The organism is Paenibacillus radicis (ex Xue et al. 2023), assembly GCF_024722015.1.
Lineage (GTDB): Bacteria > Bacillota > Bacilli > Paenibacillales > NBRC-103111 > Paenibacillus_S.
Map to the genome: position 1 here is coordinate 230,686 of NZ_JANQBD010000004.1, position 57,671 is coordinate 288,356.

General features: G+C 43.8%; 54 protein-coding genes, 1 other RNA gene and 1 pseudogene (1 of these 56 running past the window's edge). 32 read left to right on the forward strand and 24 right to left on the reverse strand.

Annotation, left to right across the window (positions count from 1 at the left end):
* Positions 1 to 643 precede the first annotated feature (643 nt).
* Together NV381_RS07660 and NV381_RS07665 are read right to left on the reverse strand one after the other, a co-directional pair.
* Positions 644 to 1,450 (reverse strand): TerC family protein, encoded by an 807-nt coding sequence (locus tag NV381_RS07660; RefSeq protein ID WP_258212675.1) that lies wholly within the window; start codon positions 1,448 to 1,450, stop codon positions 644 to 646.
* Between the two features lie 264 nt (positions 1,451 to 1,714).
* Positions 1,715 to 1,948 carry a hypothetical protein gene (locus NV381_RS07665; protein ID WP_258212786.1) on the reverse strand — a complete coding sequence of 78 codons (234 nt, stop codon included), beginning with the start codon at positions 1,946 to 1,948 and terminating at the stop codon, positions 1,715 to 1,717.
* A 232-nt stretch (positions 1,949 to 2,180) separates the two neighbouring features.
* Between NV381_RS07665 and NV381_RS07670 the strand changes: the two genes are divergently transcribed.
* Positions 2,181 to 2,885, forward strand: coding sequence for a class I SAM-dependent methyltransferase (locus tag NV381_RS07670; RefSeq protein WP_258212676.1), 705 nt, complete (start codon positions 2,181 to 2,183; stop codon positions 2,883 to 2,885).
* Between the two features lie 110 nt (positions 2,886 to 2,995).
* Positions 2,996 to 3,193, forward strand: coding sequence for a cold shock domain-containing protein (locus NV381_RS07675; protein ID WP_171656220.1), 198 nt, complete (start codon positions 2,996 to 2,998; stop codon positions 3,191 to 3,193).
* Positions 3,194 to 3,414: 221 nt separating this feature from the next.
* On the opposite strand, the gene NV381_RS07680 is transcribed toward NV381_RS07675, so the two are convergent.
* The 6 genes from NV381_RS07680 to NV381_RS07705 all read right to left on the reverse strand — a co-directional run bounded on the left by NV381_RS07680 (position 3,415) and on the right by NV381_RS07705 (position 10,036).
* On the reverse strand, positions 3,415 to 4,062 hold the full coding sequence (locus NV381_RS07680; RefSeq protein ID WP_258212677.1) for a nitroreductase family protein: 648 nt from the start codon (positions 4,060 to 4,062) through the stop codon (positions 3,415 to 3,417).
* Between the two features lie 107 nt (positions 4,063 to 4,169).
* A complete protein-coding gene (locus NV381_RS07685; protein WP_258212678.1) occupies positions 4,170 to 5,261 on the reverse strand; it encodes an efflux RND transporter periplasmic adaptor subunit in 1,092 nt (363 codons plus the stop codon).
* A 14-nt stretch (positions 5,262 to 5,275) separates the two neighbouring features.
* The gene (locus NV381_RS07690; RefSeq protein WP_258212679.1) at positions 5,276 to 6,676 is read right to left on the reverse strand and encodes an ABC transporter permease; all 1,401 of its coding nucleotides are present in this window, start codon (positions 6,674 to 6,676) and stop codon (positions 5,276 to 5,278) included.
* Positions 6,673 to 7,365 carry an ABC transporter ATP-binding protein gene (locus NV381_RS07695; protein WP_258212680.1) on the reverse strand — a complete coding sequence of 231 codons (693 nt, stop codon included), beginning with the start codon at positions 7,363 to 7,365 and terminating at the stop codon, positions 6,673 to 6,675. The genes NV381_RS07690 and NV381_RS07695 overlap by 4 nt, the downstream gene beginning before the upstream one ends.
* 148 nt (positions 7,366 to 7,513) lie before the next feature.
* Positions 7,514 to 8,686: an MFS transporter gene (locus NV381_RS07700; protein ID WP_258212681.1), complete on the reverse strand. Its 1,173-nt coding sequence runs from the start codon at positions 8,684 to 8,686 to the stop codon at positions 7,514 to 7,516.
* Positions 8,687 to 8,701: 15 nt separating this feature from the next.
* Positions 8,702 to 10,036 carry a multi antimicrobial extrusion protein MatE gene (locus NV381_RS07705; protein WP_258212682.1) on the reverse strand — a complete coding sequence of 445 codons (1,335 nt, stop codon included), beginning with the start codon at positions 10,034 to 10,036 and terminating at the stop codon, positions 8,702 to 8,704.
* Positions 10,037 to 10,204: 168 nt separating this feature from the next.
* On the opposite strand from NV381_RS07705, the gene NV381_RS07710 reads away from it, so the two are divergent.
* The 4 genes from NV381_RS07710 (at position 10,205) to pfkA (ending at position 13,342) form a co-directional block, all read left to right on the forward strand.
* The gene (locus NV381_RS07710) at positions 10,205 to 10,522 is read left to right on the forward strand and encodes a hypothetical protein (protein ID WP_258212683.1); all 318 of its coding nucleotides are present in this window, start codon (positions 10,205 to 10,207) and stop codon (positions 10,520 to 10,522) included.
* A 121-nt stretch (positions 10,523 to 10,643) separates the two neighbouring features.
* Complete coding sequence (locus tag NV381_RS07715; protein WP_258212684.1) at positions 10,644 to 11,243, forward strand: hypothetical protein; 600 nt, start codon at positions 10,644 to 10,646, stop codon at positions 11,241 to 11,243.
* A 43-nt stretch (positions 11,244 to 11,286) separates the two neighbouring features.
* Complete coding sequence (locus tag NV381_RS07720; RefSeq protein WP_258212787.1) at positions 11,287 to 12,312, forward strand: tetraprenyl-beta-curcumene synthase family protein; 1,026 nt, start codon at positions 11,287 to 11,289, stop codon at positions 12,310 to 12,312.
* Between the two features lie 64 nt (positions 12,313 to 12,376).
* The gene (pfkA, locus tag NV381_RS07725) at positions 12,377 to 13,342 is read left to right on the forward strand and encodes a 6-phosphofructokinase (protein WP_258212685.1); all 966 of its coding nucleotides are present in this window, start codon (positions 12,377 to 12,379) and stop codon (positions 13,340 to 13,342) included.
* Between the two features lie 151 nt (positions 13,343 to 13,493).
* Here the strand turns inward: pfkA and NV381_RS07730 are convergent, their stop codons facing one another.
* Entirely contained in the window at positions 13,494 to 13,931 is a 438-nt protein-coding gene (locus NV381_RS07730) for a peroxiredoxin (RefSeq protein WP_258212686.1), read from the reverse strand.
* Positions 13,932 to 14,095: 164 nt separating this feature from the next.
* Between NV381_RS07730 and NV381_RS07735 the strand changes: the two genes are divergently transcribed.
* Both NV381_RS07735 and NV381_RS07740 read left to right on the forward strand, forming a co-directional pair.
* Positions 14,096 to 14,635 carry an NADPH-dependent FMN reductase gene (locus tag NV381_RS07735; protein WP_258212687.1) on the forward strand — a complete coding sequence of 180 codons (540 nt, stop codon included), beginning with the start codon at positions 14,096 to 14,098 and terminating at the stop codon, positions 14,633 to 14,635.
* A 23-nt stretch (positions 14,636 to 14,658) separates the two neighbouring features.
* Positions 14,659 to 15,333: a uracil-DNA glycosylase gene (locus NV381_RS07740; protein WP_258212688.1), complete on the forward strand. Its 675-nt coding sequence runs from the start codon at positions 14,659 to 14,661 to the stop codon at positions 15,331 to 15,333.
* A 154-nt stretch (positions 15,334 to 15,487) separates the two neighbouring features.
* Here NV381_RS07740 and NV381_RS07745 read toward each other — a convergent pair whose 3' ends face one another.
* Complete coding sequence (locus tag NV381_RS07745) at positions 15,488 to 16,669, reverse strand: putative glycoside hydrolase (RefSeq protein ID WP_258212689.1); 1,182 nt, start codon at positions 16,667 to 16,669, stop codon at positions 15,488 to 15,490.
* Positions 16,670 to 16,804: 135 nt separating this feature from the next.
* On the opposite strand from NV381_RS07745, the gene NV381_RS07750 reads away from it, so the two are divergent.
* The gene (locus NV381_RS07750) at positions 16,805 to 17,968 is read left to right on the forward strand and encodes an MFS transporter (protein ID WP_258212690.1); all 1,164 of its coding nucleotides are present in this window, start codon (positions 16,805 to 16,807) and stop codon (positions 17,966 to 17,968) included.
* A 167-nt stretch (positions 17,969 to 18,135) separates the two neighbouring features.
* Entirely contained in the window at positions 18,136 to 20,208 is a 2,073-nt protein-coding gene (locus NV381_RS07755; protein ID WP_258212691.1) for a glycoside hydrolase family 65, read from the forward strand.
* Positions 20,209 to 20,334: 126 nt separating this feature from the next.
* On the opposite strand, the gene tatA is transcribed toward NV381_RS07755, so the two are convergent.
* From tatA to NV381_RS07780, 5 genes are all read right to left on the reverse strand, one after another.
* Positions 20,335 to 20,577, reverse strand: coding sequence for a twin-arginine translocase TatA/TatE family subunit (tatA, locus tag NV381_RS07760; protein ID WP_258212692.1), 243 nt, complete (start codon positions 20,575 to 20,577; stop codon positions 20,335 to 20,337).
* 122 nt (positions 20,578 to 20,699) lie between these two features.
* Positions 20,700 to 20,894: a hypothetical protein gene (locus NV381_RS07765; RefSeq protein WP_258212693.1), complete on the reverse strand. Its 195-nt coding sequence runs from the start codon at positions 20,892 to 20,894 to the stop codon at positions 20,700 to 20,702.
* Positions 20,895 to 21,039: 145 nt separating this feature from the next.
* The gene (locus NV381_RS07770) at positions 21,040 to 21,873 is read right to left on the reverse strand and encodes a YitT family protein (protein ID WP_258212694.1); all 834 of its coding nucleotides are present in this window, start codon (positions 21,871 to 21,873) and stop codon (positions 21,040 to 21,042) included.
* A gap of 118 nt (positions 21,874 to 21,991) precedes the next feature.
* Positions 21,992 to 22,756 (reverse strand): DUF4247 domain-containing protein, encoded by a 765-nt coding sequence (locus NV381_RS07775; RefSeq protein ID WP_258212695.1) that lies wholly within the window; start codon positions 22,754 to 22,756, stop codon positions 21,992 to 21,994.
* A gap of 45 nt (positions 22,757 to 22,801) precedes the next feature.
* On the reverse strand, positions 22,802 to 23,335 hold the full coding sequence (locus NV381_RS07780) for a DUF4178 domain-containing protein (protein ID WP_258212696.1): 534 nt from the start codon (positions 23,333 to 23,335) through the stop codon (positions 22,802 to 22,804).
* A gap of 275 nt (positions 23,336 to 23,610) precedes the next feature.
* On the opposite strand from NV381_RS07780, the gene NV381_RS07785 reads away from it, so the two are divergent.
* Positions 23,611 to 25,221, forward strand: coding sequence for a DEAD/DEAH box helicase (locus tag NV381_RS07785; RefSeq protein WP_258212697.1), 1,611 nt, complete (start codon positions 23,611 to 23,613; stop codon positions 25,219 to 25,221).
* A gap of 49 nt (positions 25,222 to 25,270) precedes the next feature.
* Here NV381_RS07785 and NV381_RS07790 read toward each other — a convergent pair whose 3' ends face one another.
* A complete protein-coding gene (locus NV381_RS07790; protein ID WP_258212698.1) occupies positions 25,271 to 25,360 on the reverse strand; it encodes a YjcZ family sporulation protein in 90 nt (29 codons plus the stop codon).
* Positions 25,361 to 25,543: 183 nt separating this feature from the next.
* On the opposite strand from NV381_RS07790, the gene NV381_RS07795 reads away from it, so the two are divergent.
* The 3 genes and pseudogenes from NV381_RS07795 to NV381_RS07805 form a co-directional block, all read left to right on the forward strand.
* The gene (locus NV381_RS07795; RefSeq protein ID WP_258212699.1) at positions 25,544 to 26,386 is read left to right on the forward strand and encodes a YesL family protein; all 843 of its coding nucleotides are present in this window, start codon (positions 25,544 to 25,546) and stop codon (positions 26,384 to 26,386) included.
* A gap of 65 nt (positions 26,387 to 26,451) precedes the next feature.
* Positions 26,452 to 26,632, forward strand: a non-coding RNA gene (gene ssrS / locus NV381_RS07800) — 6S RNA.
* A gap of 52 nt (positions 26,633 to 26,684) precedes the next feature.
* Positions 26,685 to 26,971 (forward strand): annotated as a pseudogene (locus NV381_RS07805) (transaldolase family protein); the annotation flags it as partial.
* A 1,206-nt stretch (positions 26,972 to 28,177) separates the two neighbouring features.
* Here NV381_RS07805 and xylB read toward each other — a convergent pair.
* Positions 28,178 to 29,707, reverse strand: coding sequence for a xylulokinase (gene xylB / locus NV381_RS07810; protein WP_258212700.1), 1,530 nt, complete (start codon positions 29,705 to 29,707; stop codon positions 28,178 to 28,180).
* Between the two features lie 320 nt (positions 29,708 to 30,027).
* Here xylB and NV381_RS07815 point away from each other — a divergent pair, with 320 nt between their 5' ends.
* Positions 30,028 to 30,417, forward strand: coding sequence for a DUF1499 domain-containing protein (locus NV381_RS07815; protein WP_258212701.1), 390 nt, complete (start codon positions 30,028 to 30,030; stop codon positions 30,415 to 30,417).
* A 137-nt stretch (positions 30,418 to 30,554) separates the two neighbouring features.
* Here NV381_RS07815 and tpx read toward each other — a convergent pair whose 3' ends face one another.
* Positions 30,555 to 31,073: a thiol peroxidase gene (tpx, locus tag NV381_RS07820; protein WP_258212702.1), complete on the reverse strand. Its 519-nt coding sequence runs from the start codon at positions 31,071 to 31,073 to the stop codon at positions 30,555 to 30,557.
* Positions 31,074 to 31,176: 103 nt separating this feature from the next.
* Between tpx and NV381_RS07825 the strand changes: the two genes are divergently transcribed.
* On the forward strand, positions 31,177 to 32,088 hold the full coding sequence (locus tag NV381_RS07825; protein ID WP_258212703.1) for a LysR family transcriptional regulator: 912 nt from the start codon (positions 31,177 to 31,179) through the stop codon (positions 32,086 to 32,088).
* Between the two features lie 29 nt (positions 32,089 to 32,117).
* On the opposite strand, the gene NV381_RS07830 is transcribed toward NV381_RS07825, so the two are convergent.
* Entirely contained in the window at positions 32,118 to 32,804 is a 687-nt protein-coding gene (locus NV381_RS07830) for a zinc metallopeptidase (RefSeq protein WP_258212704.1), read from the reverse strand.
* A gap of 21 nt (positions 32,805 to 32,825) precedes the next feature.
* Complete coding sequence (locus tag NV381_RS07835) at positions 32,826 to 33,257, reverse strand: MerR family transcriptional regulator (RefSeq protein ID WP_258212705.1); 432 nt, start codon at positions 33,255 to 33,257, stop codon at positions 32,826 to 32,828.
* A 465-nt stretch (positions 33,258 to 33,722) separates the two neighbouring features.
* Between NV381_RS07835 and NV381_RS07840 the strand changes: the two genes are divergently transcribed.
* From NV381_RS07840 to NV381_RS07850, 3 genes are read left to right on the forward strand one after another with little or no spacing between them, the layout of a single operon-like run.
* The gene (locus tag NV381_RS07840; protein ID WP_258212706.1) at positions 33,723 to 35,108 is read left to right on the forward strand and encodes an ammonium transporter; all 1,386 of its coding nucleotides are present in this window, start codon (positions 33,723 to 33,725) and stop codon (positions 35,106 to 35,108) included.
* 59 nt (positions 35,109 to 35,167) lie between these two features.
* Entirely contained in the window at positions 35,168 to 36,244 is a 1,077-nt protein-coding gene (locus tag NV381_RS07845; RefSeq protein ID WP_258212707.1) for a DUF294 nucleotidyltransferase-like domain-containing protein, read from the forward strand.
* 11 nt (positions 36,245 to 36,255) lie between these two features.
* Positions 36,256 to 36,993: an exonuclease domain-containing protein gene (locus tag NV381_RS07850; RefSeq protein ID WP_258212708.1), complete on the forward strand. Its 738-nt coding sequence runs from the start codon at positions 36,256 to 36,258 to the stop codon at positions 36,991 to 36,993.
* Between the two features lie 1,010 nt (positions 36,994 to 38,003).
* On the opposite strand, the gene NV381_RS07855 is transcribed toward NV381_RS07850, so the two are convergent.
* Positions 38,004 to 38,477 carry a M67 family metallopeptidase gene (locus tag NV381_RS07855; RefSeq protein WP_258212709.1) on the reverse strand — a complete coding sequence of 158 codons (474 nt, stop codon included), beginning with the start codon at positions 38,475 to 38,477 and terminating at the stop codon, positions 38,004 to 38,006.
* A gap of 70 nt (positions 38,478 to 38,547) precedes the next feature.
* Positions 38,548 to 39,852 carry an MFS transporter gene (locus tag NV381_RS07860; RefSeq protein WP_258212710.1) on the reverse strand — a complete coding sequence of 435 codons (1,305 nt, stop codon included), beginning with the start codon at positions 39,850 to 39,852 and terminating at the stop codon, positions 38,548 to 38,550.
* Positions 39,853 to 40,009: 157 nt separating this feature from the next.
* Between NV381_RS07860 and NV381_RS07865 the strand changes: the two genes are divergently transcribed.
* Entirely contained in the window at positions 40,010 to 40,555 is a 546-nt protein-coding gene (locus NV381_RS07865) for a TlpA family protein disulfide reductase (protein ID WP_258212711.1), read from the forward strand.
* A 59-nt stretch (positions 40,556 to 40,614) separates the two neighbouring features.
* Here the strand turns inward: NV381_RS07865 and cimA are convergent, their stop codons facing one another.
* Positions 40,615 to 42,234 (reverse strand): citramalate synthase, encoded by a 1,620-nt coding sequence (gene cimA / locus NV381_RS07870; protein ID WP_258212712.1) that lies wholly within the window; start codon positions 42,232 to 42,234, stop codon positions 40,615 to 40,617.
* Positions 42,235 to 42,440: 206 nt separating this feature from the next.
* Here cimA and NV381_RS07875 point away from each other — a divergent pair, with 206 nt between their 5' ends.
* The 8 genes from NV381_RS07875 to NV381_RS07910 all read left to right on the forward strand — a co-directional run bounded on the left by NV381_RS07875 (position 42,441) and on the right by NV381_RS07910 (position 53,349).
* Positions 42,441 to 43,739: a DNA polymerase IV gene (locus NV381_RS07875; RefSeq protein WP_258212713.1), complete on the forward strand. Its 1,299-nt coding sequence runs from the start codon at positions 42,441 to 42,443 to the stop codon at positions 43,737 to 43,739.
* A 3-nt stretch (positions 43,740 to 43,742) separates the two neighbouring features.
* Positions 43,743 to 44,249 (forward strand): molybdopterin-guanine dinucleotide biosynthesis protein B, encoded by a 507-nt coding sequence (gene mobB, locus NV381_RS07880; RefSeq protein ID WP_258212714.1) that lies wholly within the window; start codon positions 43,743 to 43,745, stop codon positions 44,247 to 44,249.
* Between the two features lie 61 nt (positions 44,250 to 44,310).
* The gene (locus tag NV381_RS07885) at positions 44,311 to 44,544 is read left to right on the forward strand and encodes a ferredoxin (protein ID WP_171656180.1); all 234 of its coding nucleotides are present in this window, start codon (positions 44,311 to 44,313) and stop codon (positions 44,542 to 44,544) included.
* 144 nt (positions 44,545 to 44,688) lie between these two features.
* The gene (locus NV381_RS07890; RefSeq protein ID WP_258212715.1) at positions 44,689 to 46,521 is read left to right on the forward strand and encodes a CHASE2 domain-containing protein; all 1,833 of its coding nucleotides are present in this window, start codon (positions 44,689 to 44,691) and stop codon (positions 46,519 to 46,521) included.
* Between the two features lie 100 nt (positions 46,522 to 46,621).
* Positions 46,622 to 49,255 (forward strand): FecR family protein, encoded by a 2,634-nt coding sequence (locus tag NV381_RS07895; protein ID WP_258212716.1) that lies wholly within the window; start codon positions 46,622 to 46,624, stop codon positions 49,253 to 49,255.
* A 25-nt stretch (positions 49,256 to 49,280) separates the two neighbouring features.
* Positions 49,281 to 50,879, forward strand: coding sequence for a stalk domain-containing protein (locus NV381_RS07900; RefSeq protein ID WP_258212717.1), 1,599 nt, complete (start codon positions 49,281 to 49,283; stop codon positions 50,877 to 50,879).
* Positions 50,880 to 51,016: 137 nt separating this feature from the next.
* Complete coding sequence (locus NV381_RS07905; RefSeq protein WP_258212718.1) at positions 51,017 to 51,754, forward strand: HD-GYP domain-containing protein; 738 nt, start codon at positions 51,017 to 51,019, stop codon at positions 51,752 to 51,754.
* Positions 51,755 to 51,885: 131 nt separating this feature from the next.
* Complete coding sequence (locus tag NV381_RS07910; protein ID WP_258212719.1) at positions 51,886 to 53,349, forward strand: L,D-transpeptidase family protein; 1,464 nt, start codon at positions 51,886 to 51,888, stop codon at positions 53,347 to 53,349.
* A 79-nt stretch (positions 53,350 to 53,428) separates the two neighbouring features.
* Here the strand turns inward: NV381_RS07910 and NV381_RS07915 are convergent, their stop codons facing one another.
* Positions 53,429 to 53,566: a hypothetical protein gene (locus NV381_RS07915; RefSeq protein ID WP_258212720.1), complete on the reverse strand. Its 138-nt coding sequence runs from the start codon at positions 53,564 to 53,566 to the stop codon at positions 53,429 to 53,431.
* Between the two features lie 158 nt (positions 53,567 to 53,724).
* Between NV381_RS07915 and NV381_RS07920 the strand changes: the two genes are divergently transcribed.
* From NV381_RS07920 to NV381_RS07935, 4 genes are all read left to right on the forward strand, one after another.
* On the forward strand, positions 53,725 to 54,825 hold the full coding sequence (locus tag NV381_RS07920; RefSeq protein WP_258212721.1) for a quinone-dependent dihydroorotate dehydrogenase: 1,101 nt from the start codon (positions 53,725 to 53,727) through the stop codon (positions 54,823 to 54,825).
* A 19-nt stretch (positions 54,826 to 54,844) separates the two neighbouring features.
* Complete coding sequence (locus NV381_RS07925; RefSeq protein WP_258212722.1) at positions 54,845 to 55,639, forward strand: GTP pyrophosphokinase; 795 nt, start codon at positions 54,845 to 54,847, stop codon at positions 55,637 to 55,639.
* Between the two features lie 53 nt (positions 55,640 to 55,692).
* A complete protein-coding gene (locus tag NV381_RS07930; protein WP_258212723.1) occupies positions 55,693 to 56,124 on the forward strand; it encodes a DUF309 domain-containing protein in 432 nt (143 codons plus the stop codon).
* A 1,064-nt stretch (positions 56,125 to 57,188) separates the two neighbouring features.
* A protein-coding gene (locus NV381_RS07935; protein ID WP_258212724.1) for a hypothetical protein crosses the window boundary here: on the forward strand, positions 57,189 to 57,671 show its 5' portion. Its footprint extends 1,158 nt past the window's final position; 483 of the gene's 1,641 nt are visible here — the first part of the coding sequence; it begins with the start codon at positions 57,189 to 57,191; its stop codon lies beyond the right edge, outside the window.

The window sequence follows — 57,671 nt, forward strand, 5'->3', positions numbered from 1 at the left end:
AGGGATGTGCGACCGCGCCTTAGAGGTAGATTCTCTTGCTGATGCACGAAGCCATTACAAGAGGTGAAGCTTGCATCATAAAAGGAAATTACCGATCGAAGTAAATTCACAGGTGATCGACCGCGATTTAAAGGTAAATTTCCTTGCTGATGTACGAAGCCATTTCAAGAGGTGAAGCTCGCATCTCGCCCCTCACAGCTTAGTGCAGGGAGAAGAAGCTATACACGATTAACGAAAAAGAGAAGGTGACCATCACCAATGCTAATATGGCAAGAGGACGCTTTACGGTGCTCGGAAGTGTGTCTTTTTTTAAAATAAGGATCAGGGCAAAGCAGAACGATACAATTATCATTGTTAATATAGAAGCTGAATTACTCATGCAGGATTCACCTCATCTGGCAGGGTATGGACTATATAGGTATTGCTTTCTAAATGATTCGCTGCATGAAGGCTCAAATCCTTTCTCTACAGGGTTTGGTTTACGTTTTCTCTTTCTTTCCAGTATACGGAGTGAGGTAATGATGCATTCGTTATTCAATCGGTATTATATAAAAAAGCTTCACTTATACCGTATCCCGTCTTCCATTACATAAGCGTAACAGAGAGGAGGGAGGGCATGTCGTGAAGCTTTATCAATTAGAGATTAGCCGGTCTGCTTGACAAGCACTAATCGGCCGTGCTCATCCTGACTTGCTTTAAAGCTGTCATCCGGTTGAATATTGGCTTCTTGCATAAGCTCATGCGATAGGGTCAAATGACCGCTCGAATCAAGCGTAACAAAGGAGCTGCTCTTCTTCTTCCAAATACCCGCTAACAATACGCCAACAGTTACTATCGCTACCAAGGTCCATTTAAGTACCGGATTGGCTGCAAACCAAGTGGCAACAAGTGGATCCCCGACCAGCATTTTTCCTGCAGTAAAAGCCAGAACTCCCGAACCTAGATAAATAATCCATGGAAACTTCTCCATCCATCGAATGAACAGTGTGCTGCCCCAAACCATGATGGGAACGCTGATAAGGAGACCCAACAGGACTAATACGAAGCTTCCATCATGAGAACCTGCTGCACCTGCTACAGCAACTACATTGTCAAAACCCATTACAGTATCGGCGATAATGATGGTTTGAATGGCTGGCCAAAGTGCATTTTTCGCTTGAATATTATGATCCTTTTTATCAACCAGCAATTTATAGGCAATCCAGACTAATACCACGCCTCCTACCAAAAGAAGTGCCGGTAGCTTAAGCAGCCACACAACGGCCAATGTTGCTATTACACGAATTCCAATTGCGCCAACAGTCCCCCAAATAATAGCTTTCTTCTGAATTTCCTTCGGCAAATTTCTCGCTGCTAACCCGATTACAATGGCATTGTCTCCTGCAAGTACCAAGTCGATGAGAATAATGCTTAATAGTGCCGTGAAAAATGTTGCATCCAACCATTCCATACCCGATCAGCTCCTTAGTCTTGTAGTAAATTTTACATAAAAAATGACCTCTACCAATTAACTGGTAAAGGCCATTAACAGAAAAAGACCTTTACCGAATAGGCAAAGGTCTTGCTAACAACGATACGTTGCCAATAAAGCCGGGGCTTTAAAACCCGAACTGACGACTTTACTGTGAGAAGCTACTCCCCTTTGGAGGACATCTTATGTAATTAACTTTATTATATGAGCTGGACAAGCACAAAGTCAAGCTTCTGGGAAAAATTACACTTCTTTAAAAGCCTGTATAATCGCTTCCCGTTCCTCCGGGGTACGGTCAAAGCCTTCTTTAGAGAACCTCGACTCCGCCCAATGCATCATTTCGGGACGGCTTATGAACGTATGGCATTCCTCACCCCATTGGTCGCTAATTTCCCGTAAAATCAAGGTTTTTCCGTGTACTTCAACGGTGAGCATGTTCCATTTGTCTATTTTGTAAATTAAGTGTTTTTTAATCATCATTAAGCTCCATTTCCTTAAGAAAGATATCGGCTGAATCATACCGCAAACCTAAAGGAAAATCAAGTGCGATAAGCTTTGCGCAGCTATAGGGGTGCTTTTTTTGCTTTTGCTGCTGAAAAAAAGATTGTAAACATATGGGTGGCATGTTAAAATTTCTCCTAAGCTTAGCGTAGGCTAGCTTGTGGCATATTGCCATAGATGAGTTGTGATGAGAAGAGGAGAGATGAGTATGAGCAAGAGTAAACGTTATGAGCAAACAGGTGTGGCAATGACCTGCAGGTCATTTGCCGAGTATGAAAAAATGTTCGCTTTAGGACAGCTGACAGCGTTAGATGGTCCGATATTGGATGTTGCAGCAGGGGCTTCGTCATTTACAGCTGAAGCTTGCGCAAGAGGGATTAACGCAAAATCTGCAGATCCGCTCTATTCAATGAATGCGGATGAGATCATGAGTCATGGCGGGCAAGAGATAATAACCTCAACTCAGAAACTGGCTGCTATCAAGGAATCGTTTGACTGGAGCTATTATGGTGACCTGGATCGTCATCGTGCTTTACGTGAACAGTCATTGGTTCGATTTATTCAGGATTATCGGCAGTACAAAGAGGAGGGACGGTATGTACCTGCTCTGCTGCCTAAGCTGCCATATGAAGATGGCACATTTAATCTTGTTCTGTGCAGTCATTTTTTGTTTCTATATCATGAGCAATTCGATTACGAGTTTCACCTTCAGGCCATACAAGAATTGCTTCGCGTATGCCGACCAGGCGGACAGGTGCGAATCTACCCTTTAAGATCACTGCAATGGGACTATTATCCCCACTTGGAGCAACTGCTATCAACACTAGAAAAAGAGCAAATAAAAACCAGATTGCTTGCTTCAGAATTGCCGTTTATTCCAGGCTCTACAGAGCTGTTAAGCCTTGCAAAATAAGAGAAAAACAGCGGTTGTTGATAATTTTTGAATGTTGATTTATAATAATTGTGATGCTATAATTAACCTATTCGCCCTTAGATGGCGATACTTCTAGGAGGTTGTTTTCATTGAAAGGTACAGTTAAATGGTTTAACGCAGAAAAAGGTTACGGTTTCATTTCAGTTGACGGCGGCGACGATGTATTCGTTCACTTCTCCGCAATTCAAGGCGACGGTTTCAAAACTCTTGAAGAAGGCCAATCCGTTGAGTTCGAAATTACTCAAGGCAACCGTGGTCCTCAAGCAGCTAACGTCATTAAGTTATAAGATCCTAAAACTTTTATGGGGTTGCCCATTGAAAAGTTTTCTTATATATTAGTGCCATAGCAACCAAAAATAAAAGTAGTTTGCGAAAGTTTCGGCTTTCGTGAACTGCTTTTTCTTGTTTTGCACTGATGACCCGGACCTTATTGCGATAGATAGCATATAAACCCATACTTATAACCATGGAAATCCGCGGAACTGGTCCGCGGATTTTATTCGTATTGCTAATCGACAATTCTGAGGATTTCCGCAACTTCCTTGCGGGCCAGCTTACCTGGCTGCTCGGAAGGATGACCCAAAGAAATAACCATATTAATCTGACATTCCTCAGGAATATTGAGGTAATCTCTTAATTGATCTGCGGCTAACAGCACAGGGCCGGTCATAGGGCAAGTAGCAAGTCCTTTGGCATGGGCAGCCAGCATCAAGTTCTGAGCAGCCAGGCAGCTGCTTTTGATACCTTCCTCATCCCATACAGAAGGATCTACAAGCTGTACAGGATCAAAAATTTTGTCTCTGAATTTAGATGTATAAGGAGTGGCAAGACAAACGATCAATACGGGAGCATCAGCAAAAGCAGTAGCGTAGGGGCCAAATGATTTAACGAGCATCCGCGCCTCGCGACTTAGTCCTCGTTCTTCGGCCTCCGCAGCTTTTTTGTGCAGCTGATCCCAGGTCATTTGCTCGATCTCTTTTATTTTCTCACGGTTTATTACTGCGATAAACTGCCAGGTTTGCGAATTCGTATCGCTTGGCGCATAGCGGGCACAATCTATGAGTTCTTTTATATCCTCGACGGTTACATCCTCTTCAGTAAACCGGCGAATGCTTCTTCGTTCTAACACAATTTTTTTGAAATCATCGAATTGCACGGCAAATACATCCTTTCAAGCTCACATGGAAATAGTTTATGACTTGGTACTAATAGCTGCCATTAATTATATCCGGTTTTGCAGAGAATAACAACGGTAACAATGTTTTATTGCAATACAACCGTGTCACCTTCTATTAATCCGCTTATAATCTCTGTTTTTTCCGGTGTTTCTAACCCGATTTTGATATCGCGGCGTACAGGTGCTCCTTGTCCGGCTTCTGATACCATCACATAGTATTGATCCTTATCACGCTGAACGGCAAGAGTAGATACAACCAAGGTGTCAGGCTTCTTATCCGTCTGAATAGTGGCAGTCAAACTGAGACCGGCGATGAGCTGCTCATTGGGTGGAAGCGAGATAATGACTTCAAATTCTGCCGCAGCCGTATTTGTATCTGTAGTGCTTTTGGCGAACTTAGAAAGCTTCTCCACCTTACCCTGTAGGGTTGTGTTCTTAAGTGCGTCCACTTTAACCTCTACAGACATTCCGGTTTTAATACGAAATAGATCAAATTCACCGACATAACCAATCAATTGCAGCTTTGTGAGATCAACGATCTTGCCAACCCGTTCATTTTCCTTGATAGATTGGGGTTCCTTGGTGTCGTTAAACAAAAAGATACCGGTTTCCGGTGCAGTGAAGCTAGCGCTTTGACGTTTTTCCAGCTTTTGCGCCAATTGGGTTTCCATATGTTCTGAGTTCAGCTTGCTGATTTCAGTTTGCATTTGAGTCGTTTTATTTTTGGCAAAACGTTGTTTGGCTTCTGTTTCCGATAACCCGCCATTAAGGATGGTTTCTGTGGAGATGATATCTTCTTGAAATTTGGCAATTTGAATTTCCATATCTGCTTTTTTTTGATTAGCCTGGAGCTGAGCAATTTCATCACGAAGTGCGGTGTCGTCTAGCTGGAACAACAAGTCACCTTTATTGACCTGAGTGCCTTCACTGACCTTCCACGTCTTAACGTCTGCACTAAAAGGGGCGTTAATATAAGTTTCCTTCTGATAGGAGGATTTACCTTTAAGCTCAACTGTACTGGATAAATCTTCTCGCGTTACCTTGAAGCTAATAGCGGATGAGTTCATCGACCCCGCTTGCTGAGTCGGTTTTGGGGAATGACTTAGTAAAAATAAGGCTGCGGTTATACCAGCTACGATTATTACCGCAAATCCGATCAGCCACGTTTTCTTTTTCATAATTGTAATATCTCCTAATCCCGTTTGATGGCAGTTAATGCATCGGTGCGTGAAGCTTTTACAGCCGGATAAATGCCTGAAAGCACACCCGTCATAACAGCGAAAAATAACCCGACCGGTAAGATCCAGGGACTAATAAACAAAATCTCGGCCTGTGCGCCCGGTCGCTGTGGAGTGAATTGAATGACGGCAATATTGATTCCCCAAATAACCCAATAAGAAAGTAAAATGCCGCATCCGCCGCCTAGTAAACCAAGAAGAGCCGACTCCATCATAAACATGTTGCGGATTTGTTTTAAATTAGCGCCCAGCACTTTCATAATGCCAATTTGCCTTCTTCTTTGATAAGTGGACATGGTCATGGCGACTATGATCGAGATGGAAGCGACAAAGAGGATGAACAGGCCGATCCCACCGAATATAAGGCGCAGTATGACCAGCTGACCTTGCATTTGCTCCTCGCGGTGAATGTTGGTTTCAGTAGAAAGCTTGAGCTTTTTGATAAGATCGTCGACTTCCTTCACATAGATGCTCTGGTCAACTTTAATTTTCACTTCATTGTATTCCGACGCCTGTTTTTTCTGAGCTTCGCCGTTGTTAGATTTATCTGTACTGCTCGTATACATATTAGAGATTGCATCCTGCAGCCTTTTACCCAATCCAGGTGAAACGAAGGCGGTTTTCATATTCATAATGGCATCATCAGGAATACCCTCAGGTTTTTTTAGAATCCCAGTCACACGTAAAGGAATGGCGGTTCCTGAGGTTTCTGTTCCATTAGGACGGAAAATTTGCGGATTTAACATAATTTGCTTCTGATAAACCGGATAAGCGAGGTACATTTGCTGCTTCCAGCTATTTGTTACCTGCCTGTCCTCGGACATGTTTTGAATTTGCAAGGAACGTGTGCGCGACAGCTGCTTGTCCAATAGCCCCATTGTGGCTCCATAGCTCAAAATGATGGTGTTCTCTTGATCGCTTGCACTGCCTTGCTGGAGCTCGTAGCCGAAAGCCTCGAGTGTATGTAATTCGGTTGCGAATATGTTGTTAATTCGTCCTTTTTTACTGTCTATATCGAATTCAAAGGAGTTGAGCGTTTGATAGGTTGCGATGGCTTTGACATGGGGGAAGCCGCGCATAATTTCTATTTTTGCTTTAGTTAATTCATAGGGCTTGGCTGCGCTGGGATCGGATTGATTGGTTTCGTTGGAATATCCGTTGCGCACCGTTATTTCGTCCGATTTCATGAAATAACTCATTTGTTCGCGGCTGTAATGATTGATGGATTCTCCAAAGGAAAGAGCTACGATAATGGAAGCTGAGCCTATGGCTATCCCCATTGTGCATAAAGCGGTGACGACCATCCGGCGTCTCAACTGATCCCAACCAAGACGTAAATAATCGAAGCCTTTCATTCGGGTTCACCTGCCCACGAGGCGTCCTCCACTAAAAATCCATCGCGAAGCTGTATAACCCGGCGAGTGCGTCTTGCTACCTCCAACTCATGAGTAACAATTACAAAAGTGATAGATAATGTATGATTTAGCTCAATAATGAGATCGATGATTTCTTTTTCGGTTTTTGTATCCAGGTTACCGGTAGGCTCGTCAGCAAATACAATGGCAGGTTCAGTTATTAGCGAACGAGCGATGCTAACCCGCTGCTGCTGACCACCGGAAAGCTGGGAAGGGAACAGCTCGCTTTTTTCCCCCAAACCGACTTTGTTGAGCAATACCAGTGCTTTTTCTTTGCGGGTTTTCGCCTTTATACTTTGAAACACTAAAGGAAGCTCCACATTTTCCCGTACCGTTAAGTGGGGAATTAATTCGTAGGATTGAAAAATAAAACCGATCTGAGTGCGGCGAAATTCAGCCAGCTGGTTCTCAGTCATTTTCTCGATGGGGTGGCTGTTAATCAGGATGCTCCCCTCGCTTGGCTTCATAAGGCCGGCCATTAGATTCAGCAGCGTTGATTTACCTGAGCCTGAGCTTCCGAGCAGGGCGATAATCTCCCCTTTTTCAACGGTAAAATGAATGTTGTGAAGCACCGGAGTTTCTTCTCCGCCATTGATAAACCAGTGTGACAGTCTTTCTACTGCAAGCACATAACCCCTCCGTTACAATTGTAAACTTACTTAAGTAAGACGCGAGTCGTTGTCGAAATGTTGCAGAAAATGTCAAAGCCGCCATCCTTAATTGGATAGCGGCTGCAAGAAGCGATTCCAAGCTGGAAAAGGGTTCGTAGTCGTTGTCTCAATCTTCCGTCTCGCGCTGCAATAAATGCAGAAGCAGGAAGCTTATCATGCCAATGAATGCAAGGATAGCTCCGACGCCATACATAACGTGGGGACCCGCTATATTAAATACCCAGCCGCCTATTACACCGCTCAAAAGCCCGGCCATACCTGACCAGGTTACCGCATAGATGGCTTGACCTGTGGCCCGGTACTCATCAGGAACTATGCGCTGGATATAACGGATAACCGTGAACATGAAGATGCCGAAGGAGATGCTGTGAAGAGCTTGAACCGCGATGACCAGCAGCGGATTCTCGATTTGACTCATAAATATAAACCGGATCACATAGACGAGGCTGCACACAACAAGAAGGGGAAGCTCCTTATAACGATGCCCATATTTGCTTAGCAAAAGAAATGCGGGAATCTCGCTCGAGGCTGAAACAAGCCAAGCCCAGCCGACAATGGATTGATCCGCCCCTAGCCGTTGAAGGAACAAGCCGAGAAAGCCGTCATTAAACCGATGTGCAACAGAGACTATCATCACTGACAACAGGAACATTAGGAACCGTTTGGAGCCGATGATTTTGGCAAGTACGCGGAAATCCGGCTTTTTAAATGAGGTGCTTTGGACATCGGTCAAAAACAATGAAAGCATAAGCGAAATACTGATTGTGCCAAGACATAATAGAAAAGTATAGTTAGGCCCGTTCTCTTTAAGCCATATACCGAAAACGAGCGATGCGGCAGCAAACCCGATAGAGCCCCAAAGGCGGAAGGAAGCGTAGCTTTTTTTAGTCCCCCTAATGGTCAGTAATGTCAGGCTATCCGTTAATGAGCTCGTAGGCGATTGGAAAAAGAAGAACAAGGCCATCAACGCCATCAATAATCCAAAATGCAAGCTTTGAGATACGAAAAACGCCATAATTAATTGGCATACCAAGATACCGACGAGTATTTTTTTCACAGTATGGAACTTATCGCTCATAAATCCCCAGAACAGATTGGAGACGATGCTGATCATCGGTCCGATGGAGTATAAGAGCCCAATTTGAAGAGCGGAAAAACCTTTGGATTGGAAATATAAAGGGAAATAAGATGTAATAACGGCCATTGTACTGTAAAATGCAAAGCTGAATCCCCGCAGCACTGTATAGTTAGCTTTTTTCTGCTGCATAGCGCTGTTCAAATGGATCACTCGTTTCTAAGATTTTAGTGTAGAGCGGAATCCCGTTTTGCCGGTCGATTTACCGATAGCACGGAGAACATACCATACAACGGTTGCTTCTGCCGCTACACCGAATGATTGGGCAAGCGCTCCGATCATTCCATTCCATCCTGGACTTAATAAAATGCATATCGTCAAGGTAATTAAAGTTGTTGCGACATTGGCCGCCTGTGACCAAACCATAAGCTTTGTTTCTCCGCGCAGTAATACCAGACCGTTGCCAAAATCAAGCCAAGGAAATACAAGTGTCATAATTGTAAACACTCTTAATGTATCCAGGCTGGCGTGCATCAAGCGTTCATTCACACCCATTACATTTTGCATAAACCAAGGTCCGAGCGGCGTGTAGGAAACAATAGCAATCAATAAGCCCGGTATAAAAGCAAGAATCAGCGTAAAGCGCATAACAGAAGCTGGGTCCTTGCGGTAAAAGTTTAATACGATTTGATGAATGTAAGAGAAGAAGCTGATGACAAGCTGCGTAAGACTGGCTGCAATGGTGAAGGATGCAACGGCCAGTTGGAAGTCCATCGTTTTTCCAAGAAATGCGTTAATGGAAGGTCCGATAATAACTGCAATTATAGATGAATAAAGCAGCGGCTTGTAAAAATGAAAAATTTGCCGCGGGTGTTCAACGGGATGATCCGGCTTCTTCTCCGGAATTTTTTTCAGCAGCGATCGTCCTTCCCAAACACTGACAGCGGCTTCGACCATCATGCCGACCAGAAATATAATGGCTCCGACCTGTGCGCTGTTCACTTGATTGGTTTGTATGTAGTAAAGAGAAAGCGAATACATGGCAGACAGCCGGAAAAACATGCCGATGGTTAGCCATTTAGTCCTCATATTAAAGATGATGATGCCTTGGTACATGCAGCGCAGAGCTGAGAATATACTGACAAACATAAGCACTTGGTACGTCTGGATCATCGGCTTGACAAGCTCTTCGCTTGCTCCAAAGAAATACAAAAAGACCCACCTGCCAAGTGGAGTGTAGCAAATCAGGGAGCCCAAGATTAAGACGCATGCGAGCACATACCAATTAACAATTGACATGGCCCGGAACGAAACGCGATCACGTACTAATGCTGAGCATGTTTGCCTCATAAGGAGAGCCGGCTTTTCAGTTAAGCCTAATATACTCATTGGTAAAGCATAGCAGGCAATGATGATCTCAGGATTAGCCGAACGAGCCAATGTACTGTTGATGATAACGTGAGAGATTGTGATCAAGCTCGATGAGACTCCTAGCGGTATAAAAAACATTAACAACTGCTTAAAGGTGACTTTCTGTTCTTGGTTGCTGCTCATAGATTCAGGACTCCTACTGGAAAAAGATGAAATCAATTGCTCTAGTATAACATAGATTGGGGGTATTCAAAGTGTAAATTTGATACATTCCACTAGCAGTAGCTTGGGGTTCGTGGTACATTTATTGAATAAAAAAGGTAGGGTTAACTTGGAAAGGTGGAGATTTCGATGTCTTGGAATTTCATCATCGATGATCGTCTCGGTATTCCGCTTCCTCATTTTGAGAAGGAATGGGAAGATTATACGGAGGAAGAAAGATCGATAATATTACTTCATTGGGAAGAAATTCGCGGTACGATTCCCGATCAAGTTAAACGATTGGAGCGTATTATTATTGCGAAGCAAAACCAGTTGAACATAGAGGATAATTTCAAATATTCATGCCAATTGAATTCGGAAATTGCCGATCTGGCAGGAACAATCAATGAATTACATCTCTGGTTTAGGGTAAATCAGGATGTCACAGCTTCAGCAGCTCACCATTAAGAGCAAGTTTTCCAATTGGAATGAATGTATCTTTGGTAAAGGGACTTCTATAGAAGCTCCTCTTATATTATAATAGACGTTATGAGTTTTAGTGGCTGATTCCAATGAAGAAGGTGAATGCATGATGGAATGGACGGAAGCGGTGCAAAAGCTGTGGGATAAGTTGTCAGAACACCGACCTTCACTTTATCCTGCTGAAGAATGGGATGATTTGCTCGATATAAGGATAGCTAAGCTGCCTATGCAGGATATGGATTCCCGGAGAGCGGCCTATGCTTCGTCTGTTAAGGCGGGTTTGCATCTGTTGAATGAAAGCTTGGACAAATCTCATGAGCTTTCGCAGGACATACACAACCCTACTGGAAGTTATTGGCATGGGATCATGCACCGGATGGAAGGGGATTACAGTAACGCTAAGTATTGGTTTCGTCAGGTTGGAACGCATACTGTGTTTGCAGCCTTACTGGAACAAGCCAAGTATCTGTACCATCCATATGAATCGGACTTCATTCAAAGCGCAACACTGAAAGGTCAACTGAATAGGCTTATGGCAGGCTCGGAATGGGACCCTTACTTATTCGTTGATATGGTTCAGCAGCAGGTTACTGTCGCCCAAGAAGCTCAAGCGGAAGCTTTACTGCTGGAGATTCAGTGGGTCGAAATGAAGCTGCTGCTGCAGTATGCTTTGGAGCAGACCGGAGGGAAACGGATTGAGCTTTGAAGCCCGCCGCATAGCTCTTGTTCCGCGTAATCCGTTTCATTTGATGCTGCGCGTGTACCGCTATGTTTTGCCGGAGGTGCGCGATCAGCTGCAGTATTGGCGGCGCAAGGCAGAAGAGATTCCTGACGCTGAACTGCAGAAGCAGGCAATAGCCAGCATGACGAGCAAGCAGTTTCATTGTCAGGGTGGTGCTGTATACGCTGTAGCCAGATTGCAGATGCGTCACGTGATGATTCCGCTTATTGTTGCTTTTCAAACGATAAGCGATTATTTGGATAATCTATGCGATCGAAGCACATCGATGGATCCCGAAGATTTTCGCATGCTCCACCAGTCCATGCTGGATGCGGTGGATCCTGCTGAGCCTATGCATGATTATTATAGTTATCGCATAGAAAAAGAGGATGGCGGTTACCTGGATGAGCTGGTTAAGACATGTCAAGCCAGCCTTAGACTGCTGCCTTCCTATTCTCTTGTTGCAGGCCATGTTCAAGAACTGGTTGGATTGTATTGCGACCTTCAGGTGTACAAGCATGTCCGGCAGGAGCTTAGAGAGGCGGCGTTGTTAGACTGGTGGAAAGCTTATGAAACCAGATTTCCCAATATAAGCTGGAATGAATTTGCTGCTGCTACAGGCTCGACATTAGGTGTTTTTATGCTGTTTATGGCGGCATCTGATTCCCAACTGAAGCAGGAAACCGTGGAAGCGATACGAGAAGCGTATTTTCCCTATATATGCTCGCTGCATATATTGCTGGATTATTTAATTGATCAAGAGGAAGACGAGCTTGGCGGCGATTTAAATTTTTGCAGCTATTATGATGGGATGGATCAAACAGTCGAACGCATTGCTGTTATTGTGCTCGAGGCGAGGATGAGAGCAGACCGGCTGGAGCATCCATCCTTTCACAGAATGATTATTGAAGGCTTGCTCGCGCTCTATTTGTCCGATCCGAAGGTTAGTAAACAGAGACAGGTGAAGCAAATATCGCGACTGCTGATGAAGGGAAGCCCGCTAATGCGGATGTTTTTCTTTATCAACAGCATATTAATTCGTAAAACCTATTAATTGTTGTAATTAAGCCAAAGGTTACGAATCATTTTCAACAAAAACTCTCAGGAGGAAACCATACATGACAGTCAAAAAAATAGCCGTACTAACGAGCGGCGGAGATTCGCAAGGAATGAACGCGGCGGTACGTGCCGTAGTACGCAGCGGGTTATTTCATGGTTTGGAAGTTTTTGCAGTACAGCGCGGATATGCGGGTCTGATTAATGATGATATCCGGCCTATGGATTTGCGCAGCGTCGGCGATATCATTCAAAGAGGCGGAACTATTCTGCAGACAGCGCGCTGTAAGGAATTTATGACGCCAGAAGGACAGCAAATTGGTGCGGATAACCTCCGTAAGAGAGGAATCGATGGACTGGTAGTAATCGGTGGGGACGGTTCCTATCAAGGTGCCAACAAGCTGAACAAGCTTGGGATTAATACAATGGGTCTTCCTGGTACTATTGATAATGACATTCCTTTTACGGATTTCACAATTGGATTCGATACAGCGGTTAGCATTGTAGTGGATGCAATCAACAAATTACGCGACACTATGAGCTCTCACGAGCGTTCATCCGTAGTGGAAGTTATGGGCCGCCATTGCGGTGAAATAGCTTTGTATGCGGGGCTAGCGAGCGGAGCGGAAACGATTCTTGTACCAGAGGTACCGTTTGATCTGACAGAAGTTTCTCAACGAATGGTAGACAATTTTAATCTTGGAAAACGTCACAGTATTATTTTGGTTGCAGAGGGAGTTTGCAAGGGCGAGGATATTGCTGCCGAAATTACGAAGAACACGGGTATTGAACCACGTGTAACTGTATTGGGCCATATTCAGCGCGGCGGAGCGCCAACGCATAATGATCGTATACTAGCGAGCAGCTTGGGTGACTTCGCAGTGCGTAAATTAATTGAAGGCGAGTCCGGCAAAGGCTGCGGTATTATCAAAGGCGAATTAGTACTAACCGATATTGACAAGGTTGTAAACACCAAGAGAGAATTCAATATGGAGCTGTACGAATTAGCAAAGAGATTGTCTCAATAATCGATAAGCTTTTTAAAGGAGGAACATGCGCCATCTTGTGCCAACAAGAGGCAGCATGTTTTTTTGGCTGATATAGAATTTATATGTTTCGGGGCTCCCCGCAAAGTATCTGAATCAACTTCGAAGCAAGACCCCACTTTGTGGGGATTGCTTACCGCCCCTGCTTCAAAGCATTCAATATTTCGGCTGTCGGGCGGTTTCCCTTTTTGGCATAGATGATATCCCCTTTAATACCTATGACAATTACGCAGCGCTGTTGGCCCAGCAAGAAGATTTTACCTACATCGAACAGCTGCCGAATTCTCTCATTGGTGTCAGACACGAGTGGGAAGTCATACAGAAATTTCTGCGAAAATTGCCTATGCTCCTCAAGCGTGCCCGGGTTAATGCCCAATACGAGTGCATTGAATTCGGCATATTGAGAAGCAGAATCACGAGCAGCGCATAGCTGTTTGGTACATATGGGTGTTTCGTCCTTCGGATAGAAGATCAGCACGATAGGCTGCTTTCCTAAATAGTGCTGCAGATTTATCGTGCCTCGGGTGCTATCGGCTTCAAATGATGGGGCAATAGATCCAATAGACAGCATGGAGAACATCTCCTTCAGTTATTTCGTTCTTACCATTGTATCGAAAAAGGGAAATTACATGCAAGCAAATACAATCCTGGAACATAGGGCACCATTGACCCAACAAACTTTTATATACTATTATGTATGTAAAGTAAGTACAAGTACAGTGAGGAGCGATAGCAATGGCTCGAATTACAATTATTGCAGGGAGCAACCGTGAGAATGCAACGAGCACCCAATTGTGCAGACATCTGCAAAAGGTGTTAGAAGAAATGGGATGCAAGGTTACGCTGCTCTCTTTGTATGAGCTGCCAATGCCATTCTACAGACCGCGTGTCGCTTCAGACGATACGAATGTAGGTTTGTTCATAAAGAGCTTAAGGGAAGCCGATGGTATAGTGTTAGCGACACCGGATTATCACGGAGCGCCTAGCGGCATTTTGAAAAATGCGCTTGATTACGCAGGCTTCGATGAATTCGATGGCAAGGTAGTGCTGTCTGTCAGTTCGGCGGGCGGGGCTGTTGGCGTCAGCTCGCTGCAGCAGCTGCAAACGATAGTACGTAATGTTCATGGTGTGAATTGTCCTGAATGGATCTCGATCGGAGGAGAGCAGAGAAGCTTTACATCCGATGGAGCGCCTGCTCATGATAAAATAAGAGAGCGCGTAGCGCGAACGCTTAATTATTTCGTTTCGATGGTGAAAACCTTCCGGAAATTGTAAAAGGCTGGAGTGAAAATTTTATCATGTCTATATTAAAAAATGATTGGGCCGAACTGCTGGCGCCGGAATTTGAGCAGCCTTACTATATCGAGCTTCGGCAGTTTTTAAAGGAAGAGTTTCAAAAACAAACGATATATCCGAATATGCATGATATTTATAATGCGCTGCATTTAACAGCATACGCTGATGTTAAAGTCGTCATATTGGGGCAGGATCCCTATCATGGAGCAGGACAAGCGCATGGATTAAGCTTTTCCGTTAAGCCCGGTGTTCCCGCACCACCTTCCCTCCAAAACATGTTTAAAGAGCTGCATGAAGATTTGGGCTGCATCATTCCAAACCATGGATATTTGGCAGGCTGGGCAGAGCAGGGGGTGCTGCTGCTGAACACAGTGCTGACCGTAAGGGAAGCTTCGCCTAATTCGCATAAAGGGAAAGGGTGGGAGCGGTTTACCGATAGCGTCATCGGGTACTTGAATAAGCGGGAAGAGCCAATAGTGTTTATTTTATGGGGAAGCCATGCACAACAAAAGATCCAGCTCATTACGAATAAGCGGCATCCAATTATTCGTTCCGTACATCCCAGTCCATTATCAGCTTATCGCGGATTTTTTGGGAGCAAGCCATTTTCTAAAGCGAATGCTTTTCTTCGCAGCCAAGGTACAGCAGAAATAAACTGGCAATTATCTAATTTATAGAGGTTATTCAAAAAGACCCCGCAGAATCGGCGATTTCTTGTCGCTTTTTCTGCGGGGTCTCTTTTAATAAAAGTATTTATAAGTTTCGGGGCTCACGGCAAAGTATCTGAATCAACTTCGAAGCAAGACCCCACTTTGTGGAGGTATTTTATCATCAGCTCTTATTGTAATCTACATTTGGTGTGTACGTATTAACGGCATTCCATAACAGAAATTCCTCAACACCGTTGTCTTTCAAAGCTCTGATTTGTTCTTCGACTTCGTGCTTGCCGTATTTGACATAGCCCTGCACCCAAGAGGCTGTGAAGTCCTGAATCCATGGGCGTACAACAGGCTTCAGTTCACCTATAGGATCAAGCTTTTTATGAGTATCCTTGGAGGCTCCGTCTATAGTGACATATGGTGCAGCATCCGGTACTTTGGCACCGAACCAGCCTGTGCTGTAATGGCTTGGATAGATCATCGGGCAGATGACATCAACATTTTGAGATATTTTCACAAAATCCTGTCCAATCCCTTCTGCAGCAGGCACAGAAGCGGCATAACCAAAAATATCAACCGAAACTCTTATGCCAAGAGGCGTGAGCTGTTCTCTTGCGTACTTCACAAATTCGGCAACGGCATCGATTCTTGAACGGTCGTCTTTTTCATATTTTAACGTATCGGCGCGCTTCTCGAAGCCTTCGGGGAACCGCACGTAGTCAAACTGAATTTCTTTAAAACCAGCTTTGGCGGCTTCCTTCGCAACGGTGATATTATAATCCCATACCTCTTTCATGTAGGGATTTACAAAGCTGTCCTTGCCATTGTTCCACAAGGTCCCGTCCGGATTGACATAAGATAGTTCAGGACGCTTCTTGGCTAACACGGTGTCCTTGAAGACGACAATACGGGCAATGGGGTAGACTTGATGCTCCCGCAGCGTAGTCATGAATTTGGGCATATCGGAAATGATCTTCTGTGTTGTATCCATAGCTTCAAGTTCCGGGTTGCCAGTCGGATAAGTAATATAGCCCCAATCGTCTTTGATATCAACTACAACAGAGTTTAAATCCGTATCGTCCAGTAGTTTTAATAAGGTGTTCATTCGTGCCCCTCCAGCACTGTGAGCTGTAACATAAACGCCTTTTACTTTAGGGGCGTCTGTTTGAGGGTCCTTCTTATTAACGGGCATTAGCCGATCATTGGGGTTGGCCGCAAGACCAGGTGCTGCTTGTTGGACAATAGCATTTTTGGAATCCAGTGATGCTTGAACAAGCTGCTCGAAGCTCACATCGGGATGATCCGTTCCTACCTGACCCATTACCATTAACAGCGAGGCTAGTAAAAGTTCCATGCGTGTCTATCTCTCCTTGCCAGAATGATATTCTCCATTATAATAGAGAAGTTGATAGGTTGATAGAGAAGTTTGACGCATTTTGTTGGGATTTCGGGAAAAGTGACATTTTATAAACAAAAAAGGACAGGTGTTATGAAAAAGCAAATATGGACGCTGCGCGGCTTAAATCTTTCATACTATGCTACTACAGCAGCTCTTATGCCATTTCTTCCGATTTATTTCGGGCATAAAGGCTATTCATCCTCGCAAATTGGCTTGCTAATGATGTTCGGGCCGTTTGTGGCGATATTTGCCCAGCCGCTATGGGGATATTTGGGAGATCGTTATAACACACTTAAGCTCATTATTTTCTCCCTTTGGGTGATGACAATCGCTTCCAGCGTAGGAATTTTTCATACCGATGGCTATGGCTGGGCGTTTATTTTTATGATGCTGCTCTATTTTTTCATGCTATCTTCCGTACCTCTATTGGACAGTATTACGGTTAAAGCTACGCTGCAGGCAGGGAAGTCTTATGGGTCGGTTCGATTGTGGGGATCGCTTGGTTTTACATTGATAGCATTAATTGCTGGTTCAGTGCTGGATGCACTCGGCGGCATTCAACATATTCCATTATTGTATTGGTCGATCTGGGTGCTGCCGCTTGTTCTTTTGATCTTTTTGAAGGATGAGAAGGGCAGCGGGCAGCGTATTACAGCTTCAGCAGTTCTAAGCATTGTAAAAAATAAGCAGTTTCTTTGGTTTCTGGTATTGGTTTTCATTCTTATAGTTCCGCATCGAATGAACGACGGCTTGCTCGTGCTTCATTTAAAAGACCTGGGAGCAAGTGATTCGATGGCTGGCTGGGCATGGGCGCTTGCAGCAGTAAGTGAGGTTCCTACCTTTGCATTACTCAGCAGATATATGCACCGTTTTCATGAGCTCGCACTATTGGGTGTTGTAGCCATTCTATATACGTTCAGGTGGATCTTGTATGCTGTAATCATGGACCCGACTATACTTACGCTTTTGCAAGTAATGCAATCCGTAACATTTGCTGTATTCTGGATTGTGTCTGTGCAATATGCGGTGCGATTAGTACCTGAAGAGATGCGCTCTACAGGTCTTGCTCTACTGTCCGCTGTATTTTTGGGATTGGCTGGTCTAGCAGGAGGTTTCGTAGGAGGCTTTATAAAAGATTTATGGGGTGGTTCTGCGATGTATATTTTCGGCGCGATAATGACGGCTATAGCCGCAATACTGCTGTTGGGAACGCATGCCTACGGACAAAAACAAAAGAAACCGTTCAGCCTCTAGTGGCTGAGCGGTTTTTCGCAATATAATGCAATATAAACACAGATTACGCATAGACGAAATGTAAGAGCTTCCCATATAGTTTAGAAGTAAGTCTTTGAAACATGAAGAGAATCTTTTGAACGGCTGATTAGTATAAGCTTGAAAAATATATTAAAAAAGGTGATCAAATGGATGAAAAGATTGACCGTTATGCATTGGTAAGCAGACATAATCCTGTATTGAAGCAAGCGGAGCTTTTATCTCCAATGACAGTTGGTAACGGTGAATTCGCTTATACAGTGGATATCACTGGTTTACAGAGCTTTCCGGATCAATATCAAGTTCCTTTGGGCACGCAATCGCAATGGGGCTGGCACAGCTCAGGCGGCCATGATCACTTCAAGCAGGAGCATATCCAGCTTAAGCCTTTTGAAACTTACGGACGAGCAGTGGGATATGCAACGGACGCTTCCGGTCAGGAGGAGGCTTTTCATTGGCTCAGGCAAAATCCCCATCGGATGCAGCTTGGTCAGATTGGGCTGCATATACGTCTGGTGGATGGCAGTGAGGCAAAGCTTGAAGATCTTCATGAGGTGGAGCAAACTCTCTCCTTGTGGGAGGGCATTATTACGAGTCGGTTTGAGGTACAAGGGAATCCGGTAACGGTTACGACTTGCTGTCATCCCGGGTCCGATCAGATTGCTATATCTGTAGAATCAGCTCTACTTTCTGATGAACGCCTTGCTGTGCGCATCAGTTTTCCCTCTCAAGAGGTTGAGTCCAATGAATGGGCTGAAAGCATCGACTTGAATTGGAATAAGGATAAGACTCATCATACTAGCATGGAATCATCCAAAGCCTCAACCGCTAGCTGGAAGCGCAGTATGGATGACGATGGATATACAGTTACAGCAGCATGGTCAGATGGCGATATCCAACAGGAAAGTGATCACAGCTATGTTTTGCTGCCATCGCGTACAGCAAGCAGACTTGAGCTTACTATTGGATTTAGTTCCAATGATGAAGGACTGAATAATTACAGCTTTGAAGATGTAAAATCAGCGAGCCAATCCTATTGGCGTGAATTTTGGAGCGAGGGTGGGGCGGTTGACTTCAGCGGAAGCATGGACCCGCGAGCAGTTGAACTGGAGCGCCGAGTCGTGCTCTCTCAATATCAGACCGCTATTCATTGTTCGGGCTCATTGCCGCCTCAAGAAACAGGTCTCCTGTACAATAGCTGGTACGGTAAGTTCCATCTTGAAATGCATTGGTGGCATGCCGCTCATTTTGCACTGTGGGGGCGTACTGGCATGCTGGAGAAAAGCATGGACTGGTACTGCCGTATTTTACCTGTCGCGCATGAATTAGCAAAATCTCAAGGATATGAGGGCGCGCGCTGGCCCAAAATGGTTGATCCGGGCGGTTTGCAAAGCCCATCTCCAATCGGAACTTTGCTCATTTGGCAGCAGCCGCATCCTATTGCTATGGCTGAATTATGCTACCGCAGTCATCCGAATAGGGAAACGCTTCTCAAATATAAAGATATTGTGCAGGACAGTGCAGCATTCATGGCATCCTTTGCAGTATGGGAGGAGCAGTCTAAGCGTTATGTATTAGGGCCGCCTGTTATTCCTGCACAAGAAAATCATGCTCCTGAGGAAACGTTGAATCCAACGTTTGAGCTTGAGTATTGGAAATACGGATTGGAAATTGCTCAAATGTGGAGGGAGCGTCTCGGCCTTATGCGCGAACCTGAGTGGGATCATATTGGAACGCACATTGCCGCGCTGCCCATTAATGAGGAAGGGGTATACCTTGCGCATGAATGGTGTCCGGATTCCTTCACTAAATTTAACGAGGATCATCCATCTATGCTTGGTGCTCTTGGCATTCTTCCAGGTAAGCTGGTCGACCCTGAGATTATGAGGAATACTTTGAAAAAAGTCATATCCGAATGGAAATGGGAAACAGCTTGGGGTTGGGATTTTCCAATGGCCGCGATGACAGCAGCACGTTTAGGTGAAAGAAATATAGCGGTCGACACGCTGCTGATGGATCAAATAAAAAATGTTTATTTCCCTAACGGACATAATTACCAACGGCCCGGACTAACAGCTTATTTACCAGGTAATGGCGGGTTGTTGACTGCTATTGCGATCATGGCTTGCGGCTGGGAGGGGAGCGGGGAGCAGCATGCTCCTGGTTTTCCGCAAGACGGTACCTGGGTGGTTCGCTGTGAAGGGCTGTCGAAGATTCTCTAAGAAAACAAAAAGGCCGGGCACATCAACTGTGCTCGGCTTTACTAATGCGCTTTCTTATGGAAGCGATTGAAATAACTGAATCTAGTCTTACTTACTCTGGTCTGCTAAGTTGATAGGCCAATCCAATTATTTAGGCAAGTTGGACTGCTGTTCAGTAGTACTGTGCTGCTGTTCCTGAGCAACATGCAGTTCTTTCTTTGCTGGTGCAGCGGGTTCGTCTGGTGTTGAGCTATTGCCGGATGTAGCTTCTTTAAACTCCCGGAACATTTTACCAAAGCCTCGTCCAAGTTCTGGCAATTTATTCGGTCCGAATAACAACAATGCTACAAGAGCGATCAATATAATATGCCATGGAGATAAAGCTCCCATATAATACACCTCCGATTTAAGTTAACATGTCTATCATACCATTATCTAGACAAAATATAACATGCAAATATTACAGAACGATAACATTTTGCCCGTTACATTAAAAATAAAGACGCTGCCCCTTAATGGAGCAAGGCGTCCTTTTGTTGTTCTGAAATGCTGTATTGAATAATTTCCATTGCGTCTTCAGCTTCTAAAGCTTCAAGCCCGTTCCGCAGTACAATCTCAAACTCGAGTTCGGCCCGCTTCAAAAAAGGATATAACTCGGGAGTCAATCTCATCACAATCGCTGACAACTTTACTGTTTCCACAAGCATCACCCTTCCTCGTCATCTGTTAGAGAAGATCAGGCTTGACTTACTTGATAAACAAAGGTAAAGAATGAGGATTCAAATGAAATTACTGCTTCTATTATACCATATCGGTTGAAAATATGTATGGTTTATTTTTCTAAGATTCGGACTAATTCCGCCTGAACTGGCCCATTATTGCAATCGTTTCAACAATATTTACAAAAGCGTCGGGATCAGTTGCCTTGATCATATTTTGCAAACTTACTAGATCATAGCGGGTTGTAACGGTCATCAGCATATGCTGTTCTTTTTTAGTATAAGCGCCTTCCGTTGTCAGTATCGTGACGCCTCTTTGCAGGAGCATTAAACGTTCAAGCAGCGCGTCTTTAGATTGCGTAATAATATAAACGGTTACTTTTAAATGACGTGTATGTATGGTATCGATAATTTTGCCGGTAATGAATATTGAAAGCATGGAGTTAAGGGCCAAATCCCAATCATTTTTGTAATAACCCAAGGCAACAATGACAACACCATTTAATATAAATAATACAGTACCAAGCGGAAAATCACGTCTTTGCGTCAAGATGGATCCAATAATATCGAATCCTCCTGTCGAGCCTCCAGCCCGCATCGCAATACCTGTAGCTATGCCAATAAGTACACCTCCGGTAACTGCGGCAAGCATACTGTCTTGAGCTACAACGTACGTAGGGACCAGCCGTAAAAACCATGATGTCATAATAACCGACACTACACTCAAGATGATGAACTTACGTCCGATTCTTATCAAGCCAAACAAAACGACAGGTAAATTGCTCAGCAAAAACACTATGGAGATGTTCCATCCCGTAAAATAACTAACAATCATAGAAATACCTGATAGACCGCCGCTAAGAAGCTGCTGTGGAACAAGAAAAAGGTTGAAGGCCACTGCAATTAATGCTGAACCGATAATAATTGACAGCAATGGAACAATCCATATTCGGAACAATAAGCTCATCCTCCTGATTGTGATGATAAGCTTAGTATGGATTAGGGCATTTAAATCAAACCGTAGTTCAATAAAAATAAAGCTTCACACCCGGCAAATGCTGAGAGTGAAGCTTTTATATGAACATTTATTTCTTTTTAAAGGATCCCGACCGTGTGCTTGTACTTGGTTTAGAGCTGGAACCTGATTTACTGCTGCTTGGCGATTTGTAGGTTGATGAGGATCCATCATTTTTACGTGTATTCGTACTGCTATTGCTGCCGCTCGAACTTTTTGGCGGTGTTGTGGCAGATGGTGAGTTAGTTGTTGGTGCACTATTGAAGCTGCCTTTACGGTCTGTGGTTGCAGGAGTTGGTTTAGTCGGCGTTGTTGTAGGTGATGTAGCCGTACTGCCGCCCGTTTTTGGCGCTGTTTGGTATTTACCATAATCGTCATATCTCTTGCTTGATGTATAACCTCGATAATCATTGCCGCGGGAATTACTCCATCCTCCCCCGAATACGGATTGAATTAATGATGCGGCTATATAGCCTTGAAGAAAAGAGGAGTCATAGTTCTGCTTGGCATATTCAATCGAGTCTACTTCGACTAGAGAAGTGTTTTCATTATTAGGATCCTTCTGTACATTTACTATCTTATTATCATACACAAGGAACATTTGATCGGCTGACTCTTTACTTGTTTCTTTCGGCTTTTCTTTATCGGAGATTTCCTTTGCTACAGTTGGAACATCTTTTCCTTCAACCGAGTAAATTTTTGCGGTACTCTTGCCTTGGCCCTGTACATCTACCAGCGTATAATTTTCTTTCACATAATTACCGGCATCTCCGCAGCCTACAAGCAAAGTAAATACAAGTAAAATTGAAAGTAATTGCAGTGAACGCTTTTTCATAACGAAATCACCTCCATACGGTTAGTTCCGTATCCGCTGTGTCTTCTAGTGGCTGCCTTTTAAAAACTTGATTTGACCTGCAGGGGTTTTGGTTCCTTCCATAGCGACAAACTTCCCATCTTGCCATTGAAGAAAGAAATAACGCCCTTCTGATCCAATATATCTCCATAAAATAACATCATCATTTGCACGAAAATCGGTGTTTCCTTCAGCTCGCACCAGGTCGGTACGCTGATTTTCCAAGCTGTAGGTAACCTCTCCGTTGAGATCAAGCTCAGTCGGAACATCATTAGGGTCATCGAGTGCACCTTCGATAAAATGACAGACAAAGCATTCATAGGCGCGCCCTTTTTCTACTAGTAAACTGGAGATGGCCGTACCATTCTGTAAATAGTATACAAAACGGTGAGGGGGATATCCTCTATCAAAGTAAATGAGCTTGCCGGAAACGACATATTCTTCGAGATCAACGTTTATAATGTCTCCAACTTGTGTATCCTCTATAGGATTGGATGTTTTTACTATGGGCTGTTCCTTGTTGCTCTTAATGATAGAACCGACTCTTTTCCAGATCGACATAATGGGTTCGCTCCTTTTGCAGCATGTATAGTAAGTATTCGTTTTTATCATTATAACTAATGTATACGATAAAGAGGAAGTGCAGGTTTCAAACTGAAATTTCTGGAATTTGAAATTTGGTTGTGATATAATATTGAAGATATTCTTAAGTACGGCCTTGCGTATGTAATTACGAATGCTTCGGACGCATTTTGCAGATACAATAAAAGGATATAGGAGTCGCACTTAAGGGTATAAATAAATAAGAACCCTATTCTAAAGGAGATTGAAAACATTTGAAAAATTTTAGCGAGTTCGGCTTGGAACCAAAGGTGCTTCGTGCCATTACGGAAATGGGCTTTGAAGAATCAACACCGATTCAAGAAAAGGCAATGCCCATTGCAATGGATAATCGCGATTTGATCGGTCAAGCACAAACAGGTACAGGCAAAACAGCGGCATTCGGAATCCCGTTGGTAAATAAAATTGATGTAAGAGAAGAGAAAATCGTAGCTTTGATTATGTGCCCAACACGTGAGTTGGCCATTCAGGTTGCAGAAGAAATCGAGAAGCTAGGCAGATTTAAAGGTATCCGTTCTTTACCGATCTATGGTGGACAGGACATCGTGAAACAAATTCGTTCTTTGAAGAAAAAACCGCAAATCATTATCGGAACTCCAGGCCGGTTGTTGGACCATATCAATCGCAAAACAATCAAGCTGGATGATGTGCAAACCGTTATTCTGGATGAAGCGGATGAAATGTTGGATATGGGTTTCATGGAAGATATCCAATCTATCCTGAAGCTGGTTCCGGCAGAACGTCAAACTATGCTTTTCTCAGCTACAATGCCTGTTAATATTCAAAGATTAGCTCAACAATTTTTGCGTAACCCAGAGCATGTGTCTGTAATTCCTAAGCAAATGAGTGCTCCATTAATCGAGCAATCCTATATTGAATTGCAAGAAAGACAGAAATTCGATGCGTTATGCCGCTTGATCGACATGGAGTCTCCGGATTTGGCTATCATCTTTGGCCGTACAAAACGCCGGGTTGATGAATTAGCAGAAGGCTTGCAAAAGCGCGGTTATACAGCGGAAGGTTTGCATGGAGATTTGTCCCAAAACCAACGTGACAACGTTATGCGGAAGTTCCGTGACGGAAGCATTGATGTATTGGTAGCAACAGACGTAGCAGCTCGTGGATTGGACGTTTCCGGTGTTACTCACGTTATCAACTTTGACTTGCCGCAAGACCCTGAGAGCTACGTTCACCGTATTGGTCGTACAGGGCGCGCTGGTAAAGAAGGTGCGGCATACACATTCGTAACTCCAAGAGAAATCGATCATTTGAACTTCATTGAGAAGCTGACTCGCCACAAAATCACGAAAAAGCCGATTCCTAGCTTGGCAGAAGCTATCGAAGGGAAACAAAAAGTTACGGCTGAACGTATTCTTGCGTTGCTTGATAAAGAAGATCATAACGAGTACAAAGGCTTGGCAATTCAACTGTTGGAGCAGCATGATTCTGTTCATCTTCTTGCCTCGGCATTGAAATTGCTGACAGGCGATAAAAAAGAAGTAGCTATCGAATTGACACCTGAAGAGCCGCTTCGCGCTAAAAAGAGAAGACAGGATGTACGCAGCTCAGGCCGTAAACCATCCGGTACTTACGGAACAGCAGCAGGCGCTCGTCGTAACGATAAGCCTTATGACCGTTCTGGTTCGAACTCCGGTTCCGGCTCGAGACCTCCTCGCAGAGATGGCGGCGGTGGAAGCAGAGACTATGCTTCACGCGACAATCGCGGCGGTGGACGTAACGAAGGAAGCCGTGATTATGGACGTGATCGTGGATTTAACCGTTCCACTTCGTCTTCCCGTTCTAACGAAGAACTTGTAAAAAATTAACAAGAAAAGGTGAAGCTTAAGTCAAGCTTCACCTTTTCTATTCATCCTTTTATATTAGGGTTCCTTGAAGAATTATTACCAGAAGGATAAAAAGTACAAGGATTATTCCTGTGGAAGTCCAGATCGCAGCATGGGACATTGTGCTAACCTCCTTTGCGGATTTTTCCGGGTGTTACCATATATCCTATGCCCACACGGGCGTATTGCATAGACGGCTACCTAGAACTTGCAAAATAGGCTATAATATATTTTGTAGATTGATTGACTGTGAATTGAACTTTTGATTAATGTTGTGTCAGATTTTTTTAGGGAGGGTTTTGTTTTGGAGTTTAGAGGTATTATGGGTGGTTTTTACCGCATCTCAGAATGGATTATGCGGTTATCTGTTATTAATGTACTATGGATAATTTGCGCACTGCCCTTTTTCTTTATCGGATTGATGCTTCTGCAAACAGATTCGGTTGACCAACTATTATCGACATTAATTCTTCTTGCGATTGTATCACCATTTACACTGTTCCCTTCAACTGCTGCTATGTTTTCCGTTGCTCGTAAATGGCTTACAGGTGAAGAGGATGCTCCTCTATTCAAAACTTTCTTTCGTGGATACAAAGAAAATTTTGTACAAGCCATGCTGGGCGGTTTTATTTATACGCTGATAGCTGTAGTTTTGTACACAAATTTCAAATATTACGGCAGTCAAACCGGATCGCTTGGTGTATTACGCTTCCTGGTGTTGACGCTTACAGTGTTGATTTCTGTATCATTTTTTCATTTTTTCTCCATTTTATCCCATTTACACATGAAGATGTTTCAGATTATTAAAAATGCAGTTTTGATCTCAATCGGTCATCCGGTTCGTTCTATAACCATGATCATTTGCAATGGCTTCATTATATACATAAGCTTTTCGACATTTACTTTCTTGATTCCGTTTTTTATGGGCAGCTTAATTGCGGTGATTACATTTTGGCATTTCAATTTAATCTTTGGCAAGCTTCAATCCAAACAACAGGAAATAGCTGATAAAGAGGCGGAGGAAGCCGAGAAAAAGCAGCTCGAAGCTGGAGAGAACGGATCGACAACCGAAGACAGGCTCCCTTCTTCGTCAACACAAATGCATCAATCATCCGAGGATGGGAACACTAGAAACGAGAAGCCTTAATTAATTAGGAGCTTTTTACAGAAGGTTTACTTTCACATCAGAAAAACTTATAATGGGGTTACAATTAAATCCTGCGGTGTTCGTTACGATTTTAAGTTGTTTTGAACCAATGACTGTTTCTTGGGAGACCTACATCGAATCGCGGCTGACCTGCCCTCGAAAAGGGACTTCAAAAGCGATTCTGCGGACACCCACCTGCGAGAGCGGGTTTGAGACGCTAAATCGGACGGCATTTGCGGGTTTTTTTGTGCCATTTTCTTTTTGCTCATTCATATCTTCAGTTGGGGCTTGCCATTGGGCTATTTATGTGTCGCCATTCATTGGCCGTTTGGATGATATTAATCAAATCGGGATGAACCTGATTAAGTAAATCAGTCAAATGTTCAAAGTACATAACATTAAATCGGAAATTAACTCGGCTAGCGTACGACATTCCGCTCATGTGATTGAAGTGGCGCTGCTGGGTGCAGATATTGCAGAAGTACCTCTTAAGGTTATTCAAGGAATGGTCAAGCACCTCTTACAGATTCAGGAATCGAGCGTTTCCTGGCTGACTGGGAAGGCGCTAAGTTGAGCCGATTCTAGGAATATTATTGAATAAGAGCCTGCTCAGGGATAACCTGGCAGGCTTGTTTTATATAGTAGAAAGGAACCAGAGGTTCACCTTTCTGCTATTGTAAGAGGCCACTCTAGGACACGAATGTATCTTGATTGAAAGGGCTTCGAAAAAAGCTTTCTTATAATATCAGACTTGATAAATTTTCAGCGGAGCTGAACAAGTCTGATATTGCAAGAAAAGCTACCGCTAAGACACGGATGTATCTTCATCGAGAGGGCTTCGAATAGAAACTATTCTTACATGGAAGAATAGTTTAAGTGCTTTACAGTACTGAGGTAAGATACTCTTCCTAATATAAGTTTGCCGAAGCTGCCCTATCTCGCAAGACGAGCTGCCTTTAAGGTTGAAATGTATCCTCAATGAAAGAGTTTCGATCAGCAAGCTTTTCGAAGGAATTTAAGAATGAGCGAGTAATCTGCCTAACTTGCTTAGATAAGAGCTACATTAGAGCTTAAGATCTTTAAAGCACGCCATGATCAAGGGAGGATTTTTATGGGGATGGCGGCGATGAGCCCTTGAGGATTTTGTACGGAACTGAAAGTTCCGCTATTCCGTCTGCTGCCTCCAATCTGGGGCGATAGCGGAAGTGGGAATTCCGTTATGTTGGCCAATTGAAGCATTTAAGCACAAAAACAGAGCAATAACGGAACTAGCTGTTCCTGTATCACTCTGTTTTTTGGAATTTTCAGGTGATAACGGAACAATTACTTCCGCATTTCCCTTCACTTCCGTGGATGATGCAGTACATAGCGTTTGTTAGTTATGTGCAGGTGATTTCTTCGCTAAAAGTATAGTGAAACTAACTGTACATGGACACTGCGAAGGGGGCTAATAATGGCTCGAAGACCGACTAAGTGGAGTAAGGAAGCGGCGCAAAGCACAGAGTAGAACAAAAGAGGGAATCGGTGTGGGGGGGAGGAGCGTAAGCATCCGCCCTGGTCGTCACCTCCGGTAACTGCTCGGGTATGCGACCTACCTTTGAAAGCACGTGTTCCTACCGCTTCAAACCTTCCATTCAAAGGAACACGACTTCAACAGCGGCCGTAATCCCACACCCATTCCTCCAAAGCGCACAAACGTAGATCGTACATCAAGAACGCCATAAGGCATTTTTTTAATAGGAACTAAGAATAAAAGGGAGAAGCTGTTGATTACAACGCTTCTCCCTTTTATTAAGGGGATACAAGATCATTTAATTGGTGAAGCGTTGTCCGTAGAGTAGGGTATAGGGTACGATATACTTCATAGTACCGCTCATACTCACGCTGTTGAAGTGGGTTAGGCTCGACTCTGTCTACAACCTGAATCCATTCATCGCATAAAGCAGCTACATCCTTCTGGAGTACCCCTGAGGCCGCCATTACAGCAGCGCCATAAGCAGGTCCGTCCGTGGAGTTCACAGTAACGACAGGGTATCCGAAAATATCTGCGATCATTTGCCGCCAGAACAAGCTTCGCGCGCCACCTCCATTTACCCTAAGCTCCTTGATCTCGATACCGGAGGCTTTTATTAGCTCCATGGAATCCCGCAGACCAAAGGTAATGCCTTCGAGAACTGCGCGTGTGAGATGTGCCTTTGTATGGCGCAGGTTTAACCCAATAAAACCGCCGCGTGCTTTGGGGTCTGGGTGGGGCGTGCGTTCGCCTGTCAAATAAGGCATGAACAGCAAGCCCTCGCTGCCTAAAGGCGCTGTCTCGGCAAGCGCCGTCAAGTATTCGTACACATCGCGGCCTTCCGCTTCAGCTTGCTGAAGCTCCTCGAACGCAAAGTGGTTCTTCCACCACTGGAACGAGCCTCCGGCGGCCAGCATCACGCCCATGCGGTGCCACTTGCCCGGCACGCCGTGACAGAAGGAGTGCAGCCTGCACTCCGGATCCATTTGGTACGTGTCGTCATGGACGAACACGACACCGGAAGTGCCCATGGCAACAGAGGCGATGCCTTGCTGCACGACACCTACGCCGACCGCGCCGCAGGCTTGGTCGCCACCGCCTGCGACGACGGGGGTGCCCGCCGTCAGGCCAGTCAGCTCCGCTGCAGCGGGCAGCACATGCCCTGCAACATCGTTGCTCTCGAAGAGAGGCGGCAGCCATTCCATCGGTATACCGAGCCGCTCAACCACCTCAGGCGACCATTTGCGCTTCGCCACATCTAAGAGAAGCGTGCCGCTAGCATCCGCCATGTCCATGCCGAAGGCGCCAGTCAGCTTCAGCCTTACATAGTCCTTGGGCAGCATTAAATGTGCGGTACGATCGTAATGCTGAGGCTCTTGATTGCGCAACCAGATCACCTTTGGTGCAGTGAATCCGGTAAGTGCTTTATTCCCCGTCAAGCGGCCCAACTCTTCTTTGCCAATGGTTTGTTCAATCCAATCGCATTCGGCGGCAGTACGTTGGTCACACCAAAGCAGAGCAGGGCGAACCACCTCCAGTTCACGATCAAGGAAAACGGATCCGTGCATCTGACCTGAAAGGCCTATACCTGCGATTTCCTCACCCTGTACAGATGCTTTTGTTAACAAGGCTTGTATGCAAGCGGCAGTTCCTTTCCACCAATCCTCAGGATGCTGTTCTGCCCATCCTGGTTGTGGCTGCAACAGGGGATATTCAACGCTGTGGCTAGACTTGACTCCACCTTGATCATCTACTAGAATGCACTTTACTGCTGAAGTTCCCAAATCAATTCCTAAAAAATAAGCCAATACACTCACCTCAACTATTGATATTCATACTTAGTTTATTGGATAAACAAATTGTATGATATATATATTCGGAGGGAAAATAGAAATTCCTGCTGAATAGTTGCCAGCGTTTTATACATAATTGAAAAATCTTGGGCTCTAAGGCATCTTTAGAAATAGTGATTTTAAATCTGTCATGAATTTGTAACTTATTTTAATGTAAATAACATAATATTGTCTAAAATGTGAAATAACTCTTTATATGAAGGCGAATCAATGGTATGATTTAAAATAGTGTATACGGAAATTATTGTACTGTACTTCTATGAGGAGGGAAAGCTTTGTTAAAGCGCACCTTAATCGGCCTAATTCGTAGCCATGAGACAACAGGAGAAAAAGCGAAGGATCCGGCCCTGAAAACCCGGTATTATAAGCTTTCCAAGGATCAGGTCTGGGATGAAGTGACCAACATGTTCAAGAAGATGAACGGGTATAAACTGCTTCACGAAGTCAAGAATGTCGGTGAAATCGTTGTGGAAAGAAAAACGGTTACCGGACGGACACAAGACATCACTTTAACCTTATTTGGAATCAATCCGTTAAAAACAGCTATTGATGTCTATTCAGCTTCGAGAGGATCTTTGGGCGATCTTGGCTCCAACTACAGAACGATTCTGGAGATTTACAAACAACTGGATAAACGACTTGCATCTCACAAAATGGATCAATAAGAAAAGCTTCTGACTTAGAAGCTATTCAATTAAGATACATTGCTTGAGGATTATGCTCTTATGGCATTTAAAGAAAAGAACAGCGGAGAAGCTAAGTGCTTCTCCGCTGTTCTTTTGAAACAATGTAATATTCTTGATTAAACGAGCTTCTTAACTGCTGCGATTGCATTTTCATAGTTAGGATGCTCAGTCATCTCGCCTAAGTACTCGACATATTGAATAGTATCATTAGCATCGATTACGAAGATGGATCTCATTAATAGTTTGATTTCATTAATCAGTACGCCGTATCCTTGGCCGAAAGAATGATCTTTGTAATCGGATAAAGTGATCACTTTGTCGATGCCTGCTGCACCGCACCAACGGGATTGTGCAAAAGGAAGGTCCACGCTGATAGTCAGTACTACCACGTTGTCGCCAAGCGTTGCCGCTTCTTCATTAAAACGGCGAGTTTGAGCATCGCATACACCTGTATCCAGGGAAGGAACGACACTGATTAGTTTGACTTTACCTGCATAGTCAGCTAATGATGCCTGTTCAATCAAGTTTTTGTTTACTTTGAAGTCAGGTGCTTTGTCGCCAACCTTTAGTTCTGGACCGATCAAAGTAATCGGATTGCCTTTAAGAGTTGCTACACCAGTACGCTCTTGTGCCATAGTAAATGGGCCTCCTTATTTTTCATTGAGAATGATTGGTATTTCACCATCATTTATTATAAGCTTTTTAAAAGGAACTTGTCCAATCGGAAGGAGAAACATTGTGGAATTAAGACAGCTTCAATATTTTGTGAAAGTTGCGAAAAAAGAGCATGTAACTCAAGCAGCTGAGGAGCTGCATGTTGCTCAATCGGCGGTAAGCAGACAAATCCATCAGCTGGAGGAAGAACTCGGCGTAGCTTTGTTTGTGCAAAAGGGACGAAACCTTCAGCTAACCTCTGTGGGAAAGCTGTTTTTAAGTCGAATAGATGAGATTTTACTGGAGCTGGAGAGAGCTGTTACTGAGGTTCGCGAATTTCTAGATCCGGAAGCCGGAGAAATACGCATAGGCTTCCCTCACAGCCTGGGCATTTATTTGCTGCCTACAGTTGTCGCCAGCTTCCGCCGCACGCATCCTAATGTAAAGTTTCGTTTGCGGCAAGGAACCTATAACAGTCTAATTCGCGACTTGGTGAAAGGGGAAATTGATTTGGCATTTATTTCTCCGTTTCCTGAAAAGCATGAACATGTAAGCGGGCATTTGCTGCTTGAAGAGGAGTTGTATGCTATTGTTCCGCAAGGACATATTCTTGCTGATAACGGAACGATTCGACTGGAGCAGTTAAGGGATGATTCCTTTGTTATGTTCAGTGAGGAATATTCATTGCGGAGCATTGTGCTTGAAGCCTGTGAAAAGGCGGGTTTTGTACCGCAGATTGGTTTTGAAGGCGAAGAAACCGATACGATTCGTGGACTGGTCGCCGCAGGAATGGGAGTCAGTTTACTTCCGGAGATGGCCTTGACGGAGATTAGTCAGCTCCAGCCTGCCAAAGTACGGGTTATTGAACCGCAAGTGACCCGGAGTATCGGATTGATTCAAAGAACAGGTGATAAGCTGCCGCTTGTCGCAGAGGGTTTTCAAAGTTTTCTGCTCCATTTTTTCCAAGAAACCGAAGAAACAAAGCCATCGACTTAGTCGATGGCTTTGTTTCTTTTAATATTTAATTAATCGTTGTTACGATTGTTGAAGATCATAATGTATTTGAGAAGCTCTAGAAGCGAGATAAGTGCGGCTGCTACATAAGTCAAAGCTGCTGCATTTAATACTTTGGCAACTCCGCGTTCTTCCTCGTTAGAGATAAAGCCTTCAGCAATCATAAGATCCCTTGCCCGATTACTCGCATTAAATTCTACAGGCAGCGTCACTAGTTGAAAAGCTACAGCGGCGGAGAAGAAAATAATACCAAGACCTAGCAAGAAGTTGAACTGTTGAAAGAATAGACCGGCCAAAATTAATAATGGCGCTACCCCGGAGGTTAGATTAACAACGGGGAACATGGTGTGTCTAAGTGAAAGCATTGGATAATGGACCTTATGCTGAATGGCATGGCCAACTTCGTGACAAGCAACGGAGACGGCGGAGATTGAGTTTTCATAATATACCGGCTCCGATAAGCGAACCACCCTTTGCGTAGGGTCGTAGTGGTCGGTAAGCCTTCCTTGTACCGGTTCTACAGGTACGTCATATAGTCCATTGGCATCCAGCATTCGGCGGGCTGCCTCGTAGCCAGTCATGCCGCTCTGGGTTGGGACCGTGGCCCATTTGTTAAACGTGCCCTTAACTCGGAATTGCGCCCATAAAGAAAGCGCGAATGCAATGATGATCAAGAAATCCATCGGATGAAAAAACATGGCAGCAGACCTCCGTTTGTATTAGGATAAGGGGCTTTTACCCAGTAGTAGCAGCAAGGCCTCGATACATGCAGCGGTATGAGGTGTGAGCACTTTATTTAGTTTCTTTAATTGTGAAGGCTTCAATCGTTCGAGAATAGGGCTAATTTCCAGAACTTCCTTTTGCAATTGCTGCAAATGGAGTTGTAGTGATGTTAGCTTTTCTGTCACGATCTCATCCTTGCTGATTTTAGTCCACAATTGAAGGCTCGCCTTGATTTCCTCTAAGGTATATTTCTCCCTTTTCATATTTTCAATACGTTTTAAGCGGGTTAAGGTTTCATCGCTATATAACCGGTAGTTAGTATTTGAACGTGTTTCTGGCTCGATTAAACCAATCTTAGTGTAATAATCGATTGTTCTGGAGCTGACTTCCGATAAACGAGCGAGTTCGCCGATTTTAAATAGCTTCATATCCCCATCGAGTTCCCTCCTTATAAGAAAAATAATATAGCGCGTAAGTGTAAATACATTAAACGGATTATGTATAGCGGCTCGATTGAGCTTCTATATATGATACCTGATATGAAACCGTACAGTCAAACGTTATGCTTTTACGATCCGATGTATGAGTGCTTCTTCTATATATATATAGCTTGGACGCCGTTTAAGCCAAACCTGACATTGAAAAACTTAACAAAAAATAAACAAAAAGCGTACATTTGGCTATTGTTAGTATTTATCACACGTTTTAATGGGAGAATCACTAGTATATCGTTAGAAAATCCGAATTATGCATAATCCATGTCAGGTTATTTTTCGTTTTTAACGTTTTTTTGATAAAAACCCTATTGTCAAATCTAGAAATGCTGTATATAATGACATTAAGAATTTCAAAACATGTTATATAAACTAACATTAAGAAGGAAGTGGTCAACCATGTTTAAAAAATTACTTTTATCAACCGGCCTTATGTCTCTGCTATTACCGACTATGGCATTTGCAGCGGATGACAAAACCCCTGCACAACTTGCAAGTGCCATCGACTCCGTTTGGGTCATGTTGGCAGCAATACTCGTAATTTTTATGCAAGCTGGTTTTGCACTTCTCGAAGCAGGATCCACTCGAATGAAAAATGCGGGTCACGTTGCAGGTAAAACAATTTTAACCTTCGGTATTTGCGCCATTGCTTTTTGGGCAATCGGCTTCGGCTTTGCCTTCGGTGACGGAAACAGCTTCATTGGGGAAGGCGGATTTTTCCTTGATGGCAGTGCGGAGCAAACAAAAGCTTCTATAAGCCTTTTTGCAGAATCACCTATTCCTATTAGTATCTTGTTCTTGTTCCAACTTGCTTTTGCAGGTGTATCACTTGCTATCGCATGGGGCGGCTTCGCAGAACGCGGTAAGCTTGCTGTCTACTTTATCTTCGGAATTTTGTTTACCGTTTGTATCTATCCGGTTGTTGCTCACTGGGTATGGGGAGGCGGCTGGCTTGGTCAATTGGGTATGCAGGATTTTGCAGGCTCGACGGTTGTTCATTTACAGGGTGCAACTGCTGCATTAGTAGCAACAATCTTGCTTAAGCCACGTATCGGTAAATTTAATAAAGATAAAACACCTAATTTAATTCCTGGACACAATCAAGTATTATCCGTTCTGGGCGTTATTATCCTTTGGATTGGATGGTTCGGATTTAATGCAGGCTCCACATTAAGTGCAACTGGCGATGGATTCTTTGGTTATGTAGCTTTGACAACAAACCTTGCAGCAGCAGCAGGCGCAGTAGCGGCCCTTGTGGTATCATGGATGTACTTCGGTAAAGCGGATATCCCTAGCATGTTGAACGGCGTGCTTGCGGCACTTGTAGCGATCACAGCAGCTTGCGCATTCGTTACTCCACGTGATGCGATCATTATCGGCGCTCTGGCAGGCATCATTACCTTCTTTACAGCACAATGGTTTGAAAAAGCGGGTATCGACGATCCGGTTTATGCTTTCTCTGTACACGGTATTGCTGGTATTTGGGGTACATTGTCAACAGGTATTTTTGCAACACCAGAACTGGCTAAAGCGGTAAATGTTGGCGGACCTGGTCTATTGTACGGCGGAGGCTTGCACCAATTGGGTGTTCAAGCGTTGGGAGTTTTCGGAGCGTTTGCATTCGTATTGGTTCTGTCCTTCATCATTCTTGGATTGATTAAAGTAACCATTGGCCTTCGTGTAACTGAAGAGGAAGAAATTGTTGGTCTGGATCTTTCCGAGCATGGTACTTACGGCTATCCAGAAGCTATGAAGAAAGCTCAAACAAACGCTCAAACTTTGTAAAATAATTGTGTAAGAAGTTTTCATACCAACTAAAATAACAAGGCTGAAGGGGATACCTAATGGAACTCTCATTAGAAATGATTCGCAGTGAAATTCAAAGGGCTGGCGATTACAAGCAGCTTCGAGGAATACGCGATCAACTGCATGAGGAGTTCGAAGGGCGTCTCCTTCTTTCCACTTCAATTGAATGGAACCGTGAGCTGAATCAAGTCCATGATCTTTTAATAGAGAAGGCTGTCGGTCTTGGACAAGAGAAAGTACGGCAAGAGGGAGGCGGCGATCCTCCGGTACCTTTTGCTTTTGTGTTGTTTGGAAGTGGTGGCCGCGGCGAACAGACGTTGTGGAGCGATCAGGATAATGGATTGATCTATGGGGTTCCAGCTAATTTCCAGATCGAGGAGCAGGCAATTGTTTATTTTAAGCTGCTTGCAGAAGCGGTAAGTGAGCTGCTGATGCAACTTGGCTATCCTCCATGCACAGGCGGAGTGATTTGCACAAATGAGAAATGGCGCAAGCCCCTGAACGGTTATCGTTCGATGCTTCACGAGTGGATGCAGGATCCGCATTGGGAGCATATCCGATATTTGCTTATACTTGCAGACATGAGAACTGTATTTGGCGACAAGGGTTTGGTAACAGCAGTGTTGGACGAGTTTTTTGATTATGTCCGTAAGCATCCTATCATGCTGGAGCACATGCTGCATAACACGCTTCATCATAAGATATCGCTTGGCTTGTTCGGGCAGCTCATTAAAGAGAGATACGGTGAGGATGCAGGCGGAGTTGATATTAAGTATGGGGCCTATATTCCGATTGTAAGCGGTATTCGCCTGCTGGCTGTGGAAGCAGGAGTGAAGGCTTCCTCCACAGAGGAGCGGATATTGGGGTTGATGAAGACAGGTTTTGTCGAAGAGGAAATAGCTCAGGATTGGCTGGAAGCGTTGTCCATTGCGTTGAAGCTCCGCTCGTTTACCCCTTTTCAGCTTGAAGAGGGGCATTACACAAGCAGGGGAAAGCTGTCTGCAGACGGATTAACCAAGGAACGAATCAGTGAGCTGAAGCTCTGTCTAAGAATCGGCAATGATCTGCAAAAGTATGTTAAGAAAAGTGTTCATAAAGAGATAGAAAAAGGTTAGGTGGTATTGTTATGAAAGACATGAAGCCTGCGGGAAGAATGTGGCATCTCTACAAAATGGGCGGAATAACACCCGCCATTACTTCAATGTTTAATGCGCAAAGCGCCCAGCAGATGGCTTTCATTCGATCCATCATGAAGGAGCAGCGGAAAAACTCTTTATACGATATCCCCTTAAATACGGTGGAACTGGTTGTTTTCGACTTGGAAACGACCGGTTTTTCTCCGTATAATGGGGATGAAATTATTTCGTTTGGCGCTGTATCAGTCAATGGCGATTCTATAATGGAAGAACAAACCTTTTATAGTTTGGTTAATCCCAGAAGAGTTATTCCTGAGGAAATAGTTCATTTAACCGGAATTACAAACGAGATGGTCGGAGATGCTCCTGATTTACTATATGGGCTGCGAAGTTTTCTGGAGTTTGTTCAGCAGAAAGTTCTTGTTGCTCATGGTTCGGGGCATGACAAGCATTTTTTGAATTCCGCCCTATGGAAAACGTCGAAAATAAATTTATCGCATCGTATTCTAGATACAATGATGGTAGCCAAATGGCTTAATCCAAAGCTGAAAAGCTATGATTTGGATTCAATGCTGGACTTGTATGGAGTGGAAGTAACTACCCGTCACCATGCGCTGGAGGATGCGCTGATGACCGCCAAGCTATGGAGTAAGCTGCTGCTTGAAATCCATTCGAGAGAGATTTATAATCTCGGTGATCTATACACGCATTTAAGCTATCAACAATAATGACCTTTGGTGTGAACGCGCCGAAGGTTTTTTGACCTATTGGAAAGTTCGACCCACGGTTTGGCCTGGTTCAAACGATTATGAAACAAATATGAAGCAGAGGCGCCCTTTCTAGTTCTATCTTATATGAATTCTTAATATTTTTACGTTTTCAATCATCCGGTTAACAGGGAACGTAGCTATGTGCGTTAAAAGTCCATAACGGAACTTGAAATTCCGTTATTTAGTCTGAAACATCCAATTTGAGATAATAGCGGAAGAGGTTGTTCCGTTATCGCTCTGTTTTTGTGTGCTTTCCATGCCATAAAGGAAGGATTACTTCTGCTAGTGCTTCAAATCACGGGAATAATGTATGATTCGAAGCTATTGACTTTGAATCTCGTATCTCCAAAGTTGTAAACCTACCATTCCAAGACAGGACTTCAACAGCGGCGGCAGTAACCCATAACGATCCCTCCAAACGCACACACGTAGAAGGTACACCAAGGTTGCGCAAGCTTTTTACTATAATATTAGAAGTGATGTTTGAACCGGAGGTTCACCTACTATTAGAAGAAAAGCCACCTTCAGGATACGAATGTATCTTAATCGAGAGGCCTTCGAATTGAAGCTTTTTTAAAATTAATTAGGCTCAACCTCAAAATCAGTACTTGACCCTCCACGACCACTAGTCCTCGCAAAATCCTGCAAACATGTAGTTATTTTCCTACCGGAATTGCGTAGTGAGAACAAACCTGCAAAAGTACATCCATTTTCATGGAAAACGCACCGCTTCAGCTAAAAATGAAAAAATAAATGCACATTTGCATGAATTCATGAGACTTCGGAAATACCGGCTAAAGGATGTATAAATGCAGTTTTTTGGGAGCAGGCAGTGGCTTCAAGTCGAATAAATTCGAATAAAGTCGTGTGCGCTGTCATTACCGTTCTTAAGTTTTTGTCCAAGGCTAGGTTGGACAAGGAGACGGATTCGAATAACTTCGTCAAGCGCTGATTTCGGTTTTGAGCCATTAATTATCGTAAATATTTAAAGCCAGCGAGGTGTACCTAATTTTTGAGAATGAATCTGTGCGGCCCGATGCATCATGCAAGTTATTTTCAAAATAATGATAGGCTTGTAAGTCAATAATTCCATCATGCTGCAAAGACATAATCCAGTGGCTTGGAATATGAAGCCATGCCGATTGTAAATCTTCAGCAGATGGAATGGCTGCGGCAGTCGGATGAGAATGCAGCACTCCTACAATTAACCTTTTATTAGTTGAAATGTTCGTAACAATAGGGATCATTGCGGCGGGGTCCATCATAAAGCTAACTGCAGCATTTTCAGCAACATTTGCCACGGGTATAAATTCATCTGCATAAACAGTATCCGCTTCTAGAGAACCAAGTAAAAAGCCGCAGGCTTCATACGGCTTTTTTTCTATGCAATAGTATGCAGTTTGATCAAACAAAACTTTTTTAATGAACACCGATCTATACATGGCCTGCCAAGTTCCTTTTTAAGTTTGATCTGACTATTATAATGGTTTTGCAAACATGCGGGAAGATCCGTTAACTAATTTGTCCTTTTGGTTTAATAAGAAAGAATACCAGGACAAGCGTCAGTAGAGATAAGCTGGCTACGGTAATGAAAACAATTTGACTGGATATGTCCATCATCCAGCTGAACAACGGAGGGCCGAAGGCTACTCCAAGAAACCTTAAGCTGCTGTAGATCGAGGTAATCATTCCTCGTTGCTGCCTTTCAACAGACCCCGTGATCATAGTATTCAAGCATGGCAATAACAATCCTGTTCCGATGCTGCTAATCGTTAGCAAGCCTATCAAGAAATAGAGGTTTTTTTCTAAAATAAAAATACAGGCTCCTAGCGCTATCGTCATAAGAACAAGCCCGATATTCATCAGCCATCTCATCAAGGTTCCATTCTTCTTAATCATGGCTCCGGTTGTGTATGAAGTTACAACCATGCCTAGCAGGGGAATGGCTAACACTAAACCTTTTTTCACGCCATCGATGTTGTATGGATCTTCTTCCAATATATTGGATAAAAAGAAGAGGACACCGAATAAAACAAACAGCGCTAAGGAGCCTGCGAAAAAAGCAGTGATCAGCCAACGTCCTTTCTGTTTTAAAATAGTGCCGATTGATTTCAAGTAAGGCTTAAGCTTCTGCGCTTGCTTTTCTTTTTTTGGTTCCTTTAATAAAAACATGACTGCAAGCAGAGAGATCAAACAGAATACAGGGAAAGCGAAAAAGGCAGCATACCAGACAATGAGGGCAAACAGAGTGCCAATGATAGGACTTAGTACTTTACCCATTCCATTGGAAGCTTCGGTTAAGCCAAGCGCTTTACTTTCCGTGCCCCCTTTGTATAAATCCCCTGCCAATGCCATCGCTATAGGGGCCGTACCGGCAGCGCCAAGCCCTTGAATGGCTCTGGCGATGATAATGATCGTGTACGAGTTCCAGACAGCTCCAAACCCCGCTAGAACGCCTGCTGCTCCATAAATGATTAATGATGGGATCATAATGGCTTTTCGGGAGAAACGGTCTGACAAGTAGCCTGAGATCGGTATGATTAGACCTGCTGTTACCGAAAATAAGGTAATAACCAGACTGCTCTGAAATTTACTGATTCCGAGCTTTTCCTGCATTTCAGGTAAAATCGGAACCAGCATGGAATTGCCTAATACTAGTACCAAGGGAACTGTGGCAATGGCTATGAATTCCCATATTTGTCCTTTGGATGTGCTGCCTTTTTTATCCTTTTGATTAGTGTCAGGAGCTGTAGTTGCTTCCGATTCCATATCGCTTTCGAAGGTGATGTTCAGCTTGCGATTCTTTGTCTTTTGCATCGGTCGAAAGTCTCCTCTAGAACAGTGTTGTACAAATAATGTGCCCTAGGGTCGATCTTGTCATTCTGTCCGACTTAGAAGGGGGCTCCAACTAACAATGAACCATTTTGGTTACAATATAAAATAAAACATATTTTGGGTTAGAGGAGCGTTTTGGATGAAACGGAACTTTCCAGTATTGCTAATTGCTTTAATATTAACAGGATTAGCGGCTTATCAAATGATACAAAATGGCCAAGAAGTTCGCGCCGCAGGGGGGATTAGACCGCCAGAAATGGCGAGGAATAAACCGGTGCCGTCCTTTACGTTACAAGGACTGGATGGAAAAGGATACCAAATTGGAGGCGAAAGGGAGAAGCCTTTGATTGTGAATTTTTGGGCTTCGTGGTGTGGTCCTTGTCATGAGGAAGCGCCGGATTTAAAACGGATGTTTGATAAATACGGTGAACATTTTGATCTATATAGCGTTAATGTCACCAGAGATGATAGGCTGGAGGACGTAAAGGGGTTTGTGAAAAAGTATGATCTATCCTTCCCTGTATTGCTAGACCAGAAAGGGACGACTGCGGAGCTGTATCGGATATTGTTTGTACCGACCAGTTTCTTGGTTGATAAGCATGGTATTCTCCGGGATGTGATACATGTTCTCCCACCAGAAATGCTTGAAAAGCGTATTCAATTGCTAATTAACAGCCAAGGTTAATAATAAAACCGCGGCAGCAGGAATAATATTCCATGCTGCCGCGGTTTTATTAGGAGCATTTAATGATTGACAAGACCGATGCGTTCTTTTTGCTCTTCGGCTTGCACAGCGCTTCTCGTTTTCCCGATTAAAGCATAGCGCAGGCTATCGATAAGGGCGTCTCCGCTTGCCTCGATAATATTCGCTGATACACCAACTGTACTCCATGTATTTTGGAAGTCAGTGGACTCAATTAATACACGAACCTTAGCCGCTGTTTTATCCTTTTCGTCAAGCACGCGCACTTTGTAGTCGCTCAGGTGCATGTCTTGCAATACAGGATAATATTGCAGCAGACACTTGCGTAGTGCATTGTCAAGTGCATTTACAGGGCCATTGCCTTCCGCAGCATTATAGACGGATTCGCCGTTTACATTCAGCTTCACTATAGCTTCTGTAACGACGGGCTGTCCGGCATTTTTAGCAACTATGATTTTAAAGGATTCCAAGGTGAATAATTCTTCTTGCTTCCCGTAAGCATCACGGATTAGAAGCTCTAACGAAGCGTCGGCTCCTTCGAACTGATAGCCTTGATGCTCCATCTCTTTGATTTGTTCAATCAACTTACGTGATTGCTCATTATTGTGATCGAAATCTAATCCAAGCTCCTGAGCTTTGAACACCAGGTTGCTTTGGCCTGCCAGCTCAGATACAAGCACGCGTTGCTTGTTACCGACAAGCTCAGGTTTGATGTGCTCGTAAGTGCTAGGGTTTCTCAGGATCGCCGAAACATGAATTCCGCCTTTATGAGCAAAAGCCGCTGCTCCTACGAAAGCCTGGTTAACAGGCAAATGCATGTTTGCAATTTCGCTTACATAACGAGCAACGTTAGACAAGCTTTGCAGCTGCTCTTCCGAAATACAGGAGTAGTTCAGCTTAAGCTGCAAATTAGGGATGATAGAGCATAAATTCGCATTGCCGCATCGTTCTCCAAACCCGTTAATTGTACCTTGAACTTGTGTCGCACCAGCCATAACGGCGGCCAAGCTGTTCGCAACTCCGAGCTCGCAATCATTATGGGCATGAATCCCAACGGGAATGGATACGGAGCGTTTCACTACGGATACGATTTCGCTTATTTCATGAGGGAGGGACCCACCGTTCGTATCACATAAAACGATCCAGTCCGCTCCGGCTTCCTCTGCTTTTTTGATAGTTTGCAGCGCGTAATCCGCATTGTTTTTATAACCGTCAAAGAAATGCTCAGCATCGTAGATGATTTCCAAGCCTTTATTTTTCAAATAATGAACGGAATCGTATATCATGGAAAGATTTTCTTCTAATGTAGTTTGAATGGCCTGGTGAACATGGAAATCCCATGATTTGCCGAAAATCGTTGCAACCGGAACTCCAACTTCCAATATACGGTTGAGATTGATGTCGTTCTCAGGCAGCGTATCCTTGCGTCGAGTACTGCCGAAAGCGGTAACCTTTGCATGCTTGAGGCCAAGCTCCTTAACACGTGTGAAAAATTCAATATCCTTATTGTTGCTGCCGGGCCATCCGCCCTCAATATAATGAACTCCAAGGGAATCAAGCTTGCGGGCAATTTTCATCTTGTCCTCAACGGATAAGCTAATACCTTCACCTTGGGTGCCGTCTCTAAGAGTTGTGTCGAAAATTTTTACGAAGTTGGCCATGGGTTATCCTCCTGCAATAAGACTTGCACAAAATATGATTCATTATTATATCACAATAATTCCAACATAGGGTATCATTTTCACAAAATAGACGGACAGTCCGGCTTGACCTGCAAATGCAAGGAAGGTATCCTTTAAGAGGAACGGCTATGTTACGTCACTTTCCTATGGGGGAATAAAAATGTCACTTCTAACCCAGACAGATTATGAACATTGAAAATAAGCAAGCCTATCCGGTTAATGGAAGAGTGATTCTTCATATTGATATGAATGCCTTTTATTGCTCGGTGCATGAGGCGGTGGAGCCTGAGCTTTACAAGGGGAAGCCGACAGCTGTTGCCGGTAGTGTGGAGCTGCGCAAAGGGATAATCGTCACATGCTCTTACGCTGCAAGGGCAAAGGGAATTAAGACGGGTATGCTGGTTGGGCAAGCGGTGAAAAAATGTCCTGAACTGATCCTCATTCGCCCGAATTTTGATTTGTACAGGCAATATTCACGTGCCTTTATGAATATTGTATATAACTACTCGCCAATGGTGGAAGCCATGTCGATCGATGAATGCTATGTGGATATAACAGGGTCCAAGCAATTCGGTACTCCACTGGAAATTGCTGAGCTTATCCAAAATCGTATTCGGAAGGAACTGCTGCTCCCCTGTTCGGTTGGAGTTGCTCCGAATAAGCTTTTGGCCAAAATGGCTTCCGATATGAAGAAGCCAAATGGGCTTACCGTCCTTCGAAAACGAGATGTGCCGCGGGTATTATGGGATCTACCCTGTGCTAATTTATACGGTATAGGGGGCAAAACAGCCGAAAAGCTAAAGCGTTTGAATATCCATACTTTAGGTCAGCTTGCCAAAGCAGAAGAGAAGCTGCTAAGAGAGCATTTCGGCGTGATGGGCGTTGTATTAAGACATTCAGCCAATGGCGAGGATGATTCACCTGTACATCCGGAGCGGGAACAAAGCAAATCGATTGGTCATACTACAACACTTCCTATTAACTTTACCGATTTAGCTGATATTCGCAGAGTTTTTCTTAATTTGTCGGATCAGGTTGGCAGGCGTCTCCGCAAGCAAATGTTGCTCGCCCAGACAATACAGATTACTATCCGAGATCCCGATATGAGGACGATCACACGTGCGGCGAAGCTGCAAACTCCAACTGAAAACCGTGAGGACATTTACAGCATGGCTTGTAAATTGTTTGAAGAGCATTGGTCCAAAGGCAAGCCGGTCCGGTTGCTTGGAATCACACTTCAGAATTTATTGGATAAAGCCGAGGCCGCAGTTCAATTGGATTTGTTCGATTATGAGAAGCAGCCTGTGAGGGAAAAGCTTAATAAAACATTGGATGCTCTTCGTGATAAATTCGGGGAAAGCGCGATATTGACAGCGGGTATGCTGGGAGACGATCCATCGTCACTCATACGCGATCACAAAGCGAGAGGTACATCGCTGCAGATGGATCATCTTAAGCTAAATCGGTTGGAGGATGAGAAGTAAGCAATGACGAGTGTGATTGGGTTCACGGGATTTTCAAATAGTGGGAAGACGACTCTGATTTCAAAGTTAGTAGCCCATTTTACCAATTCCGGACTGAAAGTAGCAGTGATTAAGCACGATGCTCATGGGCATTATAAAGAGGCTGAGGGAACAGATTCCACCCATTACCGGCAGGCGGGGGCTGCTGCAACAGTAGTTGTATCACCCACTTCCTATATGGCATTCCGGCGGGAAGCTGTGGATCTCGAACAAATTGTGGAAATGCTGCAAGCTCAAAGCTATGAGCTCATATTAGTAGAAGGCTTCAAAAATGGAACCCATGATAAAATTGCTTTATTCCTTAATGAAGAACAGGCTGAAATTTTTGAAAGCTTATCTCAAGCTCCAGCAGCTGCCGCATCGTTGGAATCACTAAAAGAGCTAGCACCTGCAACGATTCCTTTTTTTAATATAGACGATATAAGCGGAATTGCGGCATGGATAGAAGTTCATATGAAGAATACTATTTGAACTTTCTCTTGTTTTATATTATATTTTAGGATGAGCTTACAATTTAGGGAGGAATTTAGAGATGGCAAAATACACTTGGGTTGAAAAAGATACCTGTATCGCATGTGGAGCCTGTGGAGCAACAGCTCCAGATATTTATGATTATGACGATGAGGGTTTAGCTGAAGTTATTTTTGACGGTGATGGCAACAAAGGCGTAACTGAAATTCCTGACGACTTGTATGACGATCTGCAGGATGCTCAAGACGGCTGTCCTACCGATTCTATCAAAGTAGCAGACACTCCTTTCAATTAATAATTGATTCGACAAAAAGCCTTTTTTTCTGGGGAATTATTCCTAGGAAAAAGGGCTTTTTTTGTTAAATTTCGTAGAAATTCCATGTATTTGGATGGGTTTTATGATAAGATTATGTACGAAACTTTGGGTTGGAGGGATTAGATGAGAAAAAATGTCAGTAAAACGGCAATAATTGTAACCGGAAATACAATAGTGGTCCTCATTTGTTTGATTTTTCTTACTTTTGGACTATGGAAAGTGCTCTCCGACCAAGTATTCGACATTAATATGAAACAATCCATGACTGGAGCACCACATGGTGATATCCTTGTCATCGGTATTGATGCGGAATCAATTAAAGCGGTCGGTCCCTATCCTTGGGATCGTAAAGTATATGCTCAGTTGATCAATCAATTGGAAAAGGCTGGAGCCAGAGTTATCGGGTTCGATATTGAGCTTTACACGGAAAGCAATAACCCGGAGAGCGATAAGTTGCTTGGTGAGGAGATTGCTAAGTATAAAAACATCATCTTTCCTTCCCATGCCGAATTAGAAAATGAATTTGCCCGTTCAACTAAAGTTAAAGAGGGCGAATTGATCATGGCGCAGAGAGTGCAAAATCCAATTCCCGCCATTAACAAGTCTATGAACAAAGCGCATATTAACGCGGCTTTTGATACGGATGGCGTAATTCGTTTTAACTGGCTACAGATCAATACGCCAGAAGGTATATTGCCTTCAATGGGACTTGCCATGGCTCAATTAGCCGGTGCAGATGTAAGTAAATATGTGAATATGCCAGTGCAGCAAAACAGTCCGAAATCCCAGTTGACCATCAAGTGGGACGGTGTGGAGAAAGATTTTGAAACCATTCCTTTTTCTGAAGTGTACAAGGGGAAAATTCCGGCGGGTACCTTCAAGGACCGGATCATATTGGTAGGATATACAGCGCCTGGCTCAGATGAAGGGATTACACCGGTTGAACGCCACATGCATCTGGTTTATGCCCATGCCAATATTTTGAATCAGATCCTGAATCAGAAAATTATTACCCCTGTCAGCGGCTCTTGGACCGTCGCATTGGCAGCGTTGATGATTTTGTTATTCGGTTTCTTAACATGGAGATTAAAAGCAATTTCCGGTATTATTCTGGTCTTTTCCGTTTCAATAGGTCTCATGATAGTACAATACCTAACATTTGCTTATAGCGATTTTTACTTGGATTCAGTAGGGGCTGTTTTGAGCGGCCTAGTCTCCTATTTAGGGAACATAGCAATGAAGACCTATTTTGAAACGAAGCAAAAGAACTACATAACCAAGCAATTTGGACGATATATTTCTCCTGATTTGGTCAAAGAGATTGCTAGCAGCGATTCGGAAATCCAGTTAGGCGGTATCAAAAGAGAGTTAACGCTGCTGTTCCTGGATGTTAGTGGATTTACACCGCTATCGGAGAAGCTTAAACCGGAGGAAGTCGTTGATTTCTTGAATATGATGTTCAATTTAATTACAGAGAGAGCACTTGAGAATCATGGCACAATCGACAAGTTTATCGGTGATGCAGCCATGATCCTGTACAATGCTCCACTGGATGTGCCTAACCATGCTTTCTATGCCGTAAAGACAGGCCATGAAATACAAAAAGGGATGGAGCAGGTTCGTGCTGATGTCGAGGCTAAATATGGCATCAATCTTAGTATAAGAATTGGTATCAATACAGGAGATGTAGTTGTAGGAAATATTGGTTCTTATTTGCGGGTGGATTATACGGCCATTGGAGACAATGTCAACACAGCAGCAAGGATCGAATCGACAGCCAGTCCGAATCAAGTTTGGGTATCTGAATCCACCTATGAGCAGACAAAGGATTATATCGAATATAACTTTGCCGGTGAGAAGCTGATGAAGGGGAAAAGCTCGGCTTTGAAGCTTTTTGAAGTGGTAAGCATAAAGGGTACTCCGGCAGAGGGAGGGAAAGCGGGGAAAGCCTCGTAATGTGTCAAATTTTGCATTGCTAATTAAAAAATATCAAATTACAATTAATAGAGTGAGTTAGTTCGTAAAAAAGATTGATAGAGATGAGAGGAGATTTAATGTGGGACATTCAAAGCGGATGAGGATGGGTGAAAAGAAATCATTTTTGTCGCTATTTGTTGCATTTTGCATGGTGTTTTCATTGTTATCAACAGCACTAGCCAAGCCAGCAGAAGCAAAATCAACTCGAGCTGCAATAATAGTTGCTGCTAATGGCACCGTTAGCGTCAAAAAGGCAGGAGGCTCCAAATCATACACAGCCTACAAAGATATGAGCTTAAACGAAGGCGATGTCATTATTACTGGAGCAAGCTCCTCGGCAGTATTAAAAATTGCCGACCACGAAGACGAGATTACGATAAGCGAGAATGCGGAAATCAGCATTGCGGAGCTGTCTGAACAAGGGGCCGGGAAAACGTCCAAAATAAAGTCATGGGCAGGCTCATTGTGGGTTAAGGTTAAATCCCTGGTTAGCTCGGAGGATGAATTTGAAGTTGAGACTCCAACAGCTGTCATGGGTGTTCGTGGAACGCAATTAGGCGTATCGATTAATCCGGAAACTGGAATTATGACCGTGTTTCTGGCGGCAGGAAAGATTGATGCATCAACAACTACAAACAATGGGCAAGATGGCACCCAGCAAACGACTAACACGATCTTGCTGCCATCCCAACAGTTAAATCTTGACAGCAGGGATGAAGTTAAGGATTTGGATTTTAAAGTCGATATTATTGACATTAATACCTTTGTACAGACAGCATCCCCGGAAGTCATTAAAGCTCTTATTCTTAATAAATCTCTTATAGATCAAGAAAATCAACAATTTATTGCTGCTAAGAAAAAAGAGATTGAAGAGAACGGTAATTCCAATACAGGTGAATCTTCACTGACGATCAAGGATACGGCAGAGCTGGATAAAGTCGCTAAAAACTTGGATAACCTTATTGGAAATATTGCCTTAGCTGCATTGGCGCAAAATAAAATTACTCCGGATGCAATGAAGGCTATCATTTCGGATGCCAACAACCAAATTAATGATGCAACTAAAAAGCTGGATTTAGATAAAGTAGCGCCTTTGGATAAGACTGCGGGTGTAGACTCTGAGAAAGAAAAATTAAAAAAAGCGGAGCTTGAAAAATTAAATGCAAAAAAGCAAGCTGAGTTAGAAGCGAGGCTAAAGCTTGAAAAGGAAAAGTTGGAAAAATTAAAAGCGATCTTAGAAAGTATGGAAAAAGAAAAAAAACGAATTGAAGAAGAAAATAAAAAAGCAATTGAAGAAGCTAAACAAAAAGCGGAAGCTGAATACACAAGCAAGCAGGCTGAGAAGGAGAACTCCTCGAGCAATGAAACAACCACAACAACGCCAAGTAGTCCGTCACCTTCACCAGGTGGCAGTTCATCCAGGCCGAGCAATACTGTAGTACAGCCGCCTGTACTAATTAGTCCAACGGCTGTAACAACGAATACAACAGGAAGTGTTGAAGTAAAGCTAACGGCGGCAGCAAACTACAACATCCAAATCCTGAATGGTGAAACCATTGTGTCTACTCTTGGCGGTAAAGGAGATGCGCAAACAATATTCGCGTTACCTCTTCCAAATGGAGTCTATAATTTAACGGCTCGTGCAGAATTTGGAGGCAGATATAGTACATTGGTTGCTATTCCGACAGTTACCGTTCAAATAGCGGATAATATTGTACAGCCGCCCGCACTGGTTAGTCCAACGGCTGTAACAACGAATACAACAGGAAGTGTTGAAGTAAAGCTAACGGCGGCAGCAAACTACAACATCCAAATCCTGAATGGTGAAACCATTGTGTCTACTCTTGGCGGTAAAGGAGATGCGCAAACAATATTCGCGTTACCTCTTCCAAATGGAGTCTATAATTTAACGGCTCGTGCAGAATTTGGAGGCAGATATAGTACATTGGTTGCTATTCCGACAGTTACCGTTCAAATAGCGGATAATATTGTGCAGCCGCCCGCACTGGTTAGTCCGACAGCAGTAACAACCAATACAACAGGAAATGTTGAAGTAAAGCTAACGGCGGCAGCAAACTCCAACATCCAAATTCTGAATGGTGAAACCATTGTATCTACTCTTGTGGGCAAAGGGGATGCACCTTCCGTATTCACTTTAACTCTACCTGATGGAGTCTATAATTTGACGGCACGTGCTGAAATTGGAGGCAGGCTCAGTGCATCCATTACTATTCCGACCATTACTGTTCAAATAACGGATATTACGTTAACTCAGGTAAGCAAAGATGCCAATACCGTTACATTGCAATTGTCTATGAAAAATTTCTTGTCGGATAAGGAGTTTTATGCGATTCAAGCTCATCTGGTATATAACAACACATTAAGCTACAAAGGCCCAATAGAGCTTGAAGACGTACCGAATACCGTATTTGACGGGGCGGATAAATCAGCAGAAACATTGAAGCAGCATAATGTAAGTACGCAATCAGAATTGGTCTATGCAGCTTCTCAGTTTGAAGCAACTAATTCAACAGCAGAGGTTAAAAATATTACAGTAGTTGGGACAAAGGCTTTGGTTTCAATTCCATTAACCTTCTCTCCCAATGCAACGGGTCCAACGAATGTAGATCTTATTTATGTCAAGGTTGTTAATAAGAACGGTGCTACTGTTGCGGAGTTTACAACTCCCAAATCGATTACAGTAACTAAGTAGGGTATGATTCGGGAAGGGGAACCATATGAAAAAAGTAAGTAAGCTCGTTGCTCTGAGCCTTATAGTATCTGTACTGATGAGCAGTACGACAGCATGGGGAGCATCATTATCCTCAGATAGCGTTAAGGGAAGCAATGACCAGATATTAACTGATGTCAAAACAGTAGCAGGAATCGGTGATTTCGGCGCAGAGAACGGGGCCGCTTTGTCATCATCATTCCGAAGCCCGTCCAGTATCGTTGTGTTGCCTAACGGTGCTCAGCTTGTTGCTGACACTCGCAATCATTTGCTGCGTTTGGTCAAGGACAATCAAGTAACCACCTACGCCGGTCTTAGTTTGAAAAAAGATATTAAAGGTTTTCCTGAAGGTGGAAGATATGATGGTAGTACGGATGCATCATTTTTCCAAAACCCTGCTGGCCTTGCGATTGACAGTCAAGGAAACATCATCGTTGCTGATGCGGCGAACCATGCAATCCGTAAAATTACACCTTCCGGTCAGGTAACAACTATTGCCGGTAACGGCTTAATCGGAATGAAGGATGCTGCAGGGATGGAGGCTAGCTTCTACAATCCTTCTGATGTAGCTGTTGCAGCAAATGGAACTGTTTATGTTGCCGATACTTTGAATCATTTGATTCGCAGTATTAGTCCAACCGGGCAGGTTAAGACATTAAATTCCTTGTCAGGGAGACTCATTGAGGTTACGCCTGGACAAGTGATTCAATCCGGTGATTTTGCGGACGGTGCCCTGGCATCTGCTAAGTTTAACGAACCTACAGGGCTTGCTTTGGACAGCAAAGGAAACCTGTATGTAAGTGACACAGGGAATCAAAGAATCCGATATATCGATTTGCAGAATAACATGGTAACGACGGTGGCGGGCAGCAGCTTAAATGATGCCAAAACGGGTTTGTATGGAAAGTCAGATCTATATGCTGCCGGTGATTATGCCGATGGACCTGCTAATAAAGCTTTGTTTAACTCTCCTCAAGGTATCGCAGTAACGGATGAAGGCGGACTTCTAATTGCAGATAGCCATAATCATTCGATTCGCTATCTACTGAACGGTCAAGTGTCCACCATTGCAGGAGCTGCAAATCTTCGTGGAGGAGAAGCGGATGGAGGAGATCGCAGCGCTCAGTTAAGAAATCCTTCCGACGTAGCCGTGCAACAGGATGGAAGTATCCTTGTGGCAGATTCTGGTAATAATAAGATTCGAAAGATAAGTCTCTATAAACTGCCAGCCAATCTTCCAAAGGATAATGAAGTGAAGGTGGCTTACGGCTCGCAATTGATTGAATTTAATGTGAAGCCTGAAATTAAAGACGGCAGAACGATGGTTCCGGTCAGAGCGATTACAGAAACATTGGGCTACAAAGTAACCTTTAATGAAGCAGCACGCAGTGTTCAGCTGTCAAAAGACGGGGTTGCCATTGAATTGTATATCGATAAAACAGGTATTAAAAAAACAGTAGAAGGAAAAGATGCAGTTATGAAGGAAACCGATGCTGCACCTTACATTAAGGACGATACTACATTTGTTCCCGTTCGTTTCTTCGCTGAACAAATCGGATTGAATGTCCAGTGGTATGAGGCCGCAAGGACTGCTATTCTTCGTTAATAAACGTCTATAGCTGTATGAGGTTTCGTTATTGAAAGACCTATAATGTTGGATAGCAGAAGGTTCTGCTCTTCACATCATAGGTCTTTTGGATTATGATAGAAGTCAAAAGCCCACTAGGTTGGAGGCGGGATCGAATGTCCAGTATGCAAGAGCTGCAGAATCGAGTGGAAGAATTGGAGAAGCGGAATAAGGAGCTCTCACTATTACTGGAATCGACGGATGAGTTGAAGAAGGGTATGACTGAAATCAATGATCCTTTTTCAATTAGCGTTATTCATTCGCTAGTATTAGCTCTGGATTCCCGCGATCCTTATACGGCAGGTCATTCTTCTAGAGTGGGGCTATATTCTTTATGGGTCGCGAGGGAATTGGGAATATCGGAAATTGAATGCAAGCATTTCTACAGGGCTGCCTTGATGCATGACATTGGTAAAATTGGTGTTCCGGATCGGGTGCTGCTAAAAGCCGATAGCCTGAATGAAGAGGAATTCCAGATTATGATTTCCCATACAACCATCGGTGCCCGAATATTATCCAAGATGCAGCCGGAAGAACGGATGATTCAAGCGACTGAGGTTGCGATGTATCACCATGAGAAGATGGATGGATCCGGTTACCCGGAAGGGCTGCAAGGAGAGGAAATACCGTTTTATGCCAGGATAGTCGCTGTGTCAGATGCTTTTGACGCTATGACTACAGATCGTCCTTATGCCAAGGGAAGAAGCTACAAGGATGGAGTAAATGAAATTATTCGGTGCAAAGGAACGCATTTTGATCCCCAGGTTGTAAAGGCCTTCGAAACCGTTATGCACACACGAAATTATTTAAAGGATGAGTTTGAAGTAAGACCCTTTGTTGCACCGGTGGAATAAGTTTTTTAGTTGAATACATGTTAAAATTTTTTTTGCACCAGGTCCCTTGATACCGTGGTGTTTTTTTCTGCCCTAAAAAATTTTGAAAAAGAAGCCGATAGTAAGAGGTAAGGGTGGAAGGAAGGGATTGGATGAAAGGAAAAGAGCATGAGGAGCAGCTTCGACAATTTTTTAAGCATCAAGAAGATCCACTTCACTTAAAAAAATACGTGCGCGAGCACCCGAATAATAAAATGGCCTGGTATTTGCTAGGTCGTGAATATGATGCTCAAGGTAAACGAGGTAAAGCTCTGTATTGCTTTTCACAAGCAGGAGAGGTTTACGAAGCCTTTGAGAATAAAGCTATACCTGTTTCTTTGGAATCCCTCCAATCATTAAAGCAATGGGAACGTAAGGGGATGAGGAAACGCTGGCTTAATCGCATCCGTATAGCTGCTCTAACGACACTGGCATTGGCAGCGATTGCCTATTCACCACCATTTGAACCGAGCTCACTTCCATTACCCAGTGTTCCATCACTTCCCCAGGATGTTAGCGCGGCGATGGTTGAACAAACCAAGGTGTATTATGTGACGGCCGGTAAAAGCAAAGAAAACGTCGGTGCAGCACTGCAGGAAATGTTGATTAAGGAAAGATTGAACAGCTACGCGATATTGGCTTATGGCAAGCCAACTGATGACGGTAAGTGGATTTCATGGCTGAAACCGCCGGATTTATTGCTTTCTGTCGAAGGCAAACAGGATGCCGCTCAACAGCAAATCTACTATCATGATGCGGAGAGCTGCAGTTGTCAGCCTACTGATTCCGCAAAAGCACAAGCAATTTATCAATCTTGGGCTGGACAACGAGAGCAGGAGCTCGTTCTTCGTTCAGCCATAGCCTCATATACACGTAAAAATGGTCAACCGCCTCAAGAGCTGCAAGCATTGAATCAGCCATATCCACAAAATGTACTGCCAGGCATTACACCTTTCATGCAGCAGCTGTATGATCAGCAGAAAGAACAACTCGCTGTAGAATCACCTGACCGTCAGGGGAAGAATCCAGCTGCAATTACTCCAAGCTCTGTGCCTGAAACAGCGGGCATAGGTTCTGGGTCGCCTGGTTCTCCTAATTCATTATCAAGCGTAAGCGGGCTTATGAAGCCGTTGACGGAACCGATTCGGATTGTAGTTGATAAAACTAACCACCGATTGGCAGTTATAAGCGGTCAAATGATTGTACGCAGCTATCCGGTAGGCCTTGGAGCTAATAAAACACCTGAAGGCACGTTCGAGATATCGGAAAAGGTCAGGAATCCGAACGGAAAATCCAATGGCGACTTCGGCAGCAGAGGTATGACGCTTTCAGATACGCTGTATGCCATCCATGGAACTAATAAGCCGGCAAGTATTGAGAAGGACCAATCATTAGGCTGTATTCGCATGCTGCAGGAGGATGTTGAGGAATTGTTTGACATGGCTCCATTAGGCACCTCTGTGACGATCGGAAAAGGCCTTTTGCCGTCTGAAGTCAAGCGAGGGGAGCCTGTGTTCCGCCTGCCGCTTAACAGCAATGAAACGAATCCTGGTAAAGTATACAAATGGTTAGATTAATCCACCACAAAAAAAAGGATATCAGGTGACAAAACCTGACGTCCTTCTTTGTTTTTGATGTTAATTGAACGATAGAGCATTATTTATTCAATAGCAATAATACGGTCATGGCAATAATTATTGCCGCGAATACGCAGCCCACCCAAATTAAAAGTTTTTTGTTGATCTCATCTTTTGGTTTACGCTGCTGCAAATAAGTTGGTTTTTTACGCTGCATAGGGATCAGCCCTGCCTTTTAAGTGGATTTAGGAATATTTTATCATAATGTAACCCATTGCGTAGATGATTTTACAAGACATGTCCTCTTTATTTTTCCTGCATAAAACGATAAACTGTTCAAAGAGAGCAACTTATCGTTCGTGGGGGAGAGACATAATGCTTTATAAAAAAATAGTTAAGCCGATTTTATTTCAAATGGATCCTGAAAAGGCACATCATCTTACAATAGATGGCCTTCACACGGCTACAAAATTACCAGGAGGAAGGGCGCTGCTGAGAGGATTGTACGCGGTACCGGAGTATCCTGAATTGAGAACCGAATTGTGGGGAATTCCTTTTGCTAATCCTGTTGGGTTGGCTGCGGGTTTGGATAAAAATGCGAAAGCTGTCACAGGCTTTTCGAGCATAGGCTTTGGGTTTATGGAAGTTGGCACGGTTACTCCAAAGCCGCAGGCTGGCAATGAGCTTCCGCGATTGTTCCGTCTGCCAGAGGACGTAGCACTGATCAACCGTATGGGCTTTAATAATGTAGGGATCGAAACGATGGCGCAGCATTTGCAAGAATCGGGAAAGCGATCTATACCAGTAGCCGTTAATATCGGGAAAAACAAGGCTACACCAAATGAGCATGCGGAGGATGATTACCGAGCTTGCATTAAACGGCTTTACGATTATGGCGATTTCTTCGTAGTGAATATCAGCTCGCCGAATACGCCGGATTTACGAAGTTTGCAGCACGGTGACGATTTATCCAGACTACTGAACGCTGTTCAAGCGGAAATGAAGCTGCAGCATCAACAAAAAGGAGGGGCAGCCAAGCCCGTTCTTGTGAAGATTGCACCGGATCTTCAAGAGGAAGAAGTTATGTACATGGTCCAAACTATTGTGAATAGCGGTGTTTCGGGCATCATTGCCTCCAATACGACGATCTCAAGAGATGGTTTGACTCATCAGCATAAAGGAGAAATGGGCGGCTTAAGCGGCAGACCGCTCACCGAACGCTCGACTCGCCTGATCCACTCGATATATGCAGCCACTGAAGGAAAGCTGCCGATTATCGGATCGGGAGGTATTTTCACGGCGAAGGACGCTTATGACAAAATATGTGCCGGTGCAAGCTTGGTAGAAATTTACACGGCACTCATTTATGAAGGACCTGGATTAATTCGAAACTTGAATGAGGGATTACTAAACCTTCTGCGGAAGGATGGATTCAGCCATATAACGGATGCGGTCGGTTCTGCACACCGGCGTTAGTAAGAATGGAGGAACTTGGATGGATGGACGCGACTGGAAAAAATTCCTGTTACCCTATGAACAAACTGTTGAGGAAATGAAGGTTAAATTTAAAACATTACGCGGTGAATTGAAAAGCAGAGAGGAATATTCTCCAATTGAATTCGTAACCGGGCGGGTTAAGAAAGTTTCAAGTATTTTGGAAAAAGCGAAAAGGTTGAATGTTCCTAGTGAGCAATTGGAGAAAGGCATTGAGGATATTGCTGGCATACGTATTATGTGTCAGTTTGTTGAGGACATAGAGCGTCTGGCTGAGCTGATCCGTAAGCGTGAGGATATGACACTAGTCTATGAGAAGGATTACGTCACTAATAAGAAGCCGAGCGGATACCGAAGCTATCACATGATAGTAGAATATCCGGTGCAAACAGCACTTGGGATGAAAAGAGTGTTGGCTGAGGTTCAGATCCGGACACTTGCTATGAATTTCTGGGCTACAATAGAACATTCGCTTAATTATAAATACCGGGAGAGCCTGCCGGAGGAAGTGATTAAGCGGCTTAGCAAAGCTGCCGAAGCTGCCTATTTGCTTGACCAGGAAATGAGCAGTATCCGTGATGAAATTATGGAAGCGCAGCAGTTATTTGATGATAATTCGAATATTATTTCCCGGGTATTAAATGGAATTCAGGAGCTCTATTTCTACTATCGAGTAAGAGAGGCAGCCCAATTCCAGCTGCGCTTCAACGAGCATTGGGAGACTGATGACGTTAGGTATCTCAAAGAGCTGTCCGCTGAAATTGATGAGGCTATTGCACGGGCCAAAAAAGGGTAACTGCTTGAAGAGGCAGCTGCGCTTATCCTGTCCGAAATAATTGAGGTGAAACCGTGATAGGAGAGCAGCCATATGACCTGCTTTATGTAAAGTTTATTTATTACTTTAATGTGGAGCGGGATTATTTCGAGTGTCATGAAGTTATGGAGGAGCTTTGGCTGGAGGAAGGCAGAGCTCCTATATTTCAAGGCCTTCTGCAGGTTGCAGTAGGCCTGTACCATTACAGGAACGGTAATGTGAGCGGAGCCATTAAGCTGTATACAGCAGCGCTGGAGAAGCTTGAGCACTCCAAGCAGCCGCGGCTTGGCATTGATTTGGAACAGTTGATCCTAGACAGTAAGGCTTATCTGAAGCGCTTGGAGCGGCTGGATCAGGAGCCGTTTGCATTTTATGACTTGGATATACATATAACAGATCCAGAACTAGCTCAACTGGTCGCAGAGCTTACACTGAATCCGCCTGAAGTAAGTCATGAGGAAGAATAATAAAATTGGACTTTACTCCAAATCAGTGCCTTTGATCATTAGAGTAATTGCCGAATATTATTGTATGGCAGCAGTACTAGCTGGAAAACATCCCGCTAATTTTGACTTTATTGCCGGAAAAGATTATTTTACTGGAAAATATACCTCTATTTGGGATGGAATACCCCGTAAACTGGGATATGTTCTGATTTAGCTCCGGAAATTCCAGTTATATCAGAATTATGAGTAAAATTGAGGAGATTAGATGGAGATTTTCCAGTTATTCCACAAGCGAGGGAATACTGAGGGGATTTGTGCCGCTTTGTGGTAGTTGATTCTGGTTAATCGGATCCCATTGTATTCAGAGTATGACTATGTGGGGCAAATTTGTATTCCTGCGGCTGCTTCCAAGCCACGTAGGAACACCACTTCAATAAGTGGCTGGAGTCGCACAACCATCCATCCAGACGTAGCAATGTACGAAAGCGCACATTGGTACGTTCGATTTCCGTCCGGTCCTGAACGGAACAGGAAATTCCGTTATTTAATCTGTTGCATCCATTTTAAGACGATAGCGGAAGCCGGATTCCACTATTTGGGCCGAATGATGAATATTATGCACATATCGAGAGGTAACGGAAGCAGCTGTTCCGTTATCTCTCTGTTTTTTGTACTTTCCATGCTATAGCGGAACGATTATGTCTGCTAAGAGGTACCAGGTTTCGTTAATATCAGCGGACTGACGTTCAATCTCACGTAATGCAAGCCCCCTATCGCTTATCATTCTCTATATGCTATGGGGCGGGGGCGGGAGCCGGAAGCACCGGCTCAGTGAATGTTTTTAAAGTGGATGTATAAGTTTTGAACCGACCGGAGGTTCACCTTTCTAATATTGCAAGAAAATCCGCCTCTAGGACACGAATGTATCTTCATCGAGATGGCTTCGAATAGAATCTTTTCTTATGAGGAATGAAATACCTTTTTTGCTCAGGTCTTTAAATGAAGGATTTTTTACAGAGTTGTGGAATACTTCATTACGCTTACAACGTAGAGTGATTCTTTGAACAGACTGCGGGGAATACGTTATGAAACTCAACATCAGAAAAGCAGAAAAACCTTTCATTTGGTTCGCATTGGGGCTGGCTGTGCTATGTGCGGCAAGCTTCGTTGTTTTTTCATACCCTGTATGGAAAACGTTATTGGTTAACCCTATTGAAACATCCGAACGAAAGGCGAGTTCTGCCAAGCTAATTACTGCACCCGTCAGCTATAAAGCAGCGGAAGATTTCAAAGCTTCCAATGTTGAATTGCCACAACACAACTTTGGCTCCCTGCAGGTTAACAAGTCCAAAATAAACAAGGGAATTCAGCTTTTTGCCAAGCAAGGGCATGTACAAGGACAATATGCGGCTCCAGATGGAATACGAATGGATTATTTGGTACAACGGCAGCAGCTGGAGGGTAGTAATGCCTGGGTGCAGGTAGATCTTGTATCTGCCGATCCGCAAACACAACAAATGCTCGTAGAACCGATAGGATTTACTTATTCTAATGGTGAACAACTGGAG

Excerpts from the sequence above, each read along its gene's own strand:
- NV381_RS07660 (WP_258212675.1), bottom strand. The coding sequence starts at position 1,450 with ATGGAATGGTTGGATGCAACATTTTTCACGGCACTATTAAGCATTATT.
- NV381_RS07690 (WP_258212679.1), bottom strand. The coding sequence starts at position 6,676 with ATGAAAGGCTTCGATTATTTACGTCTTGGTTGGGATCAGTTGAGACGC.
- NV381_RS07665 (WP_258212786.1), bottom strand. The coding sequence starts at position 1,948 with ATGATTAAAAAACACTTAATTTACAAAATAGACAAATGGAACATGCTC.
- NV381_RS07740 (WP_258212688.1), top strand. The coding sequence starts at position 14,659 with ATGTCTATATTAAAAAATGATTGGGCCGAACTGCTGGCGCCGGAATTT.
- NV381_RS07715 (WP_258212684.1), top strand. The coding sequence starts at position 10,644 with ATGATGGAATGGACGGAAGCGGTGCAAAAGCTGTGGGATAAGTTGTCA.
- pfkA (WP_258212685.1), top strand. The coding sequence starts at position 12,377 with ATGACAGTCAAAAAAATAGCCGTACTAACGAGCGGCGGAGATTCGCAA.
- NV381_RS07720 (WP_258212787.1), top strand. The coding sequence starts at position 11,287 with ATGCTGCGCGTGTACCGCTATGTTTTGCCGGAGGTGCGCGATCAGCTG.
- NV381_RS07730 (WP_258212686.1), bottom strand. The coding sequence starts at position 13,931 with ATGCTGTCTATTGGATCTATTGCCCCATCATTTGAAGCCGATAGCACC.
- NV381_RS07790 (WP_258212698.1), bottom strand. The coding sequence starts at position 25,360 with ATGTCCCATGCTGCGATCTGGACTTCCACAGGAATAATCCTTGTACTT.
- NV381_RS07855 (WP_258212709.1), bottom strand. The coding sequence starts at position 38,477 with ATGTATAGATCGGTGTTCATTAAAAAAGTTTTGTTTGATCAAACTGCA.
- tatA (WP_258212692.1), bottom strand. The coding sequence starts at position 20,577 with ATGGGAGCTTTATCTCCATGGCATATTATATTGATCGCTCTTGTAGCA.
- NV381_RS07890 (WP_258212715.1), top strand. The coding sequence starts at position 44,689 with ATGAGAAAAAATGTCAGTAAAACGGCAATAATTGTAACCGGAAATACA.
- NV381_RS07910 (WP_258212719.1), top strand. The coding sequence starts at position 51,886 with ATGAAAGGAAAAGAGCATGAGGAGCAGCTTCGACAATTTTTTAAGCAT.
- NV381_RS07685 (WP_258212678.1), bottom strand. The coding sequence starts at position 5,261 with ATGAAAAAGAAAACGTGGCTGATCGGATTTGCGGTAATAATCGTAGCT.
- NV381_RS07745 (WP_258212689.1), bottom strand. The coding sequence starts at position 16,669 with ATGGAACTTTTACTAGCCTCGCTGTTAATGGTAATGGGTCAGGTAGGA.
- NV381_RS07860 (WP_258212710.1), bottom strand. The coding sequence starts at position 39,852 with ATGCAAAAGACAAAGAATCGCAAGCTGAACATCACCTTCGAAAGCGAT.
- NV381_RS07735 (WP_258212687.1), top strand. The coding sequence starts at position 14,096 with ATGGCTCGAATTACAATTATTGCAGGGAGCAACCGTGAGAATGCAACG.
- NV381_RS07775 (WP_258212695.1), bottom strand. The coding sequence starts at position 22,756 with ATGAAAAAGCGTTCACTGCAATTACTTTCAATTTTACTTGTATTTACT.
- NV381_RS07755 (WP_258212691.1), top strand. The coding sequence starts at position 18,136 with ATGGATGAAAAGATTGACCGTTATGCATTGGTAAGCAGACATAATCCT.
- NV381_RS07830 (WP_258212704.1), bottom strand. The coding sequence starts at position 32,804 with ATGTTTTTTCATCCGATGGATTTCTTGATCATCATTGCATTCGCGCTT.
- NV381_RS07915 (WP_258212720.1), bottom strand. The coding sequence starts at position 53,566 with ATGCAGCGTAAAAAACCAACTTATTTGCAGCAGCGTAAACCAAAAGAT.
- NV381_RS07865 (WP_258212711.1), top strand. The coding sequence starts at position 40,010 with ATGAAACGGAACTTTCCAGTATTGCTAATTGCTTTAATATTAACAGGA.
- NV381_RS07885 (WP_171656180.1), top strand. The coding sequence starts at position 44,311 with ATGGCAAAATACACTTGGGTTGAAAAAGATACCTGTATCGCATGTGGA.
- tpx (WP_258212702.1), bottom strand. The coding sequence starts at position 31,073 with ATGGCACAAGAGCGTACTGGTGTAGCAACTCTTAAAGGCAATCCGATT.
- NV381_RS07670 (WP_258212676.1), top strand. The coding sequence starts at position 2,181 with ATGAGCAAGAGTAAACGTTATGAGCAAACAGGTGTGGCAATGACCTGC.
- cimA (WP_258212712.1), bottom strand. The coding sequence starts at position 42,234 with ATGGCCAACTTCGTAAAAATTTTCGACACAACTCTTAGAGACGGCACC.
- NV381_RS07765 (WP_258212693.1), bottom strand. The coding sequence starts at position 20,894 with ATGCTTGTGGAAACAGTAAAGTTGTCAGCGATTGTGATGAGATTGACT.
- NV381_RS07835 (WP_258212705.1), bottom strand. The coding sequence starts at position 33,257 with ATGAAGCTATTTAAAATCGGCGAACTCGCTCGTTTATCGGAAGTCAGC.
- NV381_RS07900 (WP_258212717.1), top strand. The coding sequence starts at position 49,281 with ATGAAAAAAGTAAGTAAGCTCGTTGCTCTGAGCCTTATAGTATCTGTA.
- mobB (WP_258212714.1), top strand. The coding sequence starts at position 43,743 with ATGACGAGTGTGATTGGGTTCACGGGATTTTCAAATAGTGGGAAGACG.
- NV381_RS07750 (WP_258212690.1), top strand. The coding sequence starts at position 16,805 with ATGAAAAAGCAAATATGGACGCTGCGCGGCTTAAATCTTTCATACTAT.
- NV381_RS07840 (WP_258212706.1), top strand. The coding sequence starts at position 33,723 with ATGTTTAAAAAATTACTTTTATCAACCGGCCTTATGTCTCTGCTATTA.
- NV381_RS07875 (WP_258212713.1), top strand. The coding sequence starts at position 42,441 with ATGAACATTGAAAATAAGCAAGCCTATCCGGTTAATGGAAGAGTGATT.
- NV381_RS07925 (WP_258212722.1), top strand. The coding sequence starts at position 54,845 with ATGGATGGACGCGACTGGAAAAAATTCCTGTTACCCTATGAACAAACT.
- NV381_RS07920 (WP_258212721.1), top strand. The coding sequence starts at position 53,725 with ATGCTTTATAAAAAAATAGTTAAGCCGATTTTATTTCAAATGGATCCT.
- NV381_RS07905 (WP_258212718.1), top strand. The coding sequence starts at position 51,017 with ATGTCCAGTATGCAAGAGCTGCAGAATCGAGTGGAAGAATTGGAGAAG.
- NV381_RS07850 (WP_258212708.1), top strand. The coding sequence starts at position 36,256 with ATGAAAGACATGAAGCCTGCGGGAAGAATGTGGCATCTCTACAAAATG.
- NV381_RS07770 (WP_258212694.1), bottom strand. The coding sequence starts at position 21,873 with ATGAGCTTATTGTTCCGAATATGGATTGTTCCATTGCTGTCAATTATT.
- NV381_RS07845 (WP_258212707.1), top strand. The coding sequence starts at position 35,168 with ATGGAACTCTCATTAGAAATGATTCGCAGTGAAATTCAAAGGGCTGGC.
- NV381_RS07705 (WP_258212682.1), bottom strand. The coding sequence starts at position 10,036 with ATGAGCAGCAACCAAGAACAGAAAGTCACCTTTAAGCAGTTGTTAATG.
- NV381_RS07780 (WP_258212696.1), bottom strand. The coding sequence starts at position 23,335 with ATGTCGATCTGGAAAAGAGTCGGTTCTATCATTAAGAGCAACAAGGAA.
- NV381_RS07710 (WP_258212683.1), top strand. The coding sequence starts at position 10,205 with ATGTCTTGGAATTTCATCATCGATGATCGTCTCGGTATTCCGCTTCCT.